57 protein-coding genes and 1 riboswitch (2 of these 58 only partly in view) are annotated in these 55,454 nt (G+C 64.0%); of the genes, 36 read left to right on the forward strand and 21 right to left on the reverse strand.

Annotated elements, in window-relative coordinates; all coding sequences use genetic code 11:
- Together ACP2YO_RS40230 and ACP2YO_RS40235 are read right to left on the reverse strand one after the other, a co-directional pair.
- Positions 1–405: the 5' portion of a 50S ribosomal protein L25/general stress protein Ctc gene (locus tag ACP2YO_RS40230; protein ID WP_426436730.1), read on the reverse strand. It extends 354 nt beyond the left edge of the window; only the first 405 of its 759 coding nucleotides appear in the window; its start codon is at positions 403–405; its stop codon lies beyond the left edge, outside the window.
- 273 nt (positions 406–678) lie between these two features.
- The gene (locus tag ACP2YO_RS40235; protein ID WP_426436731.1) at positions 679–948 is read right to left on the reverse strand and encodes an accessory factor UbiK family protein; all 270 of its coding nucleotides are present in this window, start codon (positions 946–948) and stop codon (positions 679–681) included.
- A gap of 179 nt (positions 949–1,127) precedes the next feature.
- On the opposite strand from ACP2YO_RS40235, the gene ACP2YO_RS40240 reads away from it, so the two are divergent.
- The 8 genes from ACP2YO_RS40240 to ACP2YO_RS40275 all read left to right on the forward strand — a co-directional run bounded on the left by ACP2YO_RS40240 (position 1,128) and on the right by ACP2YO_RS40275 (position 8,944).
- Complete coding sequence (locus ACP2YO_RS40240) at positions 1,128–1,862, forward strand: dienelactone hydrolase family protein (RefSeq protein ID WP_426436732.1); 735 nt, start codon at positions 1,128–1,130, stop codon at positions 1,860–1,862.
- 15 nt (positions 1,863–1,877) lie between these two features.
- The gene (gene lgt, locus ACP2YO_RS40245; protein WP_426436733.1) at positions 1,878–2,720 is read left to right on the forward strand and encodes a prolipoprotein diacylglyceryl transferase; all 843 of its coding nucleotides are present in this window, start codon (positions 1,878–1,880) and stop codon (positions 2,718–2,720) included.
- A gap of 70 nt (positions 2,721–2,790) precedes the next feature.
- Positions 2,791–3,846, forward strand: a complete 1,056-nt coding sequence (locus ACP2YO_RS40250) for a class I SAM-dependent methyltransferase (RefSeq protein ID WP_426443437.1) — start codon at positions 2,791–2,793, stop codon at positions 3,844–3,846.
- Between the two features lie 2 nt (positions 3,847–3,848).
- A complete protein-coding gene (pgeF, locus tag ACP2YO_RS40255) occupies positions 3,849–4,616 on the forward strand; it encodes a peptidoglycan editing factor PgeF (protein ID WP_426436734.1) in 768 nt (255 codons plus the stop codon).
- Positions 4,617–4,713: 97 nt separating this feature from the next.
- Entirely contained in the window at positions 4,714–5,325 is a 612-nt protein-coding gene (locus tag ACP2YO_RS40260; protein ID WP_426436735.1) for a hypothetical protein, read from the forward strand.
- A 168-nt stretch (positions 5,326–5,493) separates the two neighbouring features.
- Positions 5,494–6,447 carry a ribose-phosphate pyrophosphokinase gene (locus tag ACP2YO_RS40265; RefSeq protein WP_426436736.1) on the forward strand — a complete coding sequence of 318 codons (954 nt, stop codon included), beginning with the start codon at positions 5,494–5,496 and terminating at the stop codon, positions 6,445–6,447.
- A gap of 889 nt (positions 6,448–7,336) precedes the next feature.
- Positions 7,337–7,873, forward strand: coding sequence for a ParB N-terminal domain-containing protein (locus ACP2YO_RS40270; RefSeq protein WP_426436737.1), 537 nt, complete (start codon positions 7,337–7,339; stop codon positions 7,871–7,873).
- A gap of 210 nt (positions 7,874–8,083) precedes the next feature.
- On the forward strand, positions 8,084–8,944 hold the full coding sequence (locus tag ACP2YO_RS40275; protein WP_426436738.1) for a L,D-transpeptidase: 861 nt from the start codon (positions 8,084–8,086) through the stop codon (positions 8,942–8,944).
- 547 nt (positions 8,945–9,491) lie between these two features.
- Here ACP2YO_RS40275 and ACP2YO_RS40280 read toward each other — a convergent pair.
- The 9 genes from ACP2YO_RS40280 to ACP2YO_RS40320 form a co-directional block, all read right to left on the reverse strand.
- Positions 9,492–10,298, reverse strand: a complete 807-nt coding sequence (locus ACP2YO_RS40280; RefSeq protein WP_426436739.1) for an SDR family NAD(P)-dependent oxidoreductase — start codon at positions 10,296–10,298, stop codon at positions 9,492–9,494.
- Between the two features lie 350 nt (positions 10,299–10,648).
- Positions 10,649–11,485, reverse strand: a complete 837-nt coding sequence (locus ACP2YO_RS40285) for an XdhC family protein (RefSeq protein WP_426436740.1) — start codon at positions 11,483–11,485, stop codon at positions 10,649–10,651.
- On the reverse strand, positions 11,485–12,696 hold the full coding sequence (locus ACP2YO_RS40290; RefSeq protein ID WP_426436741.1) for a vWA domain-containing protein: 1,212 nt from the start codon (positions 12,694–12,696) through the stop codon (positions 11,485–11,487). Before ACP2YO_RS40290 ends, ACP2YO_RS40285 begins: the two co-directional genes overlap by 1 nt.
- Complete coding sequence (locus tag ACP2YO_RS40295; protein WP_426436742.1) at positions 12,693–13,565, reverse strand: AAA family ATPase; 873 nt, start codon at positions 13,563–13,565, stop codon at positions 12,693–12,695. Before ACP2YO_RS40295 ends, ACP2YO_RS40290 begins: the two co-directional genes overlap by 4 nt.
- Positions 13,562–15,988, reverse strand: a complete 2,427-nt coding sequence (locus ACP2YO_RS40300) for an aerobic carbon-monoxide dehydrogenase large subunit (protein WP_426436743.1) — start codon at positions 15,986–15,988, stop codon at positions 13,562–13,564. The genes ACP2YO_RS40295 and ACP2YO_RS40300 overlap by 4 nt, the downstream gene beginning before the upstream one ends.
- Positions 15,985–16,485 carry a (2Fe-2S)-binding protein gene (locus ACP2YO_RS40305; protein ID WP_426436744.1) on the reverse strand — a complete coding sequence of 167 codons (501 nt, stop codon included), beginning with the start codon at positions 16,483–16,485 and terminating at the stop codon, positions 15,985–15,987. The genes ACP2YO_RS40300 and ACP2YO_RS40305 overlap by 4 nt, the downstream gene beginning before the upstream one ends.
- Before the next feature lie 13 nt (positions 16,486–16,498).
- Positions 16,499–17,362 carry an FAD binding domain-containing protein gene (locus tag ACP2YO_RS40310; RefSeq protein ID WP_426436745.1) on the reverse strand — a complete coding sequence of 288 codons (864 nt, stop codon included), beginning with the start codon at positions 17,360–17,362 and terminating at the stop codon, positions 16,499–16,501.
- A 179-nt stretch (positions 17,363–17,541) separates the two neighbouring features.
- The gene (locus ACP2YO_RS40315) at positions 17,542–18,732 is read right to left on the reverse strand and encodes an MHYT domain-containing protein (RefSeq protein WP_426436746.1); all 1,191 of its coding nucleotides are present in this window, start codon (positions 18,730–18,732) and stop codon (positions 17,542–17,544) included.
- 101 nt (positions 18,733–18,833) lie between these two features.
- On the reverse strand, positions 18,834–19,442 hold the full coding sequence (locus ACP2YO_RS40320; RefSeq protein WP_426436747.1) for a 6,7-dimethyl-8-ribityllumazine synthase: 609 nt from the start codon (positions 19,440–19,442) through the stop codon (positions 18,834–18,836).
- A gap of 78 nt (positions 19,443–19,520) precedes the next feature.
- Positions 19,521–19,673, reverse strand: a riboswitch (FMN riboswitch).
- A gap of 538 nt (positions 19,674–20,211) precedes the next feature.
- Here ACP2YO_RS40320 and ACP2YO_RS40325 point away from each other — a divergent pair.
- Positions 20,212–20,712: a YbjN domain-containing protein gene (locus ACP2YO_RS40325; RefSeq protein ID WP_426436748.1), complete on the forward strand. Its 501-nt coding sequence runs from the start codon at positions 20,212–20,214 to the stop codon at positions 20,710–20,712.
- Positions 20,713–20,843: 131 nt separating this feature from the next.
- Positions 20,844–21,716, forward strand: a complete 873-nt coding sequence (gene proC / locus ACP2YO_RS40330; protein ID WP_426443438.1) for a pyrroline-5-carboxylate reductase — start codon at positions 20,844–20,846, stop codon at positions 21,714–21,716.
- Between the two features lie 92 nt (positions 21,717–21,808).
- On the opposite strand, the gene ACP2YO_RS40335 is transcribed toward proC, so the two are convergent.
- From ACP2YO_RS40335 to ACP2YO_RS40355, 5 genes are all read right to left on the reverse strand, one after another.
- Positions 21,809–22,204, reverse strand: a complete 396-nt coding sequence (locus ACP2YO_RS40335; RefSeq protein ID WP_426436749.1) for a thioesterase family protein — start codon at positions 22,202–22,204, stop codon at positions 21,809–21,811.
- A gap of 301 nt (positions 22,205–22,505) precedes the next feature.
- Positions 22,506–23,546: an IS110 family transposase gene (locus tag ACP2YO_RS40340; RefSeq protein ID WP_426436750.1), complete on the reverse strand. Its 1,041-nt coding sequence runs from the start codon at positions 23,544–23,546 to the stop codon at positions 22,506–22,508.
- Positions 23,547–23,733: 187 nt separating this feature from the next.
- Positions 23,734–23,937, reverse strand: coding sequence for a tautomerase family protein (locus tag ACP2YO_RS40345; RefSeq protein ID WP_426436751.1), 204 nt, complete (start codon positions 23,935–23,937; stop codon positions 23,734–23,736).
- A 118-nt stretch (positions 23,938–24,055) separates the two neighbouring features.
- A complete protein-coding gene (gene hisS / locus ACP2YO_RS40350; RefSeq protein ID WP_426436752.1) occupies positions 24,056–25,621 on the reverse strand; it encodes a histidine--tRNA ligase in 1,566 nt (521 codons plus the stop codon).
- 240 nt (positions 25,622–25,861) lie between these two features.
- Positions 25,862–26,752 carry a branched-chain amino acid aminotransferase gene (locus tag ACP2YO_RS40355; protein WP_426436753.1) on the reverse strand — a complete coding sequence of 297 codons (891 nt, stop codon included), beginning with the start codon at positions 26,750–26,752 and terminating at the stop codon, positions 25,862–25,864.
- A gap of 306 nt (positions 26,753–27,058) precedes the next feature.
- On the opposite strand from ACP2YO_RS40355, the gene ACP2YO_RS40360 reads away from it, so the two are divergent.
- The 3 genes from ACP2YO_RS40360 to ACP2YO_RS40370 are packed head-to-tail and all read left to right on the forward strand — an operon-like array spanning position 27,059 to position 29,733.
- The gene (locus ACP2YO_RS40360) at positions 27,059–27,607 is read left to right on the forward strand and encodes a MarR family winged helix-turn-helix transcriptional regulator (protein ID WP_426436754.1); all 549 of its coding nucleotides are present in this window, start codon (positions 27,059–27,061) and stop codon (positions 27,605–27,607) included.
- A 20-nt stretch (positions 27,608–27,627) separates the two neighbouring features.
- On the forward strand, positions 27,628–28,332 hold the full coding sequence (locus ACP2YO_RS40365) for a response regulator (protein WP_426443439.1): 705 nt from the start codon (positions 27,628–27,630) through the stop codon (positions 28,330–28,332).
- A gap of 9 nt (positions 28,333–28,341) precedes the next feature.
- Positions 28,342–29,733: an ATP-binding protein gene (locus ACP2YO_RS40370; protein WP_426436755.1), complete on the forward strand. Its 1,392-nt coding sequence runs from the start codon at positions 28,342–28,344 to the stop codon at positions 29,731–29,733.
- 5 nt (positions 29,734–29,738) lie between these two features.
- Here ACP2YO_RS40370 and ACP2YO_RS40375 read toward each other — a convergent pair whose 3' ends face one another.
- Together ACP2YO_RS40375 and ACP2YO_RS40380 are read right to left on the reverse strand one after the other, a co-directional pair.
- Positions 29,739–30,278 carry a DUF3617 domain-containing protein gene (locus ACP2YO_RS40375; RefSeq protein WP_426436756.1) on the reverse strand — a complete coding sequence of 180 codons (540 nt, stop codon included), beginning with the start codon at positions 30,276–30,278 and terminating at the stop codon, positions 29,739–29,741.
- A 44-nt stretch (positions 30,279–30,322) separates the two neighbouring features.
- Positions 30,323–30,622: a hypothetical protein gene (locus ACP2YO_RS40380; protein ID WP_426436757.1), complete on the reverse strand. Its 300-nt coding sequence runs from the start codon at positions 30,620–30,622 to the stop codon at positions 30,323–30,325.
- A gap of 165 nt (positions 30,623–30,787) precedes the next feature.
- Here ACP2YO_RS40380 and ACP2YO_RS40385 point away from each other — a divergent pair, with 165 nt between their 5' ends.
- The 4 genes from ACP2YO_RS40385 to ACP2YO_RS40400 all read left to right on the forward strand — a co-directional run bounded on the left by ACP2YO_RS40385 (position 30,788) and on the right by ACP2YO_RS40400 (position 33,573).
- Positions 30,788–31,252 (forward strand): hypothetical protein, encoded by a 465-nt coding sequence (locus tag ACP2YO_RS40385; protein ID WP_426436758.1) that lies wholly within the window; start codon positions 30,788–30,790, stop codon positions 31,250–31,252.
- Between the two features lie 155 nt (positions 31,253–31,407).
- Positions 31,408–32,070, forward strand: coding sequence for a ribonuclease T2 family protein (locus ACP2YO_RS40390; RefSeq protein WP_426443440.1), 663 nt, complete (start codon positions 31,408–31,410; stop codon positions 32,068–32,070).
- Positions 32,071–32,242: 172 nt separating this feature from the next.
- Complete coding sequence (locus ACP2YO_RS40395; RefSeq protein ID WP_426436759.1) at positions 32,243–33,103, forward strand: 23S rRNA (adenine(2030)-N(6))-methyltransferase RlmJ; 861 nt, start codon at positions 32,243–32,245, stop codon at positions 33,101–33,103.
- Between the two features lie 254 nt (positions 33,104–33,357).
- Positions 33,358–33,573: a cold-shock protein gene (locus tag ACP2YO_RS40400; RefSeq protein WP_028350729.1), complete on the forward strand. Its 216-nt coding sequence runs from the start codon at positions 33,358–33,360 to the stop codon at positions 33,571–33,573.
- Positions 33,574–33,952: 379 nt separating this feature from the next.
- On the opposite strand, the gene ACP2YO_RS40405 is transcribed toward ACP2YO_RS40400, so the two are convergent.
- Positions 33,953–34,576 (reverse strand): outer membrane protein, encoded by a 624-nt coding sequence (locus ACP2YO_RS40405; protein ID WP_426436760.1) that lies wholly within the window; start codon positions 34,574–34,576, stop codon positions 33,953–33,955.
- A 262-nt stretch (positions 34,577–34,838) separates the two neighbouring features.
- Between ACP2YO_RS40405 and uvrC the strand changes: the two genes are divergently transcribed.
- From uvrC to ACP2YO_RS40440, 7 genes are all read left to right on the forward strand, one after another.
- Complete coding sequence (uvrC, locus tag ACP2YO_RS40410; RefSeq protein ID WP_426436761.1) at positions 34,839–36,962, forward strand: excinuclease ABC subunit UvrC; 2,124 nt, start codon at positions 34,839–34,841, stop codon at positions 36,960–36,962.
- Positions 36,963–37,053: 91 nt separating this feature from the next.
- On the forward strand, positions 37,054–37,668 hold the full coding sequence (pgsA, locus tag ACP2YO_RS40415; protein ID WP_426436762.1) for a CDP-diacylglycerol--glycerol-3-phosphate 3-phosphatidyltransferase: 615 nt from the start codon (positions 37,054–37,056) through the stop codon (positions 37,666–37,668).
- Positions 37,665–37,916 (forward strand): molybdopterin converting factor subunit 1, encoded by a 252-nt coding sequence (gene moaD / locus ACP2YO_RS40420; protein ID WP_426436763.1) that lies wholly within the window; start codon positions 37,665–37,667, stop codon positions 37,914–37,916. Before pgsA ends, moaD begins: the two co-directional genes overlap by 4 nt.
- Positions 37,917–37,983: 67 nt before the next feature.
- Positions 37,984–38,451, forward strand: coding sequence for a molybdenum cofactor biosynthesis protein MoaE (locus ACP2YO_RS40425; RefSeq protein ID WP_426436764.1), 468 nt, complete (start codon positions 37,984–37,986; stop codon positions 38,449–38,451).
- Positions 38,451–39,410, forward strand: coding sequence for a 50S ribosomal protein L3 N(5)-glutamine methyltransferase (gene prmB, locus ACP2YO_RS40430; RefSeq protein ID WP_426436765.1), 960 nt, complete (start codon positions 38,451–38,453; stop codon positions 39,408–39,410). Before ACP2YO_RS40425 ends, prmB begins: the two co-directional genes overlap by 1 nt.
- A 152-nt stretch (positions 39,411–39,562) precedes the next feature.
- On the forward strand, positions 39,563–40,993 hold the full coding sequence (locus tag ACP2YO_RS40435) for an EAL domain-containing protein (RefSeq protein WP_426436766.1): 1,431 nt from the start codon (positions 39,563–39,565) through the stop codon (positions 40,991–40,993).
- Positions 40,994–41,008: 15 nt separating this feature from the next.
- The gene (locus tag ACP2YO_RS40440; protein WP_426436767.1) at positions 41,009–41,863 is read left to right on the forward strand and encodes a TIGR01459 family HAD-type hydrolase; all 855 of its coding nucleotides are present in this window, start codon (positions 41,009–41,011) and stop codon (positions 41,861–41,863) included.
- 372 nt (positions 41,864–42,235) lie between these two features.
- Here the strand turns inward: ACP2YO_RS40440 and ACP2YO_RS40445 are convergent, their stop codons facing one another.
- Positions 42,236–42,631 carry a response regulator gene (locus ACP2YO_RS40445; protein WP_016844467.1) on the reverse strand — a complete coding sequence of 132 codons (396 nt, stop codon included), beginning with the start codon at positions 42,629–42,631 and terminating at the stop codon, positions 42,236–42,238.
- 215 nt (positions 42,632–42,846) lie between these two features.
- Between ACP2YO_RS40445 and ACP2YO_RS40450 the strand changes: the two genes are divergently transcribed.
- From ACP2YO_RS40450 to arfB, 8 genes are all read left to right on the forward strand, one after another.
- Positions 42,847–43,830 carry a bifunctional riboflavin kinase/FAD synthetase gene (locus ACP2YO_RS40450; RefSeq protein ID WP_426436768.1) on the forward strand — a complete coding sequence of 328 codons (984 nt, stop codon included), beginning with the start codon at positions 42,847–42,849 and terminating at the stop codon, positions 43,828–43,830.
- 17 nt (positions 43,831–43,847) lie between these two features.
- The gene (locus ACP2YO_RS40455) at positions 43,848–44,375 is read left to right on the forward strand and encodes a sugar O-acetyltransferase (protein ID WP_426443441.1); all 528 of its coding nucleotides are present in this window, start codon (positions 43,848–43,850) and stop codon (positions 44,373–44,375) included.
- A 322-nt stretch (positions 44,376–44,697) separates the two neighbouring features.
- On the forward strand, positions 44,698–47,736 hold the full coding sequence (gene ileS, locus ACP2YO_RS40460; protein WP_426436769.1) for an isoleucine--tRNA ligase: 3,039 nt from the start codon (positions 44,698–44,700) through the stop codon (positions 47,734–47,736).
- A gap of 20 nt (positions 47,737–47,756) precedes the next feature.
- Positions 47,757–48,230, forward strand: coding sequence for a signal peptidase II (gene lspA, locus ACP2YO_RS40465; protein WP_426436770.1), 474 nt, complete (start codon positions 47,757–47,759; stop codon positions 48,228–48,230).
- Between the two features lie 102 nt (positions 48,231–48,332).
- The gene (locus tag ACP2YO_RS40470) at positions 48,333–49,064 is read left to right on the forward strand and encodes a hypothetical protein (protein WP_426436771.1); all 732 of its coding nucleotides are present in this window, start codon (positions 48,333–48,335) and stop codon (positions 49,062–49,064) included.
- Between the two features lie 155 nt (positions 49,065–49,219).
- Positions 49,220–50,608, forward strand: coding sequence for a M16 family metallopeptidase (locus ACP2YO_RS40475; RefSeq protein WP_426436772.1), 1,389 nt, complete (start codon positions 49,220–49,222; stop codon positions 50,606–50,608).
- Positions 50,605–51,969, forward strand: a complete 1,365-nt coding sequence (locus ACP2YO_RS40480; RefSeq protein ID WP_426436773.1) for a M16 family metallopeptidase — start codon at positions 50,605–50,607, stop codon at positions 51,967–51,969. The genes ACP2YO_RS40475 and ACP2YO_RS40480 overlap by 4 nt, the downstream gene beginning before the upstream one ends.
- Before the next feature lie 302 nt (positions 51,970–52,271).
- The gene (arfB, locus tag ACP2YO_RS40485; protein ID WP_426436774.1) at positions 52,272–52,691 is read left to right on the forward strand and encodes an alternative ribosome rescue aminoacyl-tRNA hydrolase ArfB; all 420 of its coding nucleotides are present in this window, start codon (positions 52,272–52,274) and stop codon (positions 52,689–52,691) included.
- Positions 52,692–52,741: 50 nt separating this feature from the next.
- Here arfB and ACP2YO_RS40490 read toward each other — a convergent pair whose 3' ends face one another.
- Entirely contained in the window at positions 52,742–53,035 is a 294-nt protein-coding gene (locus tag ACP2YO_RS40490) for a hypothetical protein (protein ID WP_426436775.1), read from the reverse strand.
- A gap of 389 nt (positions 53,036–53,424) precedes the next feature.
- Here ACP2YO_RS40490 and ACP2YO_RS40495 point away from each other — a divergent pair, with 389 nt between their 5' ends.
- The 4 genes in view from ACP2YO_RS40495 to ACP2YO_RS40510 are tightly spaced (at most 36 nt apart) and all read left to right on the forward strand, a layout consistent with a single transcriptional unit that may run on beyond the window.
- Entirely contained in the window at positions 53,425–53,745 is a 321-nt protein-coding gene (locus ACP2YO_RS40495; RefSeq protein ID WP_426443442.1) for a c-type cytochrome, read from the forward strand.
- Entirely contained in the window at positions 53,746–54,141 is a 396-nt protein-coding gene (locus tag ACP2YO_RS40500; RefSeq protein ID WP_426436776.1) for a VOC family protein, read from the forward strand.
- 36 nt (positions 54,142–54,177) lie between these two features.
- Positions 54,178–54,726 carry a gluconate 2-dehydrogenase subunit 3 family protein gene (locus tag ACP2YO_RS40505; RefSeq protein WP_426436777.1) on the forward strand — a complete coding sequence of 183 codons (549 nt, stop codon included), beginning with the start codon at positions 54,178–54,180 and terminating at the stop codon, positions 54,724–54,726.
- Positions 54,727–54,753: 27 nt separating this feature from the next.
- Positions 54,754–55,454 carry the beginning of a GMC family oxidoreductase gene (locus tag ACP2YO_RS40510; RefSeq protein WP_426436778.1) on the forward strand. Its footprint extends 868 nt past the window's final position, so the window shows 701 of its 1,569 coding nt (coding positions 1–701); its start codon is at positions 54,754–54,756; its stop codon lies beyond the right edge, outside the window.

The raw sequence follows: 55,454 nt of genomic DNA on the forward strand, positions 1-55,454 counted from the left end.
AAGCTCAAGCGTGTGGGTGACGATGTTGACGGTACCGCCGCGCTTGACGCCCGGCGAGGCTTCGCCGTTCACGATGTGCAGCGGAACGCTGACGCGGATGGTGGCGCCTTCGCCGAGCCGCATGAAATCGACGTGGATCGGGAAGTCCTTCACCGGATCGAGGTGGAAGTCGCGCGGAATCACGCGATGCTTCTTGCCCTCGAGATCGATGTCATAAATCGAGGTCAGGAACCGGCCCGCGAGGATGCGCTGGCGCAGATCGCGGTCGTCGACCGAGATGGTGACGGGGGGCTGGTTGTCTCCGTAGATCACTCCGGGAACTCTCCCGGCGCGACGCTCTGCCCGGGCGGCCCCCTTGCCGCTCTTCGGACGCGCGGTCGCCTTCAATTCCTTGACGGTCGCCATAGCGTTAAGTCCTTGTATTTAAAAAGTTAAAGGCCGCAGCGCGGCCCATTGCGTGAAGTCCACAGCAAGCCTCCAGGGGTGCGGGGGCCGCGGACGTGGCGGGCTTTTAGCCGCAAAGGGACGAAATGACAAGGAAATGAAGGGAGTTTTCTTGCGGAGGTGCCCATTCCCCCCTCGTCGTACCCGGGCTCGACCCGGCCATCCATCAGGAAAAGGCGCCCTTTCGAAGAGGATGGATGGCCGGGTCAAGCCCGTCCATGACGAGCGGTGCAATCAGCCGGCGGTTCCCGTCGCGATCCCGAGCTTGGCTTCCAGTGCGGCAATCCGGGCCTTCAGCGCCTCGTTCTCCTCGCGCGCCAGGCGGGCCATGTCCTTGACCGCGTCGAATTCCTCGCGCTTGACCACGTCGAGGTCGCGCAGGATGCGTTCGGCCTGGTTGCGCACGACCGTATCGACCTCGCGCTTGACGCCTTGGGCTGCGCCCGCCGCATCGTTCATCAAACGGCCGATCTCGTCGAAAAACCGATTGCTGGTCTGGGTCATCTCGCAAACTCTCCGCGTTCACTTAGCTCGCGAGAGAGACAATGGCGATCCGCGCGATCCGGTTCAAGTCCATACTGAATAGGTGGCACCCTGCGGCTTGCCTTGTCATGCCCCCGTTTCCTTGCAATCGTATTGCACCGACAACAGAAATCGCAAATCACAACGCGAGCAGAAACGCCATGATCGAGCATACGGTCGATATCGAGACCAAGGACGGCAAGACCACCACTTTCATCACCCATCCCGAGCGCGGCGGACCGTTTCCCGTCGTGATCTTCTACATGGATGCGCCTGGTATCCGCGAGGAACTGCGCGATATGGCGCGCCGGCTCGGCACCTCGGGTTACTACGTGATGCTGCCCAATATGTATTACCGCGCCGACGCGATGGAGCTCGGCCCGATCAACCCCGATCCGGAATCGCCGGAGCGCAAGCGCATGTTCGAGCTGATGCATTCGCTCAACATTCCCCTCGTGATGGAAGACACCAAGGCCCTGCTTGCCTACGCCGAGGCCCAAAAGGCCGCGAACACCAAGATCGTCGGCACCGTCGGCTACTGCATGAGCGGCCGCTATGCGGTGAACGCCGCGGCGCATTTCCCCGATCGCGTCAAGGCCGCGGCCTCGGTCTACGGCACGCATCTGGCGACCGACCAGCCCGACAGCCCGCACCTCGCCACACAGAAGACAAAGGCCGAGCTCTATTTCGCCTGCGCCGAGACCGATATCTACGCGCCGCAGGAGATCATCGAGAAGGTGCAGGCGGGCATGAAGGGATCGAACAACGAGGTCGAGATCTATCCCGGCACGCATCACGGCTTTGCGTTCCCCAAGCGCCCGGTCTATGACCGCGACGCCGCCGAACGCCATTGGGAGCGGCTGCTGGCCCTCTATCGCCGCAACCTCGTGAGCTGAGCTTCAAGACGCACGATGCCGTTCCTGCTGATCGACTTTCCGGTGTTCAACCCCGTCGCGGTCGCGCTCGGCCCCGTCGTGATCCGCTGGTATGCGCTGGCCTATATCTGCGGCATCGTGCTGGGGTGGATCTACGCCCGCTCGCTAATCAAGAAGGAACGGCTGTGGGGCGGCCCGGCGCCGATCACGCTTCCCCAGCTCGACGATTTCATCCTCTGGGTCACGCTCGGCATCATCGTCGGCGGCCGCACCGGCTATGTGCTGTTCTACAATTTGCCGTTCTTCATCGCGCACCCGGGGGAAATCCTCGAGCTGTGGAAGGGCGGCATGTCGTTCCACGGCGGCTTCATGGGCTGTGTCGTCGCGGTGATGTGGTTCGCGCGGAAGAATCACATCTCGATCCTTTCTCTGGGCGACATCACCACCGCGGTCGGGCCGATCGGGCTGTTCCTCGGACGGCTCGCCAATTTCATCAACAGCGAATTATGGGGCCGCCACGCCGACCCGAGCCTGCCCTGGGCCATGATCTTCCCCAATGGCGGGCCGCTGCCGCGCCATCCGAGCCAGCTCTACGAGGCCGGCCTGGAAGGCATTTTGCTGTTCACGGTGCTGGCCATCATGATCCGGATGGGCGCGCTGAAGCGGCCCGGCCTGATCCTCGGCAGTTTCATCACGATCTACGGTTTTGCCCGAATCACCGGCGAGTTTTTCAGAGAGCCCGACCCGCAGCTCGGATTCCTGTGGGGCGGGTTGACTATGGGTATGTTGCTGTCAGTGCCAATGATTATTGTGGGCGCTATCATCATCGTGGCCTCCATTCGCCGCAGGGCGAAGGAGCCGGTGCCCGATACGGTTTAAAAGGACGCCTGTGAGCGAACTTTCCCCGCTGCTGGACGAGATCAGGAAGTTGATCAAATCGTCCGGACCGATGCCGGTCTGGCGCTACATGGAATTGTGCCTGATGCATCCGCAGCACGGCTATTACGTGTCGCGCGATCCGCTGGGGCGCGAGGGCGATTTCACCACCTCGCCCGAAATCAGCCAGATGTTCGGCGAGCTGCTCGGCCTTTGGAGCGCATCGATCTGGAAGGCGATCGGCTCGCCGTCGACGCTGCGGGTGGTCGAACTGGGCCCCGGCCGCGGCACCATGATGTCGGATGCGCTGCGTGCGCTCCGTGTGCTGCCGCCGCTCTATCAGTCGCTGAGCATCCACCTCGTCGAGATCAACCCGGTGCTGCGGGAGAAGCAGCGCGCGACACTGGCCGGCGTGCGCAACATCACCTGGCACGACAGCATCGACGATGTCCCCGAGGGACCCGCGGTCATCCTCGCCAACGAATATTTCGACGTGCTGCCGATCCACCAGATGGTCCGGCGCGAGACCGGCTGGCATGAACGCACAGTCGGTATCGACGCCAATGGCAGGCTTTACTTCGGCGCAACGCCGGAGCCGGTGCCGCGCTTCGAGGTGCTGCTGCCGCCGCTGGTGCGCGCCGCGCCGCTCGGCGCGGTGTTCGAATGGCGGCCCGACACCGAGATCATGAAGCTCGCCACGCGGGTGCGCGACCAGGACGGCGCCGCGCTGATCATCGACTACGGCCATCTGCGCAGCGATGCCGGCGACACCTTCCAGGCGATCGCCCGCCACAGCTTCACCGATCCGCTGAAGAATCCGGGAGAGGCCGACGTCACCGCCCATGTCGATTTCCAGGCGCTGACGCGGGCCGCCGAGGATGTCGGCGCGCGCGTCCACGGACCGGTGACGCAGGGCGAGTTCCTCAAGCGCCTCGGGGTCGAGGCCCGCGCCGCCGGATTGATGGCGAAAGCACCGCCCGAGGTCTCCGCCGACATCGCCGGCGCGCTGAAGCGCCTGACCGACTCCGGCCGCGGCGGCATGGGCTCGATGTTCAAGGCGATCGCGGTCTCCGATCCACACCTCACCTCGATCGCCGGACTGAGCGATCTGTCTGACGAGGCCGAATAGCCATGACGTTGGGATCACCGCTGCTGTCGGCCATTCCGGGCCTGCGCCATGCTTTCTTCTCACGCGAGGGCGGCGTCTCCGAGGGCATCTATGGCGGCCTCAATGGCGGCATCGGCTCCGACGACGATCCAGCCAGGGTTGCTGAGAATCGGCGGCGGATGGCGGAGCAACTCGGCGTGCCGCCCGATCGCTTTCTCAGCGTGCACCAGATCCACTCGCCGGACGTCGTGGTCGCGACCGGCCCGTGGGACGGCCCGGTGCGTCCGAAGGCGGATGCGCTGGTGACGCGAGCCGAGGGCCTGGCGCTCAGTGTCACGGCGGCCGATTGCGGGCCGATCCTGTTCGTCGACCCCCATGCGCGCGTGATCGGCGCGGCGCATGCCGGCTGGAAGGGGGCGCTGACCGGCGTGCTGGAATCGACGATCGCCGCGATGGAGAAGCTCGGCGCCGACCGGACCGGCATCGTCGCCGCGATCGGTCCGCTGATCCGCAAGGGGTCCTACGAAGTCGGCAGCGAATTCGTCGAGCGCTTCATCGAAGCCGATGCCGAGAATTGCATGTTCTTCATGCCCGGCCAGCGTGACGGCCACGCGATGTTCGATCTGCCCGGCTTTATCCGCATGCGGCTAGAGAACGCAGGCGTGCTGATGATCGACGATCTCGGTATCGACACCTATTCCGACGAGCGGTTCTACAGCTATCGCCGTTCCGTGCACCGGAAAGAGGCCGATTACGGCCGGCACGTCCATGCCATCGCGTTGGAAGGCTAAGCCGACCCCCTCGCGGCGCGCGCCGGGCTGAATCCGTTAAGAGCTGTGCCCTCCCTGCCCTAGACGTTAAGGCGTTTTAACGATATCGCAGGACGCAATGAGGGAAGCGTCGAAAAGCCGGTTTCAAACCGGGACAATCGTGCGTGCCGCGGTCGCTGTGACGTGGCTTGCGGTCGGCTGCACGCTCGGCGGCTGCGCCGGCGGCGGTGGCGCGGCCGATTCCTACGCCATGGCGGGGGCCCCGAGCGGCGCGACCGTCGCATTCGAATCGATCGACGGCCCGCCGCCTCATGTATTCGACCGCATGGTCGGCGTGCTCGACAGCGAATCCAAGCTGCGCAGCTTGTCGATCGTGTCGCGCGAAGGCACCGCCGCCTATCGCGTACGCAGCTATTTGTCGGCGCAGGTGGTGCGCGGCCGCACCATGATCGCGTGGGTATGGGACGTTTACGACAGCAATCAGCAGCGCACGCTCCGGCTTTCCGGCGAGGAACCCGCCGGAAAGGCCGGCCGCGACGCCTGGGCCGCCGCCGACGACCTGGTCTTGCGCAGAATCGCCCAGGCCGGCCTCAGCGGCCTGTCCGGCATGATCAATGGCGGCCCGGCGGACGCTCCGGGCCCGGTACCGGGCCTCCGGGGACCAGCGGTGGCGAGCGCCACGGCGCCCGCGGCAGCCGAGACCGCGGCGCTCGGATATTCCGCTAACTAACCCCCGCGATACCCCGGGGAATGGCCATTTTTGGCCGGGAAAACCGGGCTGATGGGTTGCCAGCCAAGCCGCCCGCCTGATATTCCCTCGCCCATCGAAAACCCGCCGGTTCTGTAAGGACTTGAGATGCTGAACGTCGTATCCAGCAAAGCGCGGGGGGAAACATCGATGTCGGCAAAGAACGGATCCATCAAGCTCGTCGCCGGCAACTCCAATCCCGTGCTGGCGCAGGAAATTGCCAAGGGGCTTGGCCTCGAGCTGACCAAGGCCGTGGTCCGGCGCTTCGCCGACATGGAGATTTTCGTCGAGATCCAGGAGAACGTCCGTGGCTCGGACATGTTCATCCTGCAGTCGACGTCGTATCCGGCCAACGACCTTCTGATGGAACTGTTGATCATCACCGACGCGCTGCGCCGCGCCTCCGCGCGCCGCATCACCGCCGTGGTGCCCTATTTCGGCTATGCCAGGCAGGACCGGAAGTCCGGCTCGCGCACGCCGATCTCGGCCAAGCTCGTCGCCAATCTGATCTCGCGCGCCGGCGTCGACCGCGTCATGACGCTCGACCTGCATGCCGGCCAGATCCAGGGCTTCTTCGACATCCCGACCGACAATCTCTACGCCGCGCCGTTGATGGTGCGCGACATCCGCGAACGCTTCGACCTCGCCAAGGTGATGGTGGTGTCGCCGGATGTCGGCGGCGTGGCGCGTGCCCGCGGGCTCGCCAAGCGGATCAACACCCCGCTCGCGATCGTCGACAAGCGCCGCGAGCGCCCCGGTGAATCCGAAGTAATGAACGTGATCGGCGATGTCGCCGGCTACAACTGCATCCTGGTCGACGACATCGTCGATTCCGGCGGCACGCTGGTGAACGCCGCCGAGGCGCTGATCGCCCACGGCGCCAAGGAGGTCTCGGCCTACATCACCCACGGCGTGCTGTCCGGCGGCGCCGCCGCGCGCATCGCCTCGTCGCGGCTGAAGGAACTGGTCATCACCGACTCGATCCAGCCGACGGAAGCGGTCAACAAGGCGCCGAACATCCGCCAGATCTCGGTCGCCAGCCTGATCGCCGAAGCCATCGGCCGCACCGCGGCAGAAGAGTCGGTTTCCAGCCTGTTCGACTGAGAGGCTATACCCGCTGTCGTCCCGGCCTTGAGCCGGGCCACGTAGCGTTGGTTTCGGATTCGATTGTCAGCAGCCCACCCTCGGTGTCGTCGCCCGGCTTGACCGGGCGATCCAGTATTCCTGAGACGTCTGTGCCAGAGCCGATAAGCCGCGGCGTACTGGATCGCCCGCATGCGCGGGCGATGACAGCTTTGGATGTGGCTTGGCGTTCTCGCGACATGAACTGTCCGAGGTTTTCCATTTCGTTCCGCCGCTCTGAAAGCAGAGGGCGCAGGGAAAGCCGGGTGCCGATCGCACCCATGGGTCCCGTGCAACAAAAAGCACGGGAGTAGGACCACAGGTGTAACCGGGAACAACCCGGCTTTCCCTGCGCGATGGTTTTACGGCTTACTTCGTGCTCTCCCCGGCGAGACCAGGCTTTTTTGTCACCGTCTTCGCAAAGACGCTTCCGCGTCTTGCGAGGAGACACCAGCCACTGAGGCGTCAGGACCACACGACTTCACCGTCCGCTATCTGCCACGCTCGTCAGTCGCGACATCGGCGTCCACCGCATCTCACCGCAACGTTCATGACGATCGCGAGCGCCCCTCAATCGGGTGAGACGGGCAGATTCATACACCGAATTCCCATTACGATAAACCGAAATATTTTTCGCACGAGGGATTGACAGGTTTTATTGATTTGCCCGTCGGGTCGCTTTGTCGCAGACTTGGGCAGCTCGCCCGCATGAGCGGCGCGATACGCTTGCTGATTTGCGAACGCCATTTGGCGCAATGCCGTTGCGATCGGCTCGAAGAAATTGCCTTGGCGCTGGAGCGCTTCATCCCTAAAGTCTTGCGCCCGGCGCCTGGTGCTCTGGATGGGACTCAGTCACTGCGGAGTAGAAGCTATGCCCAAACCGGAAAGCTTCCCAATCGACAAAATCTACGTTCCCGTGAAGAGGAAGAAAACTCTCACGCCTGAGCTGGTTCAAGAAATCGCGGCAAGTATTCTGGAAATTGGGCAACAAGCCCCGATTCTCGTCCGGCCCGACGAAGACCGCTTCGTTCTGGTTGAGGGACTGCATCGGTTCGAAGCCTGCAAGGCTCTTGGCGAAGAAACAATCCTCGGGCTCCTGGTCCCCGCTGAGCCTGCTCACCCAAAGGCGCTTCTATCCGACAGCGCTGAAGCGGAAGCAGAGCGCGACAAGATGGCGCGATTGAAGAAGCTGCGTCTCGAAAAGGAGGCCGCCGACACACTTGGCGCTGCCTCAAAGGCAGCTACGGCGATGGACGCAGCGGGGCATCCGCGACAACGCCCGGAGAAGGGTATCCGGAACAATGTTAAGGCAACGCCGAGCCAATCAAATCGTGGGACGGCGGCATCAAGACCCGCGACCCTATCGGCATGGCTCACACAACAAAAACGCGATGGTGGCCGTTATTGATTGCGAACCGGCCGTGTGAATCGTTCCGCTATGAGAAGTGCGTCGTCCGCGACGTTACCTGGATATCGAGCGGTGCTCTCGACTTTTGTGTTGCCGAACAAGAATTAGAGTTAGCGACGCTTAACCATTTCCAGCCTGAGCTAAATCGCTTCGAAGTTTGTTAGAATTTGCTGAGTACCCCTTCCCAGGCATAGGGATCTGGGGAAAGACATGGGTAAGCGAGCTAAACGTGGAAAGACCGAGACGCTCACACTACCGGCGGTCGGAAGAGTTGCCATTGGCACCATTGCCGCTGCCGCATTGGGGTACAGTTTGCTATCGCGCCCAGCGAGCGTTCAGCCGATGCGTGGGCCGTCCGCGCACCAGGTTCCGGCATCGTCAACTCCGGCTCACGCATCAACTCCGGTTCATGTACTAGCGTCAGCTCCGGCTCCAGTCCCGGCCCCGGCGCCCCAGGTCGAAACACCAAAAGCCGCTGACGTTCCCGGAAGACTTGTTCGGCAGGTGGTTGACTACGTCAGCCACCAAACGCCAGGCACCGTCGTCATCGATACCGGAAACACATTCCTTTATCTCGTTCTGAACGACGGACAAGCGATGCGCTACGGCATCGGTGTTGGCCGCGAAGGTTTCACATGGTCCGGTGAACAGACCGTGGCCCATAAAACAGAATGGCCGGATTGGCGTCCGCCTGCAGAGATGCTTTCGCGCCAGCCTTATCTGTCGCGGTTTATGGCAGGCGGTCCCGGCAATCCGCTCGGCGCTCGGGCGATGTATCTGGGCGATACCGAATATAGAATTCACGGCACCAACAAGCCCGATACGATCGGGAAGCGGGTTTCGTCCGGCTGCATCCGGCTGACCAATGAGGACATCGTGGACCTTTATGAGCGGGTGAAAGTCGGAGCGAAAGTGATCGTGCTTCCGGCAACCGCTGCCCATCGACCATCTCAGGGAACACCACCCGACGCCGCCTTGCGATCGCCGGACCCGGCATCGCCGCCGAATCGGCCGTCGGCAACCAATGCGCAGATGCTGTCATCTGGACCGAGGATAGCCGAGGCCCAGTAACTCAATTCCCCTGTCATCGGTCATCCTCAGGGACAACCCGTCACAGAAATTACCGTGTCTCACTTACGGGGTGCAGTCCAGTGCTGGACTGCACCCCGTAATTCACCCGTAATTCACCACAATTCTAGAGGGAGGCCAGCACGAAATGGTAATCCTTCACTGGCACCGTCCTGCCACGGCATCTCGATGAAGACGATGCTGTTATGAGGTGACGTTTTGAGCAGTATATCCAGCGTTAAGCATCCTCCTGCACCAACACACGCCGCTCCAATCAAGTCGCAGGCCCGCGCCCCCGATGGAGACACGCCGGCACAAGAGGCTGCCGAGTCCAGCAGCACGGTACGCGCCGAACAGCAAGGCGGCGGCGCCGCGGCTAAACCAGCCAACGCAGTCAATTTGATCGCATAGATCAATCGCATAGATCAGAAGAGGCCGCCTCGGTTGGCGGCCTCACATTATCCATAGTCAAAAATCCATAGTCATAGGCTCGAGCCGATCAACGCAGTTCTCTGGCATCGTGTGGTTCGGCCCGCCTCGTTGCGCTTCCTCAAAACCCCGGCCGCGGAACGTGGCTCATCAGCGTCCGCGCGTAGCCGCCGTCGACGATGATCTCCTCGCCGTTCACGTAAGAGGACCGGTCGCTCGCCAGGAACAGGATCGCGTCAGCCATATCCTGCGGCGCACCGATCCGGCGCATCGGCACTACCGCCGTGCGCCGCTCGGTCACCCCCGGCGTATCGTAGAATGCTTGGCTCATCGGCGTGACCACGAGCCCGGGACTGACCACATTGCTGCGGATGCCATGCGGTCCCCACTCGGCCGCGAGCTGCTGTGACAGCATCACGACTCCAGCCTTGCTGACGCTGTAGGCGCCGCTCTGTCCCTGCGCGTTGCTGGCGGCAATCGAGGCAATATGAACGAGACTGCCGCGGCCGGCCGCGCGCATCTGCTTGCCGAAGGCCTGCGCGCAGATGAAATAGCCGGTGAGATTGACCGCAAGCACCGCGTTCCATTCGGCGAGCGGGAGCGTATCGAGCCCGCCGGGGCGCAGCACGGCCGCGGTGTTGACGAGGATGCCGCACGGCCCGAGCGCGCGCTCGACCTGTTCGACTGTGGCAGCAATGCCGTCGGCACTCGTGGTGTCGCAGGTTGCGACCAGATGCTCGCCGCCAATCTCACGAAGCCTGGCATTGGTCTCGGCAAGCCCGCGCTCATCACGATCGATCGCGGCGACTTTGGCGCCGGCCTGGGCAAAGCCGATGGCCGTGGCGCGGCCGATGCCGCCGCCTCCGCCGGTGACGACGGCAACGCGGCCTGACAGGCCGAGCCAGTCGGTGGAACCTTCCTTGGTCATGGTCTGATCACTCTTGTCCGGTGAATTGAGACCGAAGAGTTTAGCGGAATGCGCGGGTAGACCAAGGATGTTTTGGCGGCTCAGGCACCGGCTGCCGCCGTGTTACCGACGACCTCACCAAACGACTCGAACACAAGACATAAAGCGAGATGAGTTTTGGTCGAATCTGTCCGCTGCGGTTTCGGTTCACCTCTCCCCGTCGGGGAGAGGTCGGCGCGAAGCGCCGGGTGAGGGCTCTTGCTTTCTCGATAGACCGTGACCCCTCACCCGATTTGCTGCGCAAATCGACCTCTCCCAAGGGAGAGGTGATCCTTCGGCGCCGTTCCAGCTGGACCTTATCTCATCATGCTCTAGCTCCTCGCAACGGGATTGGCGGCCCGCTGACCGCGGCGGCGCTCGACGGTGATTTCAGCGAGGATCGACATCGCGATCTCCTCGGGCGTGATGGCGCCGAGGTCGAGCCCGGCCGGCGCCTTGACGCGATCGATCGCATCAGGCGCAACGCCTGCCGCGACCAGCTTGCCGCGCAGCGCCGCCATCTTGCGCTGGCTGCCGACAAAGGCGTGATAGCCCGCATCGATCGCGAGCGCCTGCTTCAGCGCGGTTTCGTCGCCCTTGCCCTGGGTCGAGACCACGACGAAGCGGCGGGCCCCGTTGAGACCCCCAGGCTCGAAACCGTCGACCACCACATCGGCGTCCGGCCGGGCGATGAGGTCGGAGGCCGGCGCTGCAAGCGTGACGTGATAGCCGAGCTGGCGCGCCTGCGCGGCCAATGACAGCGCGACCGGGCTCGCGCCGAGGATGACCAGCGAAGGATGCGGCAACACCGGCTCCACGAAGATATCCATCGTGCCCTTGCTGGGACACATGTTGGAGGCAAACCGCACGCCGTCCCTGCTCTCGCCGGGCTCGACACCGAGTTCGGCGAGCAGGTTTTCGGGCTGCACCGACACCATGCGCGGTTCGCCATCGGCGAGCGCCTCGCGCGCCGCTTTCAGCACCGCGCCCCTGGCGCAGCCGCCGCCGATCCAGCCCGCGACGATGCTGCCATCGGGCCGGATGATCGCCTTCGCGCCCGCCTTGGCCGCCGTCACCGACACCGTGCGCACCACGGTCGCCAGCACGAAGGCCTGTTCGGCGGCCTTCATCTGCGCGACCAGATCGATGACTTCGACATGCACACCCATCACAGCCTCGCAAGATAAGGTTCGAGCGCGGTCAGGCTCGCAAGCGTGTTGGCCGGCGCGTAGAGATCGACATGCGGCAGCGCCGCCTTGATCCCGCGCGCCTCCGGCGCATAGCCCTGCCATCCCATCATCGGATTGAGCCAGACGATCCGGCGGCAGCGGCGGCCGAGCGCCGCCATCTCGCGGCCGAGCAGCGCAGCGTCGCCGGTCTCGTAGCCATCGGACACGATCATCACGCAGGTGCGCGAATGGATCACGCGCGCGGCGTGCCAGCGATTGAAGGTCTGCAGGCTCTCGCCGATCCGGGTTCCACCACCGGCGCCCTGCGCCATGATCGAGAGCCGGTCGAGCGCGCGTGCCGCGTTCCTTTCCTTCATGGCGTCGGAGACATGGGCAAGGCGGGTGTGGAACAGGAACGCCTCCGCCTCGCGAAACTCGTCCAGCACGCCGTGGATGAAGCGCAGGAACACACCAGTATACATGCTCATCGAGCCGGACGCGTCGAGCAGCACGACCAATCGCAACGGCTTTGGCTTGCGCTGCCGCTTCACCAGGCTGATCGGCACGCCGCCATGGCTGATATTGCCGTGGATCGTGCGGCGCAGATCGAGCCGATAGCCCCGCCGCCGTGCCAGATCGCGCCGCGTCAGCCGCGTGCGCATGGCGCGTGCCAATTGCGCCGCAGCCAGATGCGCCTGCGCGACCTGTTCGGAATTGGCCATGTTGCGGAAATCGACCTCGGCGAGGTTGTCCGCGCGTGAGGCACCTTCCATCTGCCCTTCGCCTGAACGATCATTGCCGGCGCCGTCTACCGAGGGAATCTGATCCATCGCGGCCTCGGCGCCGGCGCGAGGCTCGGCAGGCTGGTTCGGCAGGCTCTTCAGCGAGGGATTGTTGGCGGATTTGGCCGCACCCGATGTCAGCGAGCGCGACCGCAGCCGCTTGCCGAGCCAGAACGCATCAAAGATGCCGTCGAAGTTGTCCCAGTCGGACCTCCGCGCCGAGAACAGATGCTTGAACGCCGATCGTAATAGGCCTGGCCGCGCCGCATAACCGGCCGCCATCAGCGCGGCCGCGTCCTGTCCCTCGGCGAGGCCAACCGCGAAACCACTGTCACGCAAGGTCCGCAGGAACGCCGCGAGCTTGCCCGAGACGAGACGCGAGACCGCGTTGACATCATCGAAATCGGGCGACGATCCGCAGCAGCTCATGCGACCCTCCCGAGCAGACGTTCGCTGACCTCGCGCGTGACCCTCGATTTGTCTTCCTGCGTCTTGAGCAGGCACATCAGCGTCTCGTGCACGGTCTCGGGCGCATCGTGCAGGTCCCTGACGTCGAGCCCGACCAGCGCCGCCGCCCAATCCAGCGTCTCCGCGACGCCGGGCACCTTGCGCAGCTCTTCCTTGCGGATGCCCTCGACCATCCGGGCAATCTGCAGGGCCAGCGAGGCGCCGGTGCCGCCGATGCGCGTCATGATGATGCGTGCCTCGCGCTCGACATCGGGGTAGTCGACATAGTGGTAGAGGCAGCGCCGGCGCAGCGCGTCGGAGAGTTCGCGCGTGCCGTTCGACGTCAGCACCACATGCGGGATCGCAGTCGCCTTGATGGTACCGAGCTCCGGGATCGAGACCTGGAAGTCCGACAATAGCTCCAGCAGGAACGCCTCGAACTCGTCGTCGGCGCGGTCGATCTCGTCGATCAGCAGCACCGGCGGCTTGTCGCGGCGGATCGCCGCCAGCAACGGCCGCTCCAGCAGATACTTCTCCGAGAATATCTGGTCCTCGACCGTATCAGCATCGGCGCCACGATGGGCCTGGATCGACAGCAACTGGCGCTGATAGTTCCACTCATAGAGCGCCGCCGACTGGTCGAGCCCCTCGTAACACTGCAGGCGGATCAATTCGGTGGCGTGCACTGCGGCAAGCGCCTTCGCCACTTCGGTCTTGCCGACGCCCGCTTCGCCTTCCAGCAAAAGTGGGCGCCGCAACAGCTGCATCAGCGAGATCGCGGTCGCAAGCTCGGCATCGGCAATGTAACCGGCATCGCCGAGCGCTCGCGCGATCTCGTCGCGGGTCTTCATGCTGAAGCGAACACGCCGAGGCTCTTCGCCGCCGCCCAGTTGCGCCAAAAATCATGCGGCATCTGGATGTGGGTCGAACCGAGGAACGAGAACGCGTCGTTGACCGCGTTGGAGAAGGCCGGCACGCCGCCGACATTCGGGCTTTCGCCGACGCCCTTGGCGCCGATCGGGTGATGCGGCGACGGCGTGACGGTGAAGTCGGTCTCCCAATGCGGCGTCTCGACCGCGGTCGGCATGAAGAAATCCATGAACGAGCCGGTGACGACGTTTCCCTCGGCGTCATAACGGATCTCCTGCCCCATCGCGATGGCAAACGCTTCGGTGAGGCCGCCATGCACCTGGCCCTCGATGATCATCGGGTTGATGCGGGTGCCGCAATCATCGAGCGCATAGAACCGCTTGACCTTGTAGACGCCGGTGTCGACGTCGATGGTCATCACGCAGATATAGGCGCCGAACGGATAGGTCATGTTCGGCGGATCGTAATAGCTGACCGCCTCCAGCCCCGGCTCCATGCCGGGCGGCACGGAATTATACGCGGCCCAGCAGATGTCCTTCATCGACATCACCTTCTCCGGCAGGCCCTTGACGCGGAAGCCGTCGATATCCCATTCGAGGTCGTCTTCGTGGACCTCCAGCTTGTATGCGGCGATCATCTGCGCCTTGGCCTTGATCTTTCGCGCGGCCATCGCGATCGCAGCACCGGCGACCGGCGTCGAGCGCGAGCCGTAAGTGCCGAGACCATAGGGCGCGGTATCGGTGTTGCCCTCCTCGACCATGATGTTGTCGGCGGGGATTCCGATCTCGGTGGCGATGATCTGCGCCCAGGTGGTCTCGTGGCCCTGGCCCTGGCTCTTGGTGCCCATCCGCGCGATGCCCGCTCCGGTCGGATGCATGCGGATCTCGCAGGAATCGAACATCGCGATGCCGAGGATGTCGCAGTTCTTCGACGGGCCGGCACCGACGATCTCGGTGAAGAAGGAGACGCCGAGACCCATGATCTCGCGGGTCTCGCCGCGCTTGAACGCCGCGCGCATCTGCTCCTGCTCCTTGCGCAGGCCGGCGTAGTCGACCGTTTCCATCATCTTGCGCATCGCGGTGTGGTAGTCGCCGGAATCATATTCCCAGCCGAGCGCCGAGTGATACGGGAACTGCTCGGCCTTGATGAAATTCTTCAGCCGCAGTTCGGCGGGATCCATCCCGAGTTTCTGCGCGAGAATATCCATCCCGCGTTCGATGCAGTACGCGGCCTCGGTGACGCGGAACGAGCAGCGATAGGCGACACCGCCGGGCGCCTTGTTGGTGTAGATGCCGTCCACGGACAGATGCGCCGTCGGGAAGTCGTAGGAGCCGGTGACGATGTTGAAGAAGCCGGCCGGCCATTTCGACGGATCGGCGCAGGCGTCGAAGGCGCCGTGATCGGCCAGCACGTGGACGCGCAGGCCGGTGACCTTGCCTTCCTTGGTCGCCGCTATTTCGGTGGTCATGTGATAGTCGCGCGCGAACGACGTCGCGGTCAGGTTCTCGATGCGGTCCTCGACCCATTTCACCGGCTTGCCGGTGACGATGGAGGCGACCGCCGCGCAGATATAGCCGGGATAGGCGCCGACCTTGTTGCCGAATCCGCCGCCGATGTCGGGCGAGATCACGTGGATCTTCTGTTCGGGAATCTTCGCGATCAGCGCCACCACGGTACGGATCACGTGCGGCGCCTGGAAGGTGCCATAGATCGTCAGCTCGCCCTTGATCTTGTCGAACGAGCAGACGCACTGGCAGGTCTCGAGCGGCGAGGGATGGGTGCGATGATAGGAGATCATCTCCTTGATCGTGACCTCGGCCTTGTTGAACGCGGCATCGGTCAGATCCTTGTCGCCGACGGTCCATTCGAAGATGTGGTTGTGGTGCTTGCGCGGGCCATGGGCGCCGCTGGTCTTGCCGGCGAGGTCTTCGCGCAGGACAGGAGCATCCGCATCCATCGCCTTGAACGGATCGATCAGCGGGGTGAGCTGCTCGTACTCGACCTTGACCTTGTTGATGCCGTCGTCAGCGGCATAGCGGTCAGTCGCGACGACGAAGGCAACCTCCTGGTTCTGGAACAGCACCTTGCCGTCGGCCAGCACCATCTGCACGTCGCCGGCGAGCGTCGGCATCCAGGCAAGGTTGACCGTCTTCAGCGTCTCGGCGGTGATGACCGCGAGCACGCCCGGAACCTTCAGCGCCTCGCTGTCGTCGATCGACTTGACCCGTGCATGGGCGTGCGGCGAGCGGACGAAATCGCCGTGAAGCATGCCGGGCAGCTTGACGTCGTCGACGTAATTGCCCTTGCCTTGCGTGAAGCGGATGTCCTCGACCCGCTTGCGCTTGCAGCCCATGCCCTCGAGGGCGGCGGTGCGTTGTTCCCGCGTGGGAGTGAGGTCATTCATTCTGCGGCCTCCCGGAATTCCACGCCGTTGATCTTGTCTGCGGCGTATTGAATGGCTCTGACGATGTTCTGGTAGCCCGTGCATCGGCAGAAATTGCCGGAGATGCCCATCCGGATTTCGTCTTCCGTCGGCGACGGATTTTCTTTCAACAGCCGCTGCGCGCGCATGATCATGCCGGGCGTGCAGAAGCCGCATTGCAGCCCGTGCATCATGCGGAAGCCTTCCTGCAGCGCCGACAGCGAGCCGTCGGCATTGGCCATGCCCTCGATGGTGATGATGTCGGAGCCGTTGGCCTGCACCGCGAACATGGTGCAGGACTTCACCGACATGCCGTCGATATCGACCGTGCAGGCCCCGCAATGCGTGGTCTCGCAGCCAATATGGGTGCCGGTCATCTGCAAATTCTCGCGGATGAAATGCACCAGAAGCGTGCGCGGTTCGACCAGGCCTTCGACCTCGGCGCCGTTCACTTTCATTGTAATGTGCGTCTTTGCCATGTGATCCCTCCCCTCAGGCCGCTTTGGCGGCAGCGCGCTGCAACGCGCGCATGACCATGATGCCGCCGACATGCTTGCGATACTCGACTGGGCCCCGCGCATCGGCGGCCGGCGCCATGATCGCCTCCGCCGCGGCGGCGGCTTGCTTCAGCGTGGCCGGATCGAGGCTGGTGCCGATCACGATCTTCGCGGCGGCATCGGCCAGCAGCGGGGTTTCCGACAGGTTAGTAAGGCCGATCGCGCAACTCGCGACCTTGCCGTTCGCCGTCGTCAGCACTACAGCGGCCGCGGCGGTGGCGTAGTCGCCGACCTTGCGCTTCAGTTTCTCGTAGGCATAGCCGTGGCCGGCGGCGGGGACCGGCACCGTGATCGAGGTCAGGAGTTCGCCGGCTTCGATCGCGGTGAAGTAGGCGCCCTGGTAGTAATCGGCGGCGGCGACCTCGCGCGCGCCGTTGGGACCGTCGAGATGGTAGGTCGCGCCCAGCGTCATCATCAGCGCCGGCATGTCGTTGCCGGGATCGCCATTGGCAACATTGCCGCCCACCGTGCCGCGGTAGCGCACCTGGGGATCGGCGATCAGTAGCGCAGCTTCGCGCAGGATCGGGATGGATCTGGCGATCTCGTCGGAGGCCAGCAGTTCGTGCTGGGTGGTCATCGCTCCGATCACGATCGCGTTGCCGCCGCGGCGGATGCCCTTCAGGCCTTCGACATCGTGCAGATCGACCAGATGCTCCGGCGTCGCCAGCCGCAGCTTCATCATCGGAATCAGGCTGTGGCCGCCGGCGAGCGGGCGGGCCTCATCACCGAGCGTTGAAAGCAACTTCACCGCGTCGGCCACCGTGGCCGGCCGGTGGTAGCTGAACGGGCCAGGAATCATCGTTTCCTCCATCTCGTCCTGTGAGGTCCTTGACGGAACGCGGACGTTGGGGAGGAAGGCTCTCTCCGTGCCGATTGGCCTGCAATAACAGCGGCACAGGAGCGGGAAATTCGCACCAAGTGCGGTCTGATGCGCACGAAATGCGTCAGCGCTTGCGTCCCAATAGGCAGGAAGTGGGTTCAGGCCGAGCGGCGCGCCAGCCCGAGTCGGGCCTTCACCTCGGCGATCTTGGCCCGGCTGACCGGAACCCGGTGCGGCGACGGACCATCCAGTTCGATGACCGCGCCATCCCCCTCCTTGCGGACCAGGGTGACGTGCGGGATCGCGACGATGTAGCTGCGGTGCACCCGAACGAACAGGCTTGCATCGAGCTGCGCTTCGGCCTCCGAGATCGACCACGGGCACATCCGCTCCCGGGTGCCGTCATGGATCTTGGTGTAATGGGCATCGGCCCTGACACTGCGGACCTCGGCGGCATCGACGAAATGGGTGCCGTCGGCGCCCTCCACCGGCAAGCGCGGCACGGGGGCTGGACGCGGTGGTTGGCCGAGGCCACCCAGCGGCGTCGGCCGCAGCTTTGGGCTGGCCCTGACGGCGCCGGCATCGGCGACCGGGATTTCAAATGTCGTAGCATCCCCCGCGGCCATGGTGGCCTTCTTGCGCGGATCGGGCACCAACGACAGCAGGAAGCCCGCCGCAATCACGAAGCAGAGCAGCGCGACGACCAGCGACAGCATCTGCGACGAAGCGGCCAGCCCGTCCACGTGGTGGTGCGCGCCCGCCGCCGCTGGAACGATCCGCATCCCCGCCATCGCGGTGTAATGCATGCCGGAGACCGCGATGCCGAACGCCACTGCGCTCAGCATCAGCGGCACGCCACCCTGGCGCGCCAGGAACACGCGCAGCCCGCCATAGGCGGCGGCGATCGCGATCGCCACCGAGAGCACCACCATTCCGGGGGCGTGCGTCATTGCGAAGTCGCCGGACAATCCATGCATGCCGACGTAATGCATGCTGGCGATGCCGAGCCCGAGTAGCACGGCCGATGATGCCACGCGCAGCATCGACGGCTCGCCGATGCTGACGAAGAACAGCGAAATGCCGACCACCAGCGCGCAGATCAGGAAGGATATGATCGTCGGCAGCACCAGATAATCGGTGCCCGCGGGCAGCGGCGCTGCCAGCATTCCGACGAAATGCATGGTCCAGATGCCGACCGCGAGAAAGAATGCTGCGCCTGCGAGCAGCAGGCGATGCCCGGCATCCGGCGTGCCGCGGATGCGCGCAGCAAGGCCGAAACCAGTATAACCTCCCAGGATCGCGATCACCACCGAGAGCGCGACGAGATAAGGATCGTGTCCTTCGAACATGATCGTCTCGACCTCCCCGTCATCACGGACAGGTCTCCTCCCGCCGCCGAGTGTACAGGCGCGGCGGCGGGATTGACAATCAGACGATTGCGAGGCCGGCGCTACACAATCCCCGCGGCGACCTGGCCGCGCAGGCGTTCCAGGCTGAGCAGCGTGTTGGCGCAGGCTTCCGCCACCTCGATGCCCTTGATCGTGAAGTGCCGGCGGAAGAAGTCGTGATGCACTTCGGTCTCGTGGAATTGCTGCGGCGTCAGCACCGCGGAGAACACCGGCACCTCGGTGCGCAACTGCACGTCCATCAACGCCTTGATCACCGTGTCGGCGACGAACTCGTGGCGGTAGATGCCACCGTCGACGACGAGGCCGGCCGCGACGATCGCGGTGTAGCGCCGCGTCTTCGCCAGGATCTGCGCATGCAGCGGGATCTCGAACGAACCCGGCACCTCGAACACGTCGACATTGGTGATGTGCCGCGCCTCGATCTCCTTGAGGAACGCGATGCGGCATTCCTCGACCACCTCGCGGTGCCAGGAAGCCTGCACGAAGGCGACACGCTGCGGCCTTGCGAAGCGCGGATGCTCGACCGCCGGCGGAGAGACCGGCGGATCGGAAACGATTTCTGCTTGGAGGGTTTGGGCTTCGAGGGTTTGGGCTTCGAGGGTTTTGGCTTGGGAGGTCTGGACGTCTTGGTCTTGCAACATCTGATTCATGGCTTTCCTCTTTCAGGACCAGAATCAGGGCATACGGACAACGACAGTGGCCCCACGCGAATCCGCGCGGGCTGCCGCAACCGTTCTCTTTCATCCGGACTTTAACCGTCGGCCTCGGAATTGCACCGAATCTGCTGACCCTTCTTCGACTTCACGAAGAAGGCGCTCGCGGGCTTGGGCTTTGACACCCTTACCGCCGGTGGGGACTTTCACCCCGCCCTGAGAACATCGGCACGCCCGGAATGGACGTGCCTGAAGCGAAATATGACCAAAGCGCGACCGGCGGGCAAGGACCTTTGGCATGGGAATCCGGCATGTCCCCCATGAGCGGTAAGCGAGTCTTGAGCATTTTCGGGTCTGATCGAGAGAGAACGGAAGCTCAATTCTTGTTTGAGGCGTTTTCTTCTCGCGAAACGGTGTCCACTTCGCTCGAAAGCGCTCTGGAGGTCTCGTGTGGTGCGAAACCGATTCACAGATGCGGCAAGACGGCGGCAAATAGTTAACAAATCGTTGCCGCGCCAGCTCCGATTCCGATTTGTTCTCAAATTAATAAATATGGCGCGATCAGCTGTGGACGATGCGCGCTTTGGCTGTGGACGGACTCGGCGTGCGGTTGCGCCGATTCCGCAAATCACATCACTTCAACCGCGTCAGGTCCAGGGCATCCGGAAGCCCAATCGAGGAACTGCACTCGGCCACGACGCAGTTGTCGCACGTGCCGGCTTCCGTGTGCGTATCAACAGAACATAAGAACAAGGGTCGAGACGGCATGTCCCTGCTCGAAGGCATTATTGATTCCCGTAACAACCCGCTTGCAGTGGTCGAGGATATCGCCGCTCACAACAACTGGGCATTCGAGCGATCCGGCGAAGACGAGGTCACGATCGTCTCAAAGGGCGACTGGACCGACTATCAGCTCTCCTTCACCTGGATGGGCGAGATCGAGGCGCTGCATCTCGCCTGCGCCTTCGACATGAAGATTCCGCAAGCGCGCCGCGCCGAGGTGCAGCGGCTGATCGCCGCGATCAACGAGCAATTGTGGGTCGGTCATTTCGACCTGTGGACCCACACCGGCATGGTTATGCACCGCCAGGCCTTGGTGCTGCCCGGCGGCCTCACCGCCTCCGCCGCGCAATGCGAGAGCATGCTGGTGAACGCGATCCATGCCTGCGAGCGCTACTATCCCGCATTCCAGTTCGTGGTGTGGGCCGGCAAGTCGGCAGCCGAAGCGATGTCGGCCGCGATGTTCGACACCGAGGGCGAGGCGTAAGGGTTTTCGCTGCGACGCTTCCGCGAACTCAGCGTCGTCCCTGCGAAAGCAGGGACCCATACGCCGTGACGGCAGTCGTTGCCCAAGCTGCTTGCGGCTTACTCTGCGCTTCACTAGAACCGCCCGTGGTTATGGGTCCCGGCCTTCGCCGGGACGACACCGAGTTTGTGGAGGCGCCCGTGAGCAGCAGCGCATTGAAAAATACGACCGGCACCATCGCGCTTGCGGGTGCGGGCAAGATGGGCGGCGCGATGCTGACCGGCTGGCTGGCGCAGGGGCTCGCACCCGAGCGCGTGGTGGTGATCGATCCGCATCTCGCGCCCGAGATTTCCGCGCTCGCCGCCAAGGGTGTCCGTCTCAATCCGCCGGCGAAGGATGTCGGCGCCGTCGATACGCTGGTCGTCGCCGTGAAGCCGCAGTCCTTCCGCGAAGCCGGTGCCGCGCTGAAGGCGTTTGTCGGCTCCTCGACGCTGGTGGTCTCGATCATGGCCGGTACGACGATATCGGCGCTGGAAGAAGTCTGCGGCGGCAGGGTGGTGCGCGCCATGCCGAACACGCCGGCGGCGATCGGCCGCGGCATCACGGTCGCGGTGCTCGCGCCAAGCGTCACATCAGCGCAACGCGCCACGACGGATGCACTGCTGCAGGCGACCGGCCTGGTCGAATGGGTCGACGATGAAAGCCTGATGGATGCGGTGACCGCGGTCTCCGGCTCCGGCCCGGCCTATGTGTTCCTGCTCGCCGAAGAACTCGCCCGTGCCGGCGTCGCGGCCGGCCTGCCCGAGCAGCTTGCCACCACGCTGGCGCGCGCGACCGTCGCAGGCTCCGGCGAACTGCTGCATCGCTCCGACCTGCCGTCCGCAACCCTGCGTCAGAATGTCACCTCGCCCGGCGGCACCACCGCCGCGGCGCTCGAAGTGTTGATGGCCAATGACGGGATGCAGCCGCTGATGACCCGCGCCATCGCCGCCGCGACCAAGCGCTCGAAGGAATTGGCGAAGTAGCGACTGCAGGGCGGCCATAAACGCAAGCGCACCGACTACGCGAGCATATCTGTAAGTCCCGTCACCCTGAGGTGCTCGTCGGAGGGTGTGGCTTAAGTGGCCTCGAGCCGCTTGTTGAAGCTTTCGACATTGACCAGGCCGCGGGCGTGGCGGCCTTCGCCGAGCTTGCGCGTTCCTTCGAAGGCTTCGACGTCGAAACGGATCACGCGGCGCTCGACCGCGATCACCCTTGCAGTGGTCCGCACCGTCGCGCCGACAAGGGCAGCGGCGAGATGACGGATGTCGACCTCGGTGCCGACCGTGACCCAGCCCGGCTGCAGCGCGCTCCTGATAGCATCGCCCGACGCCATCTCCATCTCGAGGATCATCATCGGCGTCGCATAGACCATCGGCATGCCGGGCACGAAATGCCCGACGGTACGCTCCGGCGGCACCACGAGCATGCGCTCGGCGCTCATGCCGATGGTGATGAAGTCGCGTGCGTCCATGGTAGTCCCAAGACAACTGTCGTCCCGGCGAAAGCCGGGACCCATATGTGGACGGCCCCCGTGGCACAAGAGCTTTTTGAGCGGATCGGATCGCTTGCATCCATATGTCCGGCCTTTTGAGTGCGATCGGATGGATCGCTGGCCAAGATGGTTTGCGCGATGCGAGTTCCAAACAACCACGCGGCCTGTTGACGGCCGATGGGTCCCACGGACTGTCTCGCATCGTTGCTCGATCGATCGCTCCATCTGCTCCTGCAGCTCCGGGTCGGCTGACGAGCGAGCCCGCCAGCCGGCCAATCTGTTAGACGGCGACTGCCGCGGTGGCATTGATCCGTGCGGCGTCATAACTCTCGCCGGTCGCCATCAGCTTCCAGGCGATGCGGGCCACCTTGTTGGCGAGCGCCACGGCGGCAAGCTTCGGTGGCTTGCGCTTGATCAGTGCCAACAGCCAGCGCGAGTGATGGCCGCGCCCGCGTCTGGCCTGCTGGATGACCGCCGTTGCCCCGATCACCAGCAGGCGGCGCAGGTCCTCGTCGCCCGCCCGCGTGATCCTGCCAAGCCTGGTTTTGCCGGCGGTGGAGTGATCCTGGGGGGGGAGGCCGAGCCAGGCTGCGAAGTGACGGCCGGAGCGGAAAGCATGGGGATCGGGTGTCTTCATCACGAGCGTCGTTGCAACGATCGGCCCGACAGAAGGGATCTGCGCCAGACGCCGGCCCACGGCGTCGGAGCGGTGCCAGGCCATCAATCTGGCTTCGATCTCCTGCAGCTCGCCCACGAGTCTGGTGTAGTCGCGGCCCAGCACCGTAAACAGCTCGCGTGCCAGGGCAGGAAGCGTCTCGTCCTGCGCAATCCGCGCCAGCAGCGGCTCGATCTTGTCGGTCCCTTGGGCCCCGATCAGGCCAAACTCCGCCGCATGGCCGCGGATCATATTGCCGAGCTGGGTGCGCCGGGCGATCAATCCAGCGCGGACACCCGTCAGCATCAGCGCGGCCTGCTGCTCGACCGTCTTGACCGGCACGAACCGCATGCTCGGCCGGCTCATCGCTTCACACAGCGCCTCCGCATCCCGACCGTCGTTCTTGTTCCGCGACACATAGGGCTTCACCAATTGCGGCGCCATCAACTTCACCTCGTGGCCCAGCTTGCGAAGCTCCCGTGCCCAATGGTGCGAGGCCCCACAGGCCTCCATCCCGATCACGGTCGGCGGCAACTTGGCGAAGAACTCCAGCACCTGCTTGCGCGCAAGCTTCTTGCGCAACACAGGCTGTTCCGCCGCATCAACCCCATGCAGCACAAAAATATACTTCGACGTATCCATTCCAATGCGGATAATCTCTCTCACGGACGGCTCCCTTGTCTGAGATTTGCAACAACCTCATTCTGGCACACTGATGCCGTAGGGGGCCGTCCACACCATCAACCACCGACGCCTGATGTCACGAAGGCTGGAGCACCAGCGAACTCAACAATCAGCATCGGTGGTTATGGGTCCCTGCTTTCGCAGGGACGACCCGTGGAGAGATGGGAAGCTATTTCTTCGCCGCGGCGGCGCGCTCGACGAAGGTCTTGCCACCCTTCATCTTGTGGTGCAGCGGCGCTTCATTGATTTGAATCACGACCGCATCGGCATCGACGCCGAGGTTCGTGACCAGCGCCTGGGTGATGTCGCGCATCATGCCGGCCTTCTGTTCGTCGGTACGGCCTGCGGCCATGCTCACGGTGATCTCGGGCATTGTTGCTCTCCCTATTATCTTCGTCATGGCCGGGCTTGTCCCGGCCATCCACGATCTCAGGCATCAAACAAGACGTGGACATCAGGCACAAGGCCGGGCATGACGCCGAAATGAATGGCTATCCCCAGCTCACGTCATGCCGCGCCAGCACTTCACGGACTTTTGCGACGAGATCGCCTTCCGCGCAGGAGAACTGCGCAGGACGGGTTTCGCGCCACTCCTGATTGGAGGCGATCGCAGCCGCGGCCTTGGCGCCTTCGATCAGGTCCTTGATCTGCACCTCGCCGCGCGCTTTTTCGTCGCTGCCCTGGATGATGACGCAGGGCGAATTGCGGCGATCGGCATATTTGAGCTGATTGCCCATATTCTTGGGGTTACCAAGATAGAGCTCGGCGCGGATGTGCGCCTGGCGCAGTTGCGCGACCATCTTCTGGTAGTCGGCAACACGATCGCGATCGAACACGGTGACGACGACGGGCCCGAACTCCGGCCTTGTGTCGAGCTTGCCGAGCATGGTGAGCGCCGCCTGCAGTCGCGACACGCCGATCGAGAAGCCGGTCGCCGGCACCGGCTCGCCGCGGAAGCGCGAGACCAGGCCGTCATAGCGCCCGCCGCCGCCGACTGAACCGAAGCGCACCGGACGGCCCTTCTCGTCCTTGGTCTCGAGCAGGAGTTCAACCTCGTAGACAGGGCCGGTGTAGTACTCGAGGCCGCGGACGACCGAGGGATCGATGCGAATTTGATCCACCCCATAGCCGGACTTGCGAAACAGAGCGCGCATCCGCTCTAGCTCATCCCAGCCCTCCATGCACAGCGGTGAGCCGGCATAGAATGATCCCTCCTTAGGAATCATAAATGCATCTTGATCGATGTTTTGAGGAGCCAGGAATTCGCTCCCCTTCCCGACTGCTAAGTCACTTGAGGTCTGAGTTGCCATCTCAATGAATTCCATCAACCTTGAGATCTGCGCAGGTTCGAGCTCGGCGCCTCTAGTAAAGTCGCCACTTTCATCTTTGCGACCAGCACCCAACAGCGGTTGGACGCCCTCCAGCCCCAGCCGATCCAGCTTGTCGATCGCTCTCAGAACGGTAAGACGCCTTCCCGCATTCTCCTCACCTCGTAGGCCGACAAGCTCCATCACCCCATCGAGCACCTTGCGGTTGTTCACCTTGACGACATACGAGCCACGCTCAATCCCAAGCGCCTCCATTGTGTCGGCCGCCATCATGCAAATCTCAGCGTCGGCGGCGACCGTTGAAGCGCCCACCGTGTCCGCATCGAACTGCATGAACTGACGGAAGCGCCCGGGACCCGGCTTCTCGTTGCGAAACACGTAGCCGAAGCGGTAGGAGCGATAGGGCTTTGGCAGATGCTCAAAGTTTTCCGCGACGTAGCGCGCCAACGGCGCGGTCAGGTCGTAGCGCAGCGAGATCCACTGCTCGTCATCGTCCTGGAACGAGAACACGCCCTCGTTGGGACGGTCCTGATCGGGCAGGAACTTGCCGAGCGCGTCGGTGTATTCCATCGCCGGCGTCTCCACCGGCTCGAAGCCGTAGAGCTCGTAAACGGCGCGGATCTTGTCCACCATCTGGCGCGTGGCTGCGATCGCAGCGGGACCACGATCTTCCAGTCCGCGCGGCAAGCGCGCCTTCAATTTCTGCGGTTTTTTCGGTTTGTCGGTCATGGGCGGCTAGGTATCAGCCATGGCGCAGCCGGGCAACCGTGCTTGCTCCCCTTAACCTCGCCCCGCTTGCGGGGAGAGGTCGGATCGCATCGCCAGATGCGATCCGGGTGAGGGGGTACCGGTCTGACCACCACCTCCGGAATCTGCCGAGACAGCCCCTCACCCCAACCCTCTAAGAGCGAGCTTCGCTCGTCTCGACCCCGCAAGAGCGGGGCGAGGGAGCCCGCCAGCGCGCCTAGCTCACGCCGCCGCCTGCTTGCCCTTTGGCTGCACTTCGGCGGTGTAATCCGTCATCAGCTGCGCCGAAATCCGGCCGGGCGTGAACTTCCATTTGGCGATTTCAGATACCGGGGTGACCTCCGCGGCGGTGCCTGACATGAAGCACTCCGAGAAGCCGTCGAGTTCGTCCGGCATGATGCGGCGTTCGATCACCTCGAGGCCGCGGCGCTTGGCGAGATCGATCACGGTGGCGCGGGTGATGCCGGCCAGGAAGCAGTCCGCGATCGGCGTGTGGATCTTGCCGTCCTTGACGAAGAAGATGTTGGCGCCGGTGCACTCGGCCACCCGTCCCTGCCAGTCCAGCATCATCGCGTCGGCATAGCCCTCGCGCTCCGCTTTGTGCTTGGAAATCGTGCAGATCATGTAGAGACCCGCGGCCTTCGCCAGCGCCGGGATGGTGGCCGGATCCGGCCGCCGATAGTCGGCGAGGCCGATGCGGATGCCCTTCAGTTTCTCGGCGGGATCGAAATAACTCGGCCAGTTCCAGGCGGCGATCGCCAGATGGATGGTGTTGGTCTGTGCCGCCACCCCCATCATCTCCGAACCGCGCCAGGCCACCGGGCGGACATAGGCGTCCGGCAGGTTGTTCCGGTCGATGACGAGTTGCTTGGCCGCATCGATCTCGGCGGCCGAATAGGGAATCTCGAAGTCGAGGATGTTGGCCGACCGCTTCAGCCGTTCGGAATGCTCCCGGCTCCTGAAGACCGTGCCGCCATAGGCGCGCTCGCCCTCGAACACGCTGCTTGCGTAGTGCAGCCCATGGGTCAACACATGGACGTTGGCATCCTGCCACGGCACCAGCTTGCCGTCATACCAGATGACGCCGTCGATCTTGTCGAATGACACTCCCATGGGCTTTCTCCCGGATGGACGCGATTATCTGCGTCCGCGCCTGCGCGCTGTTGAGATGAAGGGCCCCAGCACCGCGCCTGAGGGGCGGTCTGCCGCATCTGCCGTCGCTTCGACGTCCTTTTGCAGAGTGCTGAAGTCCAGTATGTTTGCCGAGATGCCGCTCGACAATCGCACGGTGGTCCAATTTGCGGCCCAAACCGCCATCACTGGCTCTTTCAGGCCGTTCCAAACGCTGCCATGGACGAAGCGATCTAATGTTTCGTCGCGACAGGCAGTTTTGTAACATTGAACCCAAGATACGTCAACATGACTGACATAAATTTCTCAGGCATGGCTGCCAAGCCTGATTCGCAGGGAAGCGACCATCCGTCCTCAACGGCTGGCCCAAGCGACCTGCGCTGGGACCTCATCGAGCTTCTGTTCTTTGCCTACCGGGACTTTGTCGGCGACGCCGACCAGGAACTCGAAGCTTTCGGCTTCGGCCGCGCCCACCACCGGGTCATTCACTTCGTCACCCGCTATCCCGGGCTGAAGGTCGCCGACCTCCTCGATGTGCTACGGATCACCAAGCAGTCGCTCGGGCGCGTGCTCAAGCAGCTGCTCGACGAGGGCTACATCGTCCAGAAGACCGGCAACAATGACCGCCGGCAGCGCCTGCTCTACGCGACGCCGAAGGGCGAGGCGCTGGTCGGCAAGCTCGCGGGGTTGCAGACCGACCGCATCAACCGCGCGGTCGCCGGTATCGATGCCGATGGTGTCGAGACGGTGCGAGGATTCCTGCGCGCGATGATCGACCGCGACGATCCCGACAAGGTGTTAGAGGCGATCTTCGGCGGCAGAAAGACAAAGGAGTGATCTTGGCTCAGGTTGCAACCATGGTGCGCGCGCCGGCCCAGCCGGCCGACGACGCGCCGCATCTTCTCCTGGTCGACGACGACCGGCGTATCCGCGACCTGTTGTCGCGCTTTCTTTCAGGCGAAGGCTATCGCGTCACGACCGCGATGAGCGCCAGCGACGCCCGCGCCAAGCTGCTGGGGCTGCATTTCGACCTCCTGATCCTCGACGTCATGATGCCTGGAGAGACCGGCTTCGACCTCGCCCGCTTCATCCGTACCTCATCGTCGGTGCCGATCATCATGCTGACCGCGCGGCACGAGGCCGAGGCCCGCATCGAGGGCCTGCAGATCGGCGCCGATGATTACGTCGCCAAGCCGTTCGAACCGCGCGAGCTCGTGTTGCGCATCGGCAATATCCTCAAGCGCACCACGCCGCCGCAGGTCGCCGCCGTCGAGCAGATCGCGTTCGGCCCCTACATCTTCCATATCGAGCGCAGCGAGCTGCGCCAGGGCGAGGAGATCATCCATCTCACCGACCGCGAGCGCGAGATGCTGCGCATCCTCGCAAGCGCTCCCGGCGATACCGTGCCACGCACCGCACTGACCAGCGGCGGCACCGTCAACGAGCGCGCCGTCGACGTCCAGATCAACCGCCTCCGCCGCAAGATCGAGCGCGACCCCGCCAATCCGCTGTTCCTGCAGGCGGTGCGCGGCATCGGCTATCGCCTGGTGGCTTCGCCGTAAGATGCAGCCATGAGCACGCTCGACACCAGCCTCACCCTGATCCGTAACGCCTCGCAGCGCGTGTCGAAGGCCAATGGCTGGATGGGCAACGCGTTCAAGGGCTGGATGCCGACCGGCCTTTATGCCCGTGCGCTGCTGATCATGATCGTGCCGATGGTGATCCTGCAGACCGTGGTCGCGTTCGTGTTCATGGAACGGCACTGGAACACAGTGACGCGGCGCCTGTCAGCCGCGGTGGTCTCGGACATCGCCGCGCTGATCGACGTTTACAAGAACTATCCGCAGGACAAGGACCGCGTGCAGTTTCGCCACATCGCCCAGCGGCTGCAGCTTGTAGTCGACTTCCTGCCCACAGGCGACATGCCGCCGCCGGGGCCCAAGCCGTTCTTCTCCCTGCTCGACCAGGCGCTCTCGGTGCAGCTCGGACGGCAGATCAACCGCCCGTTCTGGATCGACACCGTCGGCAACTCCAATCTGGTCGAGATCCGCGTGCAGCTCGACGATTCGGTGATGCGGATATTCGCGCAGCGCAGCGCGGCCTATGCCTCCAATTCGGAGATCTTCATCTTCTGGATGGTCGGCACCTCGTCGATTCTGCTGATCGTCGCGGTGCTGTTCCTGCGCAACCAGATCAAGCCGATCCTCAGGCTGGCCGATGCCGCCGAAAGCTTCGGCAAGGGCCGCGAGGCGCCGAATTTCCGGCCGCGCGGCGCGCGCGAGGTGCGGCGCGCCGCGCAGGCGTTCCTGGAAATGAAGGCGCGCATCGAGCGCTCGATCGAGCAGCGCACCGCGATGCTCGCCGGCGTGTCGCATGATTTGCGCACCATCCTGACCCGCTTCAAGCTCGAGCTCGTCCTGCTGGGCGAAGGTCCCGAAATCGACGCGATGCGCAAGGACGTCGACGAGATGTCGATGATGCTCGAAGACTATCTCGCCTTCGCGCGGGGCGATTCCGGCGAGATCGCCCAGCCGACCGACATGACGATGGCGCTGGAGGAATTGCGCTGCGACGCCGAGCGTCACGGCCATATCGCCACCGTGGCGTTCCACGGCCTGCCCGTCGTCACCGTGAAGCCGGCCTCGTTCAAGCGCTGCCTCGGCAACCTCGTGTCGAATGCGGCGCGCCATGCCAACACGATCTCGATCACCGGCCAGCGCGATCACCGCTATCTCACCGTGACCGTCGACGACGACGGCCCGGGCATTCCGGCTGACATGCGCGAAGAGGTGTTCAAGCCGTTCCTGCGGCTCGACGATGCCCGCAACCAGGACGAGGGCGAGGGCGGCACCGGGCTCGGCCTTGCCATCGCCCGCGACATCGCCCGCTCGCATGGCGGCGACATCATGCTCGGCGAAAGTCCGATGGGCGGCTTGCGCGCGGCGGTACGGGTGCCGGTGTAGCCGCTTCAGTTCTGTTTCTGCATCTGCTTCGGGATCAAGCTCTTCAGCTTGTCGACGTCGTGGACATTCATCTTGATGCCACCGGGCATCATGATGTCGCCGACCTTCTGGTCCGGCTTGCAGGCGCCGAGCCACTTCGCCTCGAGCGTCGTGACGTGATCGCCTTGTGTCGCGCCGCGCTCGCTGTGCGACGTCGACTTGACGGTATAGGCGGAATTGAAATCCCCGGTGATCTCGGAATGCGTCGTGATCGACGCATTGCCGAAGCCGCATTCGGAATCGCTGACATAACCGGTCGCGGTCTTCTGAATGTCCTTCTTGGAGCAGGCTTCCTTCGACAGCGGCGAGAAGGCGGTGCTCATCTCCTTATCGGTGGTCTCGTCGGTGCACTGCTGCATCGTCATTTCAGGCAGCGGCGAATTGGTCCGCACCATCTTCACTTCCCACAGGCCCGCCTTGCGGATCGGCAGATCGACCGCGCTGGCCGCGCCGGCCGACAACACCAGGCAAACTGCCGAACCAAATAATGCAAGCTGTCGCGTCATGGCGATTGGCTCCCGGCTGATCGGTTGCAGGATTCGAGGCAGTGTCAGTAGAGCGTTCGCAACGGCCGGTTCGCGGCGCCGTAGGGTACCCAGCGGCAGGCAAACGAGATGTAGCCGCCCGGATAGGCCTGCACGGCGAGGAATTTTGCCACCTTGCCGTAGGAAGCGCAGTGATCGACGGCAAGCTGCCGAGCATCGGTCTGGGCGGCCAGCGTGTAGGCAATTATACCGCCGGTATCATTCGCCTTGAACGGCGGCACCGGCTGCAACCAGTCGGCCCGCGCCGGCGCAATGGCCAGCATCCCGCAAACGGCAACCAGGCACGCGGCCATCATCCTTCGCATCGCAGACTCCATTTCGCTTGCCAACAACATAGAGTGCGCCGGTGGCCATGGAAAGAACGAGCCTCTCTCCGAAGCGGACTTCTCCTCAGGTGTTGCCGCGCTGCACTTGACCTCGCCGGGCCTTCGCGGCACCGTCCGCCGCATCGGATCATCGGGCGGACTCCCATGCGCAACCTGTTCATTTCTCCCAAAAAACTCGGCCTCGGCGCCGCGCTCATGTTCGGGCTGCTGGCTTTTGGGGGCACGGCGCAGGCCGCAAATCCGTTCGAGCTGAATTTCTGGCTGTCCGGTCCGCGCTATGACGGCCGCGTGGCCCCGTGCGAGTCGGCCTTGTCGACCATCAGCTCGCAGTTCCACGAGAAGGAAGCCACCTTCTGGAATTCGCCGCTGGTGATCACCGGCTACGGCCGGATCCACGAAACCGCGTTCCGTCCCTGGCAGTCCGACAATATTCCGCGCCGCTATTGCGCCGGCGACGTGATGCTGAGCGACGGCAAGACGCGCACGGTCCACTACTCGATCATCGAGGACGGCGGCTTCGCTGGCTTCAACCAGGGCGTCGAATGGTGCGTCACGGGGCTCGATCGCAACTGGGCCTACAACCCTTACTGCCGAGCCGCGCGGCCCTGATCTCCTGCCAGACTGCCGAGAATTGCTTGCGCCTGCCTCCTCCAAGGAGCAGGCGGCTTTTTTGTTCTTGAAATGTTCCGATCTCCTGTTAGGTTCGACAGGGTCGAGTTAGGGAGCGTTTGATGCCTCGGTTGGTCACAATTTCCCGATTTCTGATGTCGCTTGCAGCCATCGTCCTGGTCTTGGCCTCCGCCGGCATGGCGTCGGCCCAGGACCGCCGGCAGAACGCACCGGGCGAGTTCGATTACTATGTGCTGTCGCTGTCATGGTCGCCGTCCTTCTGCGAATCGGCCAGCGAACGCGGCAACAACGGCCGCGGCACGCAGGCGCAGTGCGGCGGGCGGCCGTTCTCCTTCGTGGTGCACGGCCTGTGGCCGCAGTATGAACACGGCTTCCCGGAGTACTGCCAGCGGCCCTCGCCGCGCCTTGGCCGCAACATCATGACTTCGATGCTCGATCTGATGCCGGCGCCCGGGCTGATCTTCAACGAATGGGACAAGCACGGCACCTGCTCCGGCCTCGACGAACGCGCCTATTTCGAAACCGTCCGCAAGGCACGCGCCGCGGTGAAGATCCCTGAGGAATTCCTGCAATTGTCGGAGCCGAAGACGATCGCGCCCGACGATTTGGAAGCGGCGTTCATCAAGGCCAATCCGGGGCTCAGCAATTCGGCCATCGCGGTCACCTGCGACCGCAAGCGGCTCAGCGAAGTGCGGATCTGCCTCTCCAAGGAGCTGCAATTCCGTTCCTGCGAGGAGATCGACCGCCGCGCCTGCCGCCGCGACGAGGTGCTGATGCCGCCGATGCGCGGCGGATAGCTTCCCTCTCCCGTCATTGCGAGGAGTTCGCGACAAAATTGCCAAGCGATTTTGCGCTGAAGCGACGACTCGCCGCGGAAGCCTCGGCGAAGGCGGAAGCAATCCGTTCTTTCCTCGTGGTGAGACATGGATTGCTTCGCTCCGCTCGCAATGACGTGGTAACTGCTATCTGATGAACTACCGTCACGCCTTTCATGCCGGCAGCTTCGCCGATGTCATCAAGCACATCGTGCTGGTGCGCATGCTCACCTACCTGCAGGAGAAGCAGGCGCCGTTTCGCGTCATCGACACTCACGCCGGCGCCGGACTCTACGATCTCACATCGAGCGAAGCGCAGCGCGGCGGCGAATGGCTCACCGGCATCGCGCGGCTGATGCAGGCGCGCCTGTCCGACAAGACGTCGCCGCTGGTCACGCCCTATCTCGACATCGTCAGAGCGTTCAATCCAAAGGCCGAGTTGAAGTCCTATCCCGGCTCGCCCTTGATCGCGCGCGCGCTGTTGCGACCGCAGGACCGCCTCACCGCCTGCGAGATCGAGCAGACCGCGCGCAGGCAACTGATCGACGCGCTGCGGCGCGACACGCAGGCCCGCGTCGTCGATCTCGACGGCTGGACGGCGCTGCCGGCGTTCGTGCCGCCGAACGAGCGGCGCGGTCTGGTGCTGATCGATCCGCCGTTCGAGGCCAAGGATGAGTTCGAGCGGCTGGCCAAGGGCTTTTCGGAAGCGTTCGCAAAATGGCCGACCGGCATGTACCTGATATGGTATCCCGTAAAAACACGGAGGGCGACCGACGAACTCGCCCGCAGCGTGGCCGCAACAGCAGCAACGAGCCGGCCGCCCGGCAAATGTTTGCGCCTTGAATTCAGTGTTGCGCCGCAGGAAACCGGCAGCGGCCTCGTTTCCACCGGCCTTTTGATCGTGAATCCGCCGTGGACGCTCGCCAACGAGTTGAAGATCATTCTGCCCGAACTCGAGAAGCCGCTTGGCCAGGGCGGTGCTGCCCGCTTCAGACTCGAGACGCCCAAACCATAATCCGGCACGCCTGCTGAAAAATGTGCGTAGGCAATCTGCGCGGAAGCGTATTATGCTCATCCTGTTACGACTGGCTTTACGTTCCGCTTCCGCGAATGGTTGCGGCGGAGTGACAAGGCCGAGATAAAATCCAGGCAGACCGGTGGCGTGACGCCGGCCTGCTCAGGTGGCCAAGCTCCCGACAAGCGAATGTCGGTCAACTGCTGCGCGGCGTGCGCGTAGCAGTGGAGCAATACGGGGGAGGAGTTTTCCCGATGGCCATGACTGGGACAGTCAAGTTCTTCAATGGAGAGCGCGGCTACGGCTTCATCAAGCCCGATGATGGCGGCCGCGATGTGTTCGTTCACATCACCGCCGTCGAGCGGGCTGGATTGAAGGACCTGACTGAAGGACAGCGCATTACATTCGAGGTCGAGCCGGACAAGAAGGGCAAGGGCCCCAAGGCGGTCAACCTGGTGATTTCATCGTGAGTGCGTGCGTGATCCAGATAAGCGCAAGCCGGGTTTCCGACTGGATCATGTGGCGCCCGAAAATCTGAGATCGTGCCGCGATTGCTGCGATCGCATCATGATCCCGGGCTTACGGCGAAGGCGGAATGAAGCGTTGCGTGTAAGATGCCTGTCGAGCGCATGAGGCGTGCTCGCGGCGTGGTCGCCTGCATGATGCGGCCGCCAATTGGTGGACTCCGCACCATTGCAATGTGCGGCCGATCAAATGCTCTTGCCGGACCAGCGACACCACGCTGTGCTCCTCTAGGAAGTCCATCGACGTAGTCCAAGTCGTCAGCACAAAAAGAAACCCGGCCGCGCATGGCGCAGCCGGGAGTTGATGGTCGACGGTTTCTTGTTCTCAGAAGTGATAGTTGATGCCGGCGCGGACCAGGCCGAAGCTGTAGCCGTTGGCTGCGCCGCCGGTGATGGCGAAGTTGCTGTTGGCGAGATCGACGTAGAGATATTCGATCTTGGCGCTCCAGTTCGGGGCAAAGCCCATTTCGGCGCCGGCGCCGACGGTCCAGCCCGCATTGGTGTGCGTCTCCGACACACCGAAGGTCTCGCCGCGCAGTTCGCCGAAGGCGATACCGCCGGTCGCGTAGAACAGCACGTTGTTGAAGGCATAGCCGGCGCGGCCGCGCACGGTGCCGAACCACGGATTGGAGAACTTCCAGGGCGCGAACGTATCGTCCGCGGCATTGGCCTGGATGTCGGCCTCGATGCCGAATACCCAGGGGGTGCCGTTCTGGAAATTGTAGCCGCCCTGGACACCGCCGGTGAAACCGGACGGCTTGGTCGGGTTGTTGTCGACCGAACCCCAATTGTAGCCGATGTTGCCGCCGAGATAGGGGCCGGCCCAGCTATAGGCATTGAGCGGCTGTTGGACGGTGTACGGCGATCCATAGTTGAGATCGGCTGCCGCCGCCGACGTCGTCCAGCCTGCCGCGATCAGTGCCAGCGCACGCAAAACCAACCGGGTCATCGGTACTCTCCACCACGCAACTGCCGTGACCGGCCGGCTTCGGCCGGCATGGTTACGGATTTCCACTTTATTTCGCTAAGGTTTATCGAGAGTTTTAAGTTAAAGGGCTGTTAAGGCCGGTTACCGCCCGCTCATCAGTCTTAACAATGTGTTACGTGTACTTCGCGGCGGGCGCGCGGGACCGGTAAACTCCTGCAATCGGCTTCTTTTTCCGACCTCACCGGCGCTGGCGACCGCCGCGTCCAGCGCTTAATTTACGGCCATGGTTCACGATTCTCCCGAGCGTCCGACGTCGCCCCCGCCAAAGCCGCGGCACGGTTCAAAATCCGATCTGGCGCAAGAATTGGCGCAACCCGACCCGGCGCTCGACGCAGCCGACGTCGATCCCGAAACCTCCGTCACTGACGAGGATGAGGAGGCACGCCTGCCCGACGCGCCGGAGGATGCGGCCGAGGCGATCGCCGAAGGACGGCTTGCGACCGGGCACGCCGCGATCGAGAACGCGGTCCGCCTCGCGCCGACGTCGCCCGGCGTCTACCGCATGCTAAATACCGCCAACGACGTGCTCTACGTCGGCAAGGCGAAGAACGTCCGCAAACGGCTGTCGTCCTATGCGCGCCCCAACGCGCCTCTGCCGGCGCGCATCCTGCGCATGATCGCGGCGACGACGCATGTCGAGATCATCTCGACCACCACCGAGACCGAGGCGCTGCTGCTCGAAGCCAATCTGATCAAGCAGCTGCGCCCGCGCTTCAACGTGCAGCTGCGCGACGACAAGTCGTTTCCCTATATCCTGATATCAGGCGACCACTGGGCGCCGCAGATCCTCAAGCATCGCGGCGCGCAGTCGCGACCCGGCCGCTATTTCGGCCCCTTCGCATCCGCCGGCGCGGTCAACCGCACCATCACGGCGCTGCAGCGCGCGTTCCTGATCCGCTCCTGCACCGACGGCTTCTTCGAGAGCCGCACGCGGCCCTGCTTGCTCTACCAGATCCGGCGCTGCGCCGGTCCCTGCACGCGCGAGATCGATTTCCCCGGCTACACCGAGCTGGTCCGCGAGGCGACCGAATTCCTGTCGGGCCGCAGCCACGCGGTGAAGCAATTGCTCGCCGCCGAGATGGAGAAGGCGTCGGGCGAGCTGGAGTTCGAGACCGCAGCAGTCTATCGCGACCGTCTCGCGGCGCTGTCGGCGATCCAGTCGCAGCAGGGCATCAATCCGCGCACCGTCGAAGAGGCCGATGTGTTCGCGATCCACCAGGACGGCGGCTATTCCTGCGTCGAGGTGTTCTTCTTCCGCACCGGCCAGAACTGGGGCAACCGCGCCTATTTCCCGCGGGCGGAGAAGACATTCACGCCGGAGGAGGTGCTGGCCTCGTTCCTTGCGCAATTCTACGACGACAAGCCGCCGCCGAAGCTGATCCTGCTGTCGCACGAGATCGAGGAAAGCGCCCTGCTCGCCGACGCGCTCTCGGTCAAGGCCGGATCCAAGGTCGAGGTCTCCGTGCCCAAGCGCGGCGAGAAAAAGGAGCTGGTCGGCCACGCCCTCACCAATGCGCGCGAGGCACTCGGCCGCAAGCTCGCCGATACCGCGACCCAGAGCCGGCTGCTGGAGGCCATGGTCACCACGCTCGGCCTGCCGCACGCACCGAAGCGCATCGAGGTCTACGACAACAGCCACATCCAGGGCACCAACGCGGTTGGCGCGATGATCGTGGCCGGTCCCGACGGGTTCATGAAGAACCAGTACCGCAAATTCAACATCAAGTCCGAGGGGCTGACGCCCGGCGACGACTACGGGATGATGCGGGAGGTGCTGGAGCGGCGCTTCAAGCGCCTGTTGAAGCCGCCCGAGGGCGGCGCCGCCAAGGACGGTGCCCAGGACGCAGCAAAGCCCAAGGCGAACGAAAAGCCGGACGACGATTCGTTCCCGCAATGGCCGGATCTCGTGATCATCGATGGCGGCCGCGGACAGCTCAACGCTGTTAGGGATATTTTCCAGACCCTCGGGCTGACCCAGGTCGCGCTGATGGCCGTCGCCAAGGGGCCGGAGCGGGATGCGGGGCGCGAAACCCTGTTCATGCCGGACCGCGAGGCCATCAAGCTGGAGCCGCGGGACCCCGTGCTCTATTTCATCCAGCGGCTGCGCGATGAGGCCCACCGCTTCGTCATCGGCTCGCACCGCAAGCTGCGCAAAAAGGACATAAGGGAGGCCGGCCTGCAGGAGATTCCGGGCATCGGCCCGTCGCGCAAACGTGCATTGCTGCATCATTTCGGAACCCTCAAGGAGATCGAGCGGGCCTCGATCGCCGATCTCGGCAAGGTTCCCGGCGTCAGCGCCGAGAGCGCCCGCAAAATTTTCGAGTTTTTCCACGCCCAGCCGGGTTAAAGGGAGCATGATTCATCAGGGCGTCGCCTGAGGGCGGCCATCTTGGGATCGCACTGTTGACCTTCTCGATTCAGCGGTATTGGTAAGACGGATGAACATCGCCACGACCCGGGGACAGCCCAAGTCCATGTCCCTCCCGAATATCCTGACCTACGCCCGGATCGCTGCGATCCCGGTGGTGGTCGGCTGCGTCTATTGGCAATCGATCATGGACGGCCCGTTGTGGCTGCGTTGGCTGGCCTTGGCCGTGTTCATCGCCGCCGGGGTCACCGACTACCTGGACGGCTATTACGCGCGGATCTGGGACCAGCAGTCGGCCTTCGGCCGGATGCTCGATCCGATCGCCGACAAGCTTCTGGTCGCCTCGTGCCTATTGATGCTGGCGGCCGACAACTCGATCCATGGCTGGACGCTGTGGGCCGCGATCGTGATCCTGTGCCGCGAGATCCTGGTCTCGGGCCTGCGCGAATACCTCGCCGGCCTGCGGGTCAGCGTCCCCGTCACCAAGCTGGCGAAATGGAAGACGACGATCCAGCTGGTGGCGATCGGCTTCCTGATCGCCGGCGAAGCGGGAGAGCAGATTTTCCCGCCGACCACCCTGATCGGCATCGCGCTACTGTGGATGTCGGCGATCTTCACGATCTACACCGGCTGGGATTATTTCCGCGCCGGCATTCATCACCTCATCAAGGAGGATGAGGGATGAAGGTGAAGTACTTCGCCTGGGTGCGCGAGCGGGTCGGCAAAGCCGAGGAGACCGTCGAGCCGCCGGCCGAGATTCGCACCGTCAGCGACCTGATCGGCTGGCTCGCAGCGCGCAGCGATGCCTACGCCTATGCCTTCGAGAAACCCAGGGTGATCCGCGCCGCGATCGACCAGGCCCATGTCAAACCGGATGCGGCGATATCGGGCGCCCGAGAGATCGCGTTTTTCCCGCCGATGACCGGAGGCTGAGACAGCGTTTTCAAGCGAAGTGGGTACCGGTTCGCGTGACGAAAACGCGCCAGACAAAAGAGACTTCATGACCACCGCAGCGACCATCCGCATCCAGGACGGCGACTTCGACGTCGCGCAGGAAATCGCTGCGCTGAGCAAGGGCCGTACCGACATCGGCGCGGTCGTCAGCTTCTCCGGCATCTGCCGCGGCAGCGAGCAGGGTGAGCCGATCGCGGCACTGATGCTCGAACATTACCCGGGCATGGCGGAAGCCGAAATCAAGCGCCACACCGACGAGGCGCTGTCGCGCTGGCCGCTGCAGGGCCTCACCGTCATCCACCGCTTCGGCCGCATCGCGCCGGGCGAGAACATCGTGCTGGTCGTGACCGCCTCGGCGCACCGGCAGGCCGCGTTCGAGGCCGCCGAGTTCCTGATGGACTATCTGAAGACCAGCGCACCGTTCTGGAAGCGCGAGGAAAGCGCGCGCGGCACCAGCTGGATCGAGGCCCACGGCCATGACGATGCGGCCGCCGCGCGCTGGACCAAATCCTGATGGCCAAACGCAGCAACGTGCCGGCGAAGCGCACCCCCGCCGCGCCGAAGCCGCCCAAGGTCGCCCCCGGCGAGCTTCAGACCTTGTTCGATTTCGTCCGCTACGCGGTCAGCCGCTTCAATGCGGCCAAGCTCGTGTTCGCGCACGGCACCACCGATCCGGTGGCGGAGGCCGCTTTCCTGGTCAGCGAGACGCTGCATCTGCATCCCGACCAGTTCGAGAGCTTCGCCAGCGCACGCGTCACCGCGGCCGAGGGCAAGCAGATCCTCGATCTGATCGAGCGCCGCATCGCGACGCGAAAGCCGGCCGCCTACCTCGTCAACAAGGTCTACATGCGCGGCCTGCCGTTCTATGTCGACGAGCGCACCATCGTGCCACGCTCCTTCATCGGCGAGTTGCTGGATTCGCATTTCGGCGGCGACGAGGACGGCACTTCGCTGATCGGCGATCCCACCGAGGTCGGACGCGTGCTCGACCTCTGCACCGGCTCCGGCTGCCTTGCGATCCTCGCCAGCCGGAACTTCCCCTACGCGGCGGTCGACGCGGTCGACATTTCAAGAGGCGCGATCGAGGTCGCCGAACGCAACGTCGCCGACCACGGTCTCGGGGATCGCCTGACATTGCATCGCGGCGACCTGTTCAAGCCGCTCGGCGACACGCGCTACGACCTCATCATTTCCAACCCGCCCTATGTCGACGCCGAGGGCATGGCGGCGCTGCCGCGCGAGTGCCGCGCCGAGCCCAAGCTGGCCTTCGACGGTGGCGCCGACGGGCTCGATATCGTCCACCGTATCCTGGATGGAGCCAAGCAACATTTGACCCCGCAGGGCGGATTGCTCTGCGAGATCGGACGCGGCCGCGACACGCTCGAAGCCGCCTGTCCGGACCTGCCGCTGCTCTGGCTCGACACCGAGGATTCCGACGGCGAGGTGTTCTGGATCGCCGCCGCGGACCTCTGATCCGGCGCGTCGAGCGCTGGGCCGCCCGACCGCTCGCTCCCGGGGCTTCGCGCGAAAATCGTGTGCAGTTCCAGCCGGTTCCAAAGAACGCTGGCCCGTCGAATCAACATTGATGCTAAGGTTACCGCCGTCTGGAGAGCACCGCGCGCGACATGATTCGCATTTCGACGATTTTCATCGCCATCTGCATGGTGCTGGTCGCAGCCTCGCTCGGCTTCGTCCTGTATTCGGTGGCGGGTATCAGCGGATCGGAATCGGCGATCGTGGCGCTCACCGCCCTCACCTTCCTGATCCTCTACAACGCGGTCTCGATGCGGCTGCGCGACCGCAGCGACGTCGGCGGCCAGATCGCGGATCTGTCGCGCGGCACCGCCGACCTCGCCCGTCAGGTCGCCGAATTCGGCCGCCGGCTGGCCGCGGTCGAGGGCCGTGTGACGTCGGCCAACTCCACCGGCTCCGACCGGTTGCAGGCGATGGCCGGCGAGATCAACGAGCTTGGCGTGCTGGTGAAGCAACTCGCGGCCTCCGTGGCCAGCCAGGAAGATCTGCTGGCGGCAGGCCCGATGGCATCGCCTTCCGGACTGCTGCGAGACGACCTGCTGCAGTCCCCCCCTCCGACACCGACCGCTGCTCCGGCCCCGACCGTGGCCGTGGCGCCTCGGCCAGCGCCGGCCGCCGCGATCGCGCGTAGCGGGGGCCAACTCCTGAACGCGGTGAAGACCGCCATCGAGGAGAACCGCCTCGACATCTACCTGCAACCAATGGTGACGCTGCCGCAGCGCAAGGTGCGCTACTACGAGGCAGTGTCGCGGCTGCGCGACGAGCGCGACCAGATCCTTGCTGCCGACGACTTCATCGGCGTCGCCGAGGCCGGCGGCCTGATCGGCCGCATCGACCACATGGTGATGCTGCGCTGTGTCCAGGTGCTGCGCCGCCTGATGGTACGCAACAAGGATGTCGGCGTGTTCTGCAATGTCTCCGCCGCGACGCTGGCAAATCCTGCCAATTTCACCCAGTGCCTGGACTTCCTCGAAGCCAACCGCGCGCTGGCGCCCTCCTTCGTGCTCGAGTTCAAGCAGGCGACGTTCCGCAATCTTGGCCCGACCGAGAGCGACAATCTCGCCGCGCTATCGCAACGCGGCTATCGCTTCTCGATCGACCATGTCAGCGACCTTCGCATCGAGCCGCGCGAGCTCGCCGAGCGCGGCGTCCGCTTCATCAAGGTGCCGGCCACGCTGTTGCTCGATCCCAAGCAGAGCGCGGCCACCGACATCCATCCCTCCGACCTCTCCGACCTCCTCGGCCGCTACGGCATCGACCTGATCGCCGAAAAGATCGAGGGCGAGCGCGCCGTGGTCGACCTGCTCGACTATGACGTCCGGTTCGGCCAGGGCTTCCTGTTCGCGCCGCCGCGGCCGTTGCGGCCGGAGGGGGCATCTGCTACCGCCGAGGCTCCCCAGACCAAGCCACAGGACCTCAATGGCGCCAGCAATTCAGCACCAGTCTCCAGCTCCGCCATGGAGCAGCCGCCACGCGCAACCGGCAATGCCGCACTGGCGCGCCGCGCCGTCGGTCCCACCTGATGGGCTTTTCCGGCCATGACGTCGCTTCGATTCGAGGAGCGGCTGCGCGACCTCGTCGGTGGCGTCGACGTCGTGCTGTCCGATATCTGGGGCGTCGTGCATAACGGACTTGAGTCCTTCCCGGAGGCCTGCGAGGCGCTGCATAATTTCCGCCAGCAGGGCGGCACCGTCATCCTGATCACCAATGCGCCGCGGCCGGCCGATTCCGTGCAGCGGCAACTCCGCAAGCTCGGCGTCGCCGACGAGACCTATGACGCCATCGTCTCTTCGGGCGACCTGACTCGTCATTTCGTCGCCGAGCATCCCGGCCAGAAGATCTTCTGGATCGGCCCGGAGCGCGACAGCTCGATCCATCGCGGCCTCGACACCACCATGGTGCCGCTGGAGCAGGCCGATTACATCATCTGCACCGGCCTGTTCGACGACGAGACCGAATCCGCCGAAGACTATCGCGACATGCTGACGAAGGCGCTCGAGCGCAAGCTCACCTTGGTCTGCGCCAATCCGGACATCGTGGTCGAGCGCGGCGATCGGCTGATCTACTGTGCCGGCGCCATTGCCGAACTCTATCGTGAGCTCGGCGGCGAGGTGATTTTCTACGGCAAGCCGCACCGGCCGATCTATGAGCGCGCCATGGCGCTGGCCACTGAGCGCCGCGGACGTTCGACCGAGCTGAGCCGCGTGCTGGCGATCGGCGATTCCGTGCGCACCGATCTGGCCGGCGCCCATGGCTTCGGTATCGATCTGCTGTTCATCACCCGGGGCATCCATTCCGACGAATTCGAGGGCATCGAGCAGCTCGATCCGGCCTCGGTGAAGGAATTGTTCGGTCATCCGCCCCGCGCGCTGATGCGCGAGCTGAAGTGGTAGCAGCAAAAACGGCTCAGCTCCCTCGCCCCGTTCTTCACGGGGTCGAGACGAGCGAAGCTCGCTCTTAGAGGGTTGGGGTGAGGGGCTGTCTCCGCAAACTCGAGAGACGTGAGTGCGCGGTGAGTCCCCCTCACCCGCCGCTTCGCGGCGACCTCTCCCCGCAAGCGGGGCGAGGTGAAGGCGCGCGCGGCCAAAATATCGAAAACAACCCCATGCAAAGTAGCCGGCGGCGGCCGCCGACGTTCGACCCATCAATTTGACACGTCGGGCAACTCACGGATATTCTTCCAATATTCCGAAATCGCGCAAAGACGCAAATGCCCGGGACAAGCCCGGGCATGACGAGAATTTCCGTCGATATGAGGGGGCGTGTTACGCCGTCGCCATGTCCGGAAACACCGCCTCGATCTTGGTCTTCAGCGTGGCGGCGTTGAACGGCTTGACGATGTAGTTGTTCACGCCGGCCTTCTTGGCCGCGATCACGTTCTCGGTCTTGGATTCCGCCGTGATCATGATGAAGGGCGTGGTGGCGAGATTGGGATCGGCGCGGACTTCCTTGAGCAGGTCGTAGCCAGTCATCGGCTCCATGTTCCAGTCGGAGATCACCAGGCCGTATTTCTTGCCGCGCATCTTGTTCAGCGCCGCCGAGCCGTCGGAGGCGTCGTCGATGTTCTCGAAGCCGAGCTGCTTGAGAAGATTCCGGATGATGCGGATCATGGTGCTGTAGTCATCAACGACCAGAACCGGCATGGACAAATCAACCGCCATCTTCTTCCCCCAAACGACGCTAACGCAATTACGCTTCTGCGCGATCTGCAACTCTCCGCCAAGGACTAGCAGCAGGCGTTAAACAGCGCGTTAACCCGCAGGAACCGGATTGTTACGGATTTGACGCGATTTTTCGCCCGCTTGACTTCCAAGCCGCCGGCACGTCACCGTCCGGCTGCAACGATCATGCTTAAGAATCCTTGAAGAACCCTGACATGAGCACTGGCTTTACCGTTATCCGCGACAACACCCCTGACAGCGCGATCCCGAAGGGCGCCGTGGTCGCGATGGGCAATTTCGACGGCGTCCATCTCGGCCACCGCGCCGTGATCGGTGCGGCGCTCGCAATGGGCAAGACCCATGGCAGGCCGGCGCTGGCGGTGACCTTCGAGCCGCATCCGCGCAGCTTCTTCAGCCCGAACAGCCCGCAATTCCGTCTCACGGACGAGACCAACAAGTTGCGGCTTCTCGCAGCGACCGGACTCTCCGGCGCCGTGGTCATGACCTTCGACAAGTCACGTGCCGGCACCTCGGCGCAGGATTTCATTCATCACGATCTGATCGGCCGGCTCGGCATCAGCGGAATCGCGGTCGGCTACGACTTCCATTTCGGCAAGGGCCGGGTCGGCTCGCCGAGCCTGCTCGTCAGTGAGGCGCCACGACTCGGCATCGAGGTCGACGTGCAGGCCCATGTCGACATCGAGGAACGCCCGGTATCATCAAGCGCCATCCGCATGGCGCTTGCCGAAGGCCAGATCGCGGACGCCGCCACCATGCTGGGCGGGCCGTGGTTCGTCACCGGCGAGGTGATCCATGGCGAGAAACGCGGCCGCGATCTCGGCTATCCCACCGCCAATATGCGGCTAGATAAGCATTGCGGGCTCAAGCACGGCATCTATGCCGTGCGGGTCGGTCTCGGCCAGGGAAACGACCAGATGCGGTTCGACGGCGTCGCGAGCTTCGGCCGCCGCCCGACCTTCGACAATGGCGCGCCGCTGCTCGAGGTGTTCCTGTTCGATTTCAAGGGCGATCTCTACGGCAAGGTCCTCGACGTCGCCTTCATCAGTTTCATTCGCGACGAGCTGAAATTCGACACCATCGAGGCGTTGATACGCCAGATGGACGACGACAGCGCCACCGCGCGCGCGGCCCTGGCCGCGGCGCCGGACGCGTTTCCGAAACTCGGAGTGATTGCTTGAAGACCGAAAAGCAAAAAATGCTCGCGGGCGAACTCTATCGCACGGACGATGAACTCGCCGCCGATCAGGCCGCGGCGAAGACGTGGATGGCGCGCTACAATGCGGCGCTGGCATCGCCGATCTCCGAACGATACGCCCTGCTCTGCGAACGCCTCGGCCGGGTCGGCAAGGACGCCGTGATCCGCCCGCCGTTCTTCTGCGACTACGGCACCAACATCAGCCTCGGCGACGGCGTGTTCCTCAACTTCAATTGCGTGATCCTCGACGTCGTCGAGGTCGTGATCGGCGATCGCACCCAGATCGGCCCCGCGGTCCAGATCTATACCGCCGACCATCCGCGCGACGCCGAAACCCGGCGCACCGGCCTCGAATTCGGCCGCCCGATCCGGATCGGCAGCGACGTCTGGATCGGCGGCGGTGCCATCATCCTGCCCGGCGTCACGATCGGTGACGGCGCGCTGGTCGGTGCCGGAAGCGTCGTCACGCGGGACGTCGCGCCGGGCGCAACGGTGGCGGGAAATCCGGCCCGGCCGCGGCCCGGCTAGCGCGTGACGAAGTCACGTTGAATCGGTCGTGCGGCAGACTGGCTGCTTGCGGGAGAGGGAGCACACCTCCTCCTTTGGGTTGCCGTTCGACCTAATCTCATGGTGCTTTGGCGGCCTCCCGCGGTCCGGTTTGCGGGAAACCGGGGGCTTTGCGATTTCCCGCCCGGCTGCTATGGAAAACGCCATGTTTTCGCGGCGCATCATACGGATTAGCGGCCCGGCTTCCGCCTGAGCCTCCAGGCTCGGCGCAAGACCGGGATGTCCTCGTTTCACCGCGATCGACCGCGTTTCCGCGCCCTCTCCTGCCAAAATCAGAGCCTTTATGTCCGACAAGCCGCAAAAGACCGACGCCAACGACTATTCCAAGACCCTCTATTTGCCGCAGACGGATTTCCCGATGCGCGCCGGCCTGCCCCAGCGCGAGCCGGAGATCCTGAAGCGCTGGAACGAGATCGGCCTCTACGAGAAACTCCGCCAGTCCGCCGAGGGCCGCGCCAAATTCGTGCTGCATGACGGCCCGCCCTATGCCAACGGCCACATCCATATCGGGCATGCGCTGAACAAGATCCTCAAGGACGTCGTGACCAAGAGCCAGCAGATGCTCGGCTTCGACTCCAACTACGTGCCGGGCTGGGACTGCCACGGCCTGCCGATCGAATGGAAGATCGAGGAGGAGAATTACCGCTCCAAGGGCAAGCAGAAGCCGGATTTCCGTGACTCCGCCGCGATGGTCGCATTCCGCAGGGAATGCCGCGTCTATGCAACGCACTGGATCAACGTGCAGCGCGAGGAGTTCAAGCGGCTCGGTATCATCGGCGACTGGGACCATCCCTACGAGACGATGAGCTATCCGGCCGAGGCCCAGATCGCGCGCGAGCTGATGAAGTTCGCCGCCAACGGCACGCTCTATCGCGGCTCGAAACCGGTGATGTGGAGCGTGGTCGAGAAGACCGCGCTCGCTGAGGCCGAGGTCGAGTATGAGGATTACACTTCGGATACGGTATGGGTGAAATTCCCGGTCAAGCACATTCCTATGCAGAGTGTCAGCCCTGGGCAGAAACTCACGTACCACCCGATGCTGCCGGAAAATACGTCAGTCGTTATCTGGACGACGACGCCTTGGACACTCCCAGGTAATCGCGCGATTAGCTTCTCGCCCAAAATCTCGTATGGTCTTTATCGCGTTGTGGACGCTCCCGCGGACAATTGGGCCAAACCGAACGACTTCCTGATCCTCGCGGACAAGTTAGCTCCCGAAGTCTTCAAGCAAGCCCGCGTAACCTCTTTTACAAGGGTCGACGACGTTTCTGCAGAGACATTGGCGGCTTACGTTTACAGGCATCCACTCGCGGACTTTAACGCCGGATATCAATTCAATGTACCGATGCTCGCCGGCGACCACGTCACCGACGATACCGGCACCGGCTTCGTGCATACGGCCCCCGGCCATGGCCGCGAGGACTTCGACGTCTGGACAGCGATGGCGCGCGAACTCGACGAGCGCGGCATCAACACCGCGATCCCCTACACCGTCGACGAGAACGGCGCCTATACCGCACAGGCCCCGGGCTTCACCGGCAAGCGCGTGCTCAACGACAAGGGCGAAAAGGGTGACGCCAACGAGGCCGTGATCAAGGCGCTAATCGAGCGTGGCATGCTGCTCGCGCGCGGCCGGCTCAAGCACCAGTATCCGCATTCCTGGCGCTCCAAGAAACCGGTGATCTTCCGCAACACGCCGCAATGGTTCATCGCGATGGACAAACCCATCGTGGACGACGGCCACGCCAGGAAGGGCGACACGCTGCGCGCCCGCGCGCTGCATGCGATCTCGGTGACGCAATGGGTGCCGCCGGCGGGCCAGAACCGCATCAACGGCATGATCGCAAACCGCCCCGACTGGGTGATCTCGCGCCAGCGCGCCTGGGGCGTGCCGATCGCCGTGTTCGTGCGCGAGGCGGGCGACGGCTCGGCCGAGATCCTGCAGGACGAGGTCGTCAACCAGCGCATCGCCGAGGCATTCATGGAGGAAGGCGCCGACGCCTGGTACATGGAAGGCGCCCGCGAACGCTTCCTCGGGAAACGTTCGTCCGAGGACTGGAAGAAAGTCGACGACATCTGCGACGTCTGGTTCGATTCCGGCTCCACGCATGCGTTCGTACTGGAAGACCGGCAGAACTTCCCCAATCTCGGCCACATCGTCCGCAAGATCGACGGCGGCGACGATACCGTGATGTATCTGGAAGGTAGCGATCAGCATCGCGGCTGGTTCCACTCCTCGCTGCTGGAGAGTGCCGGCACGCGTGGCCGCGCTCCTTACGACATCGTGCTGACCCACGGCTTCACGCTGGACGAGAACGGCCGCAAGATGTCGAAGTCGCTCGGCAACACGGTCGAGCCGCAGAAGGTGATCAAGGATTCCGGCGCCGACATCCTCAGGCTGTGGGTCTGCGCCACCGACTATGCCGATGACCAGCGCATCGGTCCGGAGATCCTGAAGAACACGATCGAGACCTACCGCAAGCTGCGCAACTCGATCCGCTGGATGCTCGGCACGCTGCACCACTTCAAGCCCAGCGAGAAGGTCGCCACTGCCGACATGCCCGAGCTGGAGCGGCTGATGCTGCACGGGCTTGCGGGACAGGCGGAGACCATCCGCAAGGCATATGCCGAATTCGATTACAAGACGGTGATCGCAAGCCTCTCCGCCTTCATGAACACCGAATTGTCGGCGTTCTATTTCGATATCCGCAAGGACACGCTGTATTGCGATCCGCCGTCCTCGGTGGCACGCAAGGCGGCGCTGACCACGATCGACGTGCTGTGTGACGCGATCCTGCGGTGGCTTGCGCCGGTGCTGAGCTTCACGACGGACGAGGCATGGCGGATGTACCGCCCGGACGCCGAGCCGTCGGTGCACCTGACGTTGTTCACGGACAATCTCGAGCAGTTCCGCGACGACGCCCTCGCCGCGAAATGGGAGACGATCCGCAACGTGCGCCGTGTCGTCACCGGCGCGCTCGAGCTCGAACGCGCCGCCAAGAATATCGGCTCGTCGCTGGAGGCCTCGCCGGTCATCTACATCGCTGACCGGGATACGCTGGCAACGCTGTTCGACGTCGACCTCGCCGAAATCTGCATCACCTCGAACTATGAGGTGCGCGAGGGCGAGGCGCCCGCCAATGCGTTCCGTCTGGACGCCGTGCCCGGCGTCGCCGTAGTGGTGGAGAAAGCGGTTGGCACGAAATGCGCGCGCTCGTGGAAGATCCTGCCCACGGTCGGCGAGGACCCCGAATATCCCGACGTCTCGCCGCGCGACGCGCTGGCGCTGCGCGAGTGGAAGGCGCTGGGGGTCACCGCTTGACCTCCCCGCACCGTGCCGGCGTGCTCGCGGCGATCACGACCCTGATCGTCGATCAGGGCTCCAAGCTGTGGCTGCTGCACGTGCTTGACATCGCCCATCTCGGCGCGGTGCGGGTGACGCCGTTCTTCGACCTGGTGCTGGCCTTGAATCCGGGGATCAGCTTCGGCTGGTTTCAGAGCGAGAGCCCGGCGGCACAGATCCTTCTGATGGCGGTCAAGGCCGCCGCCGTGATCGCGCTGGCAATCTGGATGGCGCGGTCGCGGACCCTGCTTGCCACGGTCGCGCTTGGCCTGATCATCGGCGGCGCCATCGGCAACGGGATCGACCGCTTCGCCTATGGGGCAGTGGTCGATTTTGCCCTGTTTCACATCCGGATCGGGGAAAATACCTTCAATTGGTATGTGTTTAACCTCGCCGATGCGGCCATCGTTGCCGGTGTAGCAGCCCTGTTGTATGATTCGTTCCTGGGGGTACCCGCCGCAAAAGCGCCCTGATCCCGGCCGATACGAGCCGGTCGGCAGTAGACAGGCTGCATGCAGCGGAACTGTGCCTAAGCCAGTGAACGCTTTGCCGAAATTTGAGATGGGAAGAGCGCGATGCGCAACACCGATATCAGCGGTTACCTGACCTGGACCTCGCGGCTGACGCTGATGCGCGGCCTGCGACTGGCGTTCGTTGCGGCAGGCATCGGATTGGTCATGTCGGCCGGCCCGGTGCGCGCCGGCGACGATGACGATGACGACGATGGCATGACCTTCGAAGAGCGGATCATCGACAATCTGATGTCGGGGCTCGGCGCCAAGAGCGCGACGAGCAAGGGCATCGAATACCGCGAGCGCTCCCCGCTGGTAGTTCCGCCGAAACTCGACCTGCCGCCGCCGGCCTCCGCTACCCAGGCCAATGCGCCGAACTGGCCGAAGGATCCTGACGTCGCCAGGCGCAAGGCTGCGATCGAGGCGCGGAAGAAGGAAGTCAAGAAGAAGGAGCCATGGCAAGAGGGGCAGCCGCTCACGCCGGCCGAGATTGAAGCAGGCAGGAAGCAGCAGACTGCCACCGAAAGCAGCAAGGAGCCGCTGGAGCCCGGCGTGGCCAAGAACCCTTCGCTGATGCCGGAACAGCTCGGCTACAAGGGTGGTCTACTCGGCATCTTCAAGGGCAACAGCGCCGAGTCTGCACCGTTCAAGGGTGAGCCGCCGCGCGAAAGCTTGACCGAGCCCCCTGTGGGCTACCAGACGCCGTCGTCGAACTTCGCCTATGGCACCGGGCCGCAGAAGCCGCTGGTGAAAGAGGGCCAATACGACACCATGACCGGCAAGCCGATCCAGTAGTTGCGTGACCTCCACCGGCCCGGCCTCACGTGAGCAAAGCTTAATGCGGGGTGGCGCGTGTCTCCCTGCTTCGTGACATCAGGCATGGGCAGTCCCGTGTAGGATGCCATGCTTTCGCGCCCCGACCGCGTGTCCGGGCTTCCATAAGGATCATGATGCCCTTACGCCGAGCGACTGCCCTTTTCGCTGCCGCCCTCGTTTCCACGATCTCGCTGTCGAGCAGCGGCCTCCGCGCCCAGACCACGGTTACCTCCGAACGCCCCGCCAGCTTCACACTCGATAACGGCCTGCAGGTCGTGGTGATCCCCGATCACCGCACGCCCGTCGTGACGCAGATGATCTGGTACAGGGTCGGCTCCGCCGACGAGACGCCAGGCAAATCCGGACTCGCGCATTTCCTCGAGCATCTGATGTTCAAGGGCACCGCCAAGCACCCGGCCGGCGAGTTCTCGCAGACGGTGCTGCGGGTCGGCGGCAATGAGAACGCGTTCACTTCGACCGACTACACCGGCTTCTTCCAGCGCGTGCCGCGCGAGCAGCTCGCCTCCATGATGGAGTTCGAGGCCGACCGCATGACCGGCCTCGTCCTCAAGGACGAGAACGTGCTGCCCGAGCGCGATGTCGTGCTGGAAGAATACAACATGCGCGTCGCCAACAATCCGGATGCGCGGCTGACCGAGCAGATCATGGCCGCGCTGTATCTCAACCATCCCTATGGCCGCCCAGTGATCGGCTGGCACCAGGAGATTGAAAAGCTGGACCGCGAGGATGCGCTCGCGTTCTACCGGCGCTTCTACGCCCCGAACAACGCGATCCTGGTCATCGCCGGCGACGTCGACATCAAGGACATCCGCCCGCTGGTGGAGAAGAATTTCGGCCCGATCCCGGCGCAGCATTCGATCCCTGAAAAACGTATCCGGCCGCAGGAGCCGACGCCGGTGGCGCCGCGCACCGTGACGCTGTCGGATCCGCGCGTCGAACAGCCCGGGCTGCGCCGCTATTACCTGGTGCCGTCGGCCACGACCGCCGCAGCAGGCGAAAGCCCCGCGCTCGATGTGCTCGCGCAATTGATGGGCGGCGGCGCCAACTCCTATCTCTACCGCGCGCTGGTGCTCGACAAGGGCCTGGCGATCTCAGCCGGCGCCGGCTACCAGGGCACGGCACTCGATCCGTCGCAGTTCTCGATCTCGGTGACGCCGAAGCAAGGCGTCGAGTTCGCGCAGATCGAGGATGTGATCGACAAGGTGATCGCCGACCTCGCGCAGAATACCGCGAAGGCCGAGGACCTCGAGCGGGTCAAGACCCAGCTGATTGCCGAAGCGATCTACGCCCAGGACAATCAGGCGACGCTGGCGCGCTGGTATGGCGGGGCACTTACCACCGGTCTCAGCATCGACGATATCAGGAGCTGGCCGGACCGCATCCGCGCCGTCACCGCCGCGCAGGTGCGCGACGCCGCCGCCAAATGGCTCGACAAGAAGCGCTCGGTGACCGGCTATCTGATCAAGGATACTGCGCCGAAACGCGAGGAGAAGCGCTCGTGACCTATTCCCTCACCCGCCGCGCGGCACTGATCGGCAGCGCCTGCGCCGCGATGCTGACGCTGACATCGGCGCCTTCGCAGGCCGCGGCCAAGATCCAGAAGCTGGTATCGCCCGGCGGCATCGAGGCGTGGTTCGTGCAGGACGCGACCGTGCCCCTGATCGCGATGGAGTATGCCTTCAGCGGCGGCGCGAGCCAGGATCCGGCCGGCAAGCCCGGCGTCGGCAATCTGGTCGCCGACCTGCTCGATGAAGGCTCAGGCGATCTCAACTCCAACGCCTACCATGAGCGGCTCGACCGCCGCGCCATCGAGTTGAGCTTCGCCGCGGCGCGCGATCACTTCCGCGGCTCGCTTCGCATGCTCAAGGACAATAAGGACGAAGCCTACGATTTGTTGCGGATGGCGCTGACATCGGCGCATTTCGAGCCGGTCGATGTCGAGCGCATCCGCGGCCAGGTGATCTCGAACCTGCGCCGTGAATCGACCAATCCCTCTTCGCTGGCGGGCCGCAAGTTCCTCGAAGTCGCGTTCGGCGACCATCCCTATGGCAGGTCGGCCACCGGCACGCTGGACAGCGTGCCGAAGATCGAGATCGCCGACCTGAAGGACTATGCGCGCCGGATCATCGCCAGGGATACGCTGCGTATCGCCGTGGTCGGCGACGTCGATCCCGATACGTTGGGCAAGCTGCTCGACAAGACCTTCGGCAGCCTGCCGGCCAAGGCCGAGCTGACGCCGGTTCCCGATGTCGTGGCGACCAGGCCGCCGCAGCGCGCCTTCATCCCGCTCGACGTGCCGCAGACCGTCGTCACCTTCGGCGGCCCCGGCATCAACCGGCACGACCCGGATTTCATGGCCGCCTATGTGGTGAATCACATTCTCGGCGGCGGCGGCCTTTCGTCGCGGCTCTACAGGGAAGTGCGCGAGAAGCGCGGGCTGGCCTATTCGATCTATGAAGCGCTGCTCTGGATGGATCACTCCTCGCTGTTCATCGGCAACACCGGCACCCGTGCCGATCGCGCCGGCGAGACCGTCGATGCGATCGAGAAGGAAATCCGCCGCATCGCCGAGGAAGGCCCGACGCAGCAGGAACTCGACGAGGCGAAGTCCTACCTCAAGGGCTCGCAGATGCTGGCGCTCGACACCTCCTCCAAGCTGGCGCAGGCGATGCTGCAATACCAGCTCGACAAGTTGCCGATCGACTATATCGAGAAGCGCAACGCCATCGTCGACGCGGTAACGCTTGACGATACCAAGCGGGTCGCGAAGAAGCTCTGGGGCGAAGGCCTGCTCACCGTCATCGTCGGCCGCGCCCCACAGGCCGCCGCCCAGCCGGCAGCGGCGGCGCCGAAGTCGAACTGAGTTTCTACACACACTGCCGTTGCGGCCACCCCTCTCCCCCAGCCCTCCCCCGCAAGGGGGGAGGGAGCCTGAGAGGGGTGCTCACCTCACATCGCGTCACAACGACAGTTTAGTGATGAGGATATTGGTAAGGGACGCACCGGCGGCTGGGCTCCCTCCCCCCTTGCGGGGGAGGGTTGGGGAGAGGGGTGGCCGCGCGCACCGGCCGCAGACGTAGCCGACCCTGCATCAACGGCGCCCAAGCGGACCCACGCCAAACCCGCTATCTTGCACCTGCCGATTCTTCTTCACCCGGTGATGCCATGCTGCGGGTCTCCCGCGACCTTACAATCGACGATGATGACATCGAGATCGTTTTTGTCCGCGCCTGCGGTCCGGGCGGGCAAAACGTCAACAAGGTCTCGACCGCAGCGCAGCTCCGCTTCGACACCAACAAGATCACATTGCCGGCGGACGCCGCGCAGCGGCTCGCTCGCCTGGCCGGCAGCCGCATGACCAAGGACGGCGTGATCGTGATCCAGGCCTTTCGCTTCCGTAGCCAGGAGCGCAATCGCGCCGATGCGATCGAGCGGCTGCTCGAGATGTTGAAAGAGGCGATGGTGCGGCCGACGCCGCGGCGGGCGACCAAACCGACGTTCGGCTCCAAGCAGCGCCGGCTCGAAGGCAAGAAGCGTCGCGGCGACGTCAAGGCGGGGCGCGGCACTCGCGGCCTCGACGACTGACACCGGAGTTCCGGATGCGGCGCGAGACACCGCATCCGGATTTTGCAGAATCAATAGCGCTTGTTGCCGGCGTCCGTGCCGGTCGCCTTCGGCGACGTGGCGTGGCCGGAACCGACGGTGGTCTTGTTCCCTGCCTTGGCATTGACGCTGCCCTTTTGCGCCGGCGCCGCTGTTTGTGACTCGAATTCCTCATCGCCGCTGCCTGACAATCCCCCAGGCGCGGTGGTTTTCCCCTGTGCGCCGCTGCGCATCTGCGTGTCCGATGACACGCCCTGCGCGAGGACGGGGCTGGCCAGCGCTGCCGAAACAGCAAAAGCGAGCACTACGGTTTTCGCAAACTTCATCCATTTCTCCTCGGATAGTGAATAGCGATGGACGGTGCGGCGCGTGTGCGCGCCGTTTGCGGCACCGAACCTGACTCATCGCGAGCGAACCAAATTTGCGCAAACGACGCACGCGCGATGCAAGCTGTGTCGTGTGGTCATCGTGCAAAGATTTCGCGGTCATTTTGCGAAATTCGCGTTCGCATATGCGGCAAACACCGGTTCCGTTTTCCGGTCCGCGCCCGCTTTTGTTCTACGATGAAACAGCCCGCTACTACCACCGGCAGTTTTGCGCACCCTACAGTCATTGCACGCCAACGGTGATGTGGATGACAAAGCTGCGCGCAGGATGGACGATCGGGCTCGGATTGTGCGGCGCGATGGTTGCGGTGCAAATGGCGGCCGCGCAAATGCCCTTGCCCGCCGCCAAGCCGCCCGATGCTCCGACGCTGTTCAAGCAGCAATGCGCGACCTGCCACACATCAAACACGTCAGATCCGGTACGGCAGGGGCCATCGCTCTACAAGATCATCGGCCGGCGCGCCGGCAAGGCTGACGGCTTCAAGTACTCCGCAGGCTTCGCCAAGGCCGATTTCGTCTGGGACGACACCAGGCTCGATGCCTGGCTGACCAATCCCCAGGAGGTCATTCCCGGCGCCGTCATGGCGTATCGGCAGGCCAAGCCGGAAACCCGCGCCATGATCATCGCCTATCTGAAGGAGCTGAACTGAATGGCGAAACCCGTTCATTCCATGATCCGCGTGTTCGACGAGGCCAAGGCGCTCGACTTCTATCACCGCGCGTTCGGGCTCGAGATCGCGGACAATCTGCGCTTCCCCGATTTCGCGCTGATCTATCTGCGCCATCCCTCCTCGCCCTTCGAGGTCGAGCTCACCGTCAATTTCGACCGCAAGGAGGCTTACGCACTCGGCGACGGCTACGGCCATCTCGCCGTCGTCGTCGATGACGTCGACGCCGAGCACGCCCGCTTTGAGAAAGAGAAGCTGTCGCCGGGTCCGCTGCGCGACTTCAAGCATGACGGCAAGACGCTGGCGCGCTTCTTCTTCGTCTCCGATCCCGACGGCTACAAGATCGAGGTGATCCAGCGCGGCGGGCGGTTTGGATAAATCAAAAATCAACATAACAATCTACGGAGGAAACCCATGAGAGAAGTCGATCGTCGCAGTAAATTCGACCGCCGCGTCTTTCTCAAAGGCGCCGCCGCGACCGCGCCCGCGGTCGCCATCGCGACCAGCACGGGACTCGGCGTCACCGACGCCTGGGCCGATGAGGCGAGCACGCTGCCGCCGGCCACGCTGAAGACCCTGTTGAAGATGGCGCGCGACATCTACCCGCACGATTTCCTCGGCGACACCTACTACATAGCAGCCGTCAAACCGTGGGACGACAAGGCGGCGAAGGACCCGGCGGTGAAATCGCTGATCAATGACGGCGTGGCCCGCCTCGATCAGGAGGCCAATGACCGCCACAAGATGCCTTACGTCCAGATTGCCTGGGAGAACGACCGCGTCGCGCTGCTGCAGCGGATCGAGCAGAGCGCCTTCTTCCAGAAGATTCGCGGCGACCTCGTCGTCTCGCTCTACAACCAGAAAGAGGTGTGGCCGAAGTTCGGCTACGAGGGCTCCTCCGCCGAACATGGCGGCTACATCAAGCGCGGCTTCGCCGACATCGACTGGCTGCCGAAGGCCTGAACGGACAACGCTGAAGGAGGAAACATCATGGCAAAATTCGATCTGAATGACAGCGGCGTTGTCGTCATCGTCGGCTCCGGCGCCGGCGGCGGAACGCTTGGCAATGAACTGGCGCAGAAGGGCATCAAGGTCGTGATCCTCGAGGCAGGTAACCGCATCGAGAACCAGGATTTCGTCAACGACGAGTGGGAAAGCTTCTCCCAGCTCGCCTGGTCCGACATGCGCACCACCTCGGGAAGCTGGCGCGTCGCCAAGGATTTCCCGAACCTGCCGGCCTGGATCGTGAAGGCGGTCGGCGGCTCGACCACGCACTGGGCCGGCGCCTCGCTGCGCTTCGACGAGCACGAGTTCAAGGTCAAGTCGACCTACGGCAACCTCCCCGGCGCCAATCTGCTGGACTGGCCGGTCACGCTCGCCGAGATGGAGCCGTATTACGCCAAGGCCGAGGACAAGATGGGCGTAACCCGCACCAACGGCATCCCCGGACTACCCGGCAACAACAATTTCAAGGTGCTGGAGGCCGGCGCGAAGAAGCTCGGCTACAAGGAGGTCCATACCGGGCGGATGGCGATCAACAGCGAACCGCGCGACGGCCGCGGATCCTGCCAGCAGATCGGCTTCTGCTTCCAGGGCTGCAAGTCCGGCGCCAAATGGTCGACGCTCTACACCGAGATTCCGAAGGGTGAAGCCACCGGCAATCTCGAAGTGCGCCCGAACAGCATGGTGAT

This window comes from Bradyrhizobium genosp. P (genome assembly GCF_049949265.1).
Lineage (GTDB): Bacteria > Pseudomonadota > Alphaproteobacteria > Rhizobiales > Xanthobacteraceae > Bradyrhizobium.

Bases quoted from the DNA above. Each gene is read 5' to 3' on its own strand.
- prmB (WP_426436765.1), top strand. From the start codon at position 38,451: ATGGCCAAACGCAGCAACGTGCCGGCGAAGCGCACCCCCGCCGCGCCG.
- arfB (WP_426436774.1), top strand. From the start codon at position 52,272: ATGCTGCGGGTCTCCCGCGACCTTACAATCGACGATGATGACATCGAG.
- moaD (WP_426436763.1), top strand. From the start codon at position 37,665: ATGAAGGTGAAGTACTTCGCCTGGGTGCGCGAGCGGGTCGGCAAAGCC.
- ACP2YO_RS40495 (WP_426443442.1), top strand. From the start codon at position 53,425: ATGCCCTTGCCCGCCGCCAAGCCGCCCGATGCTCCGACGCTGTTCAAG.
- ACP2YO_RS40360 (WP_426436754.1), top strand. From the start codon at position 27,059: ATGACTGACATAAATTTCTCAGGCATGGCTGCCAAGCCTGATTCGCAG.
- ACP2YO_RS40320 (WP_426436747.1), bottom strand. From the start codon at position 19,442: ATGAATCAGATGTTGCAAGACCAAGACGTCCAGACCTCCCAAGCCAAA.
- pgsA (WP_426436762.1), top strand. From the start codon at position 37,054: ATGAACATCGCCACGACCCGGGGACAGCCCAAGTCCATGTCCCTCCCG.
- proC (WP_426443438.1), top strand. From the start codon at position 20,844: ATGGGTCCCGGCCTTCGCCGGGACGACACCGAGTTTGTGGAGGCGCCC.
- ACP2YO_RS40315 (WP_426436746.1), bottom strand. From the start codon at position 18,732: ATGTTCGAAGGACACGATCCTTATCTCGTCGCGCTCTCGGTGGTGATC.
- ACP2YO_RS40335 (WP_426436749.1), bottom strand. From the start codon at position 22,204: ATGGACGCACGCGACTTCATCACCATCGGCATGAGCGCCGAGCGCATG.
- lgt (WP_426436733.1), top strand. From the start codon at position 1,878: ATGCCGTTCCTGCTGATCGACTTTCCGGTGTTCAACCCCGTCGCGGTC.
- ACP2YO_RS40310 (WP_426436745.1), bottom strand. From the start codon at position 17,362: ATGATTCCTGGCCCGTTCAGCTACCACCGGCCGGCCACGGTGGCCGAC.
- ACP2YO_RS40250 (WP_426443437.1), top strand. From the start codon at position 2,791: ATGCCGGTCTGGCGCTACATGGAATTGTGCCTGATGCATCCGCAGCAC.
- ACP2YO_RS40300 (WP_426436743.1), bottom strand. From the start codon at position 15,988: ATGAATGACCTCACTCCCACGCGGGAACAACGCACCGCCGCCCTCGAG.
- ACP2YO_RS40395 (WP_426436759.1), top strand. From the start codon at position 32,243: ATGAACTACCGTCACGCCTTTCATGCCGGCAGCTTCGCCGATGTCATC.
- ACP2YO_RS40295 (WP_426436742.1), bottom strand. From the start codon at position 13,565: ATGAAGACCCGCGACGAGATCGCGCGAGCGCTCGGCGATGCCGGTTAC.
- ACP2YO_RS40400 (WP_028350729.1), top strand. From the start codon at position 33,358: ATGGCCATGACTGGGACAGTCAAGTTCTTCAATGGAGAGCGCGGCTAC.
- ACP2YO_RS40265 (WP_426436736.1), top strand. From the start codon at position 5,494: ATGTCGGCAAAGAACGGATCCATCAAGCTCGTCGCCGGCAACTCCAAT.
- ACP2YO_RS40355 (WP_426436753.1), bottom strand. From the start codon at position 26,752: ATGGGAGTGTCATTCGACAAGATCGACGGCGTCATCTGGTATGACGGC.
- ileS (WP_426436769.1), top strand. From the start codon at position 44,698: ATGTCCGACAAGCCGCAAAAGACCGACGCCAACGACTATTCCAAGACC.
- ACP2YO_RS40280 (WP_426436739.1), bottom strand. From the start codon at position 10,298: ATGACCAAGGAAGGTTCCACCGACTGGCTCGGCCTGTCAGGCCGCGTT.
- ACP2YO_RS40470 (WP_426436771.1), top strand. From the start codon at position 48,333: ATGCGCAACACCGATATCAGCGGTTACCTGACCTGGACCTCGCGGCTG.
- ACP2YO_RS40365 (WP_426443439.1), top strand. From the start codon at position 27,628: ATGGTGCGCGCGCCGGCCCAGCCGGCCGACGACGCGCCGCATCTTCTC.
- pgeF (WP_426436734.1), top strand. From the start codon at position 3,849: ATGACGTTGGGATCACCGCTGCTGTCGGCCATTCCGGGCCTGCGCCAT.
- ACP2YO_RS40275 (WP_426436738.1), top strand. From the start codon at position 8,084: ATGGGTAAGCGAGCTAAACGTGGAAAGACCGAGACGCTCACACTACCG.
- ACP2YO_RS40505 (WP_426436777.1), top strand. From the start codon at position 54,178: ATGAGAGAAGTCGATCGTCGCAGTAAATTCGACCGCCGCGTCTTTCTC.
- ACP2YO_RS40325 (WP_426436748.1), top strand. From the start codon at position 20,212: ATGTCCCTGCTCGAAGGCATTATTGATTCCCGTAACAACCCGCTTGCA.
- hisS (WP_426436752.1), bottom strand. From the start codon at position 25,621: ATGACCGACAAACCGAAAAAACCGCAGAAATTGAAGGCGCGCTTGCCG.
- ACP2YO_RS40390 (WP_426443440.1), top strand. From the start codon at position 31,408: ATGTCGCTTGCAGCCATCGTCCTGGTCTTGGCCTCCGCCGGCATGGCG.
- ACP2YO_RS40475 (WP_426436772.1), top strand. From the start codon at position 49,220: ATGCCCTTACGCCGAGCGACTGCCCTTTTCGCTGCCGCCCTCGTTTCC.
- ACP2YO_RS40235 (WP_426436731.1), bottom strand. From the start codon at position 948: ATGACCCAGACCAGCAATCGGTTTTTCGACGAGATCGGCCGTTTGATG.
- ACP2YO_RS40290 (WP_426436741.1), bottom strand. From the start codon at position 12,696: ATGAGCTGCTGCGGATCGTCGCCCGATTTCGATGATGTCAACGCGGTC.
- ACP2YO_RS40385 (WP_426436758.1), top strand. From the start codon at position 30,788: ATGCGCAACCTGTTCATTTCTCCCAAAAAACTCGGCCTCGGCGCCGCG.
- ACP2YO_RS40490 (WP_426436775.1), bottom strand. From the start codon at position 53,035: ATGAAGTTTGCGAAAACCGTAGTGCTCGCTTTTGCTGTTTCGGCAGCG.
- ACP2YO_RS40345 (WP_426436751.1), bottom strand. From the start codon at position 23,937: ATGCCCGAGATCACCGTGAGCATGGCCGCAGGCCGTACCGACGAACAG.
- ACP2YO_RS40455 (WP_426443441.1), top strand. From the start codon at position 43,848: ATGCTCGCGGGCGAACTCTATCGCACGGACGATGAACTCGCCGCCGAT.
- uvrC (WP_426436761.1), top strand. From the start codon at position 34,839: ATGGTTCACGATTCTCCCGAGCGTCCGACGTCGCCCCCGCCAAAGCCG.
- ACP2YO_RS40450 (WP_426436768.1), top strand. From the start codon at position 42,847: ATGAGCACTGGCTTTACCGTTATCCGCGACAACACCCCTGACAGCGCG.
- ACP2YO_RS40380 (WP_426436757.1), bottom strand. From the start codon at position 30,622: ATGCGAAGGATGATGGCCGCGTGCCTGGTTGCCGTTTGCGGGATGCTG.
- ACP2YO_RS40305 (WP_426436744.1), bottom strand. From the start codon at position 16,485: ATGGCAAAGACGCACATTACAATGAAAGTGAACGGCGCCGAGGTCGAA.
- ACP2YO_RS40405 (WP_426436760.1), bottom strand. From the start codon at position 34,576: ATGACCCGGTTGGTTTTGCGTGCGCTGGCACTGATCGCGGCAGGCTGG.
- ACP2YO_RS40440 (WP_426436767.1), top strand. From the start codon at position 41,009: ATGACGTCGCTTCGATTCGAGGAGCGGCTGCGCGACCTCGTCGGTGGC.
- ACP2YO_RS40375 (WP_426436756.1), bottom strand. From the start codon at position 30,278: ATGACGCGACAGCTTGCATTATTTGGTTCGGCAGTTTGCCTGGTGTTG.
- ACP2YO_RS40445 (WP_016844467.1), bottom strand. From the start codon at position 42,631: ATGGCGGTTGATTTGTCCATGCCGGTTCTGGTCGTTGATGACTACAGC.
- ACP2YO_RS40240 (WP_426436732.1), top strand. From the start codon at position 1,128: ATGATCGAGCATACGGTCGATATCGAGACCAAGGACGGCAAGACCACC.
- ACP2YO_RS40435 (WP_426436766.1), top strand. From the start codon at position 39,563: ATGATTCGCATTTCGACGATTTTCATCGCCATCTGCATGGTGCTGGTC.
- ACP2YO_RS40285 (WP_426436740.1), bottom strand. From the start codon at position 11,485: ATGGGTGTGCATGTCGAAGTCATCGATCTGGTCGCGCAGATGAAGGCC.
- ACP2YO_RS40425 (WP_426436764.1), top strand. From the start codon at position 37,984: ATGACCACCGCAGCGACCATCCGCATCCAGGACGGCGACTTCGACGTC.
- ACP2YO_RS40260 (WP_426436735.1), top strand. From the start codon at position 4,714: ATGAGGGAAGCGTCGAAAAGCCGGTTTCAAACCGGGACAATCGTGCGT.
- ACP2YO_RS40370 (WP_426436755.1), top strand. From the start codon at position 28,342: ATGAGCACGCTCGACACCAGCCTCACCCTGATCCGTAACGCCTCGCAG.
- ACP2YO_RS40500 (WP_426436776.1), top strand. From the start codon at position 53,746: ATGGCGAAACCCGTTCATTCCATGATCCGCGTGTTCGACGAGGCCAAG.
- ACP2YO_RS40270 (WP_426436737.1), top strand. From the start codon at position 7,337: ATGCCCAAACCGGAAAGCTTCCCAATCGACAAAATCTACGTTCCCGTG.